Origin of the sequence: Clostridium sp. AF34-13 (genome assembly GCF_003477845.1) — a bacterium.
GTDB classification, from domain to species: domain Bacteria; phylum Bacillota; class Clostridia; order Lachnospirales; family Lachnospiraceae; genus Butyribacter; species Butyribacter intestini.
In genome coordinates this window covers 1-57,671 of sequence record NZ_QUEB01000005.1, presented here as the reverse complement: position 1 = coordinate 57,671, position 57,671 = coordinate 1, and the positions used below count along the sequence as shown (strand labels likewise).

The 57,671-nt window shown below is 36.1% G+C and carries 45 protein-coding genes (1 of these 45 running past the window's edge); 40 read left to right on the top strand and 5 right to left on the bottom strand.

Features of this window, described 5'->3' with window-relative positions; genetic code table 11:
* The 17 genes from DWZ63_RS05650 to DWZ63_RS05570 form a co-directional block, all read left to right on the top strand.
* On the top strand, positions 1-146 hold the 3' end of the coding sequence (locus tag DWZ63_RS05650) for an oleate hydratase (protein ID WP_347474831.1). It extends 1,645 nt beyond the left edge of the window; the window shows 146 of its 1,791 coding nt (coding positions 1,646-1,791); its start codon lies beyond the left edge, outside the window; the stop codon is at positions 144-146.
* A 149-nt stretch (positions 147-295) separates the two neighbouring features.
* Positions 296-637 carry a GxxExxY protein gene (locus DWZ63_RS05645; protein ID WP_118499076.1) on the top strand — a complete coding sequence of 114 codons (342 nt, stop codon included), beginning with the start codon at positions 296-298 and terminating at the stop codon, positions 635-637.
* Positions 638-683: 46 nt separating this feature from the next.
* Positions 684-2,240, top strand: a complete 1,557-nt coding sequence (locus DWZ63_RS05640; protein ID WP_118499074.1) for an alpha-amylase family glycosyl hydrolase — start codon at positions 684-686, stop codon at positions 2,238-2,240.
* Between the two features lie 627 nt (positions 2,241-2,867).
* On the top strand, positions 2,868-4,646 hold the full coding sequence (locus tag DWZ63_RS05635) for a methyl-accepting chemotaxis protein (protein WP_118499072.1): 1,779 nt from the start codon (positions 2,868-2,870) through the stop codon (positions 4,644-4,646).
* Positions 4,647-4,903: 257 nt separating this feature from the next.
* Positions 4,904-6,619 (top strand): ATPase, T2SS/T4P/T4SS family, encoded by a 1,716-nt coding sequence (locus DWZ63_RS05630; RefSeq protein ID WP_055944764.1) that lies wholly within the window; start codon positions 4,904-4,906, stop codon positions 6,617-6,619.
* A 143-nt stretch (positions 6,620-6,762) separates the two neighbouring features.
* Positions 6,763-7,812, top strand: a complete 1,050-nt coding sequence (locus DWZ63_RS05625; protein WP_118499144.1) for a type IV pilus twitching motility protein PilT — start codon at positions 6,763-6,765, stop codon at positions 7,810-7,812.
* A 37-nt stretch (positions 7,813-7,849) separates the two neighbouring features.
* Positions 7,850-9,061, top strand: a complete 1,212-nt coding sequence (locus DWZ63_RS05620) for a type II secretion system F family protein (RefSeq protein WP_118499070.1) — start codon at positions 7,850-7,852, stop codon at positions 9,059-9,061.
* Positions 9,062-9,361: 300 nt separating this feature from the next.
* Positions 9,362-9,862, top strand: a complete 501-nt coding sequence (locus DWZ63_RS05615) for a type II secretion system protein (protein WP_243020493.1) — start codon at positions 9,362-9,364, stop codon at positions 9,860-9,862.
* A 21-nt stretch (positions 9,863-9,883) separates the two neighbouring features.
* Entirely contained in the window at positions 9,884-10,645 is a 762-nt protein-coding gene (locus DWZ63_RS05610) for an A24 family peptidase (RefSeq protein ID WP_055944754.1), read from the top strand.
* Between the two features lie 241 nt (positions 10,646-10,886).
* Entirely contained in the window at positions 10,887-12,554 is a 1,668-nt protein-coding gene (pilM, locus tag DWZ63_RS05605) for a pilus assembly protein PilM (protein ID WP_055944752.1), read from the top strand.
* Between the two features lie 11 nt (positions 12,555-12,565).
* Positions 12,566-13,279, top strand: a complete 714-nt coding sequence (locus DWZ63_RS05600; protein WP_118499068.1) for a hypothetical protein — start codon at positions 12,566-12,568, stop codon at positions 13,277-13,279.
* A 12-nt stretch (positions 13,280-13,291) separates the two neighbouring features.
* The gene (locus DWZ63_RS05595; protein WP_118499066.1) at positions 13,292-14,485 is read left to right on the top strand and encodes a prepilin-type N-terminal cleavage/methylation domain-containing protein; all 1,194 of its coding nucleotides are present in this window, start codon (positions 13,292-13,294) and stop codon (positions 14,483-14,485) included.
* Positions 14,482-16,692, top strand: coding sequence for a hypothetical protein (locus tag DWZ63_RS05590; RefSeq protein WP_118499064.1), 2,211 nt, complete (start codon positions 14,482-14,484; stop codon positions 16,690-16,692). The genes DWZ63_RS05595 and DWZ63_RS05590 overlap by 4 nt, the downstream gene beginning before the upstream one ends.
* Positions 16,693-16,713: 21 nt before the next feature.
* The gene (locus tag DWZ63_RS05585) at positions 16,714-17,220 is read left to right on the top strand and encodes a type II secretion system protein (RefSeq protein ID WP_118499062.1); all 507 of its coding nucleotides are present in this window, start codon (positions 16,714-16,716) and stop codon (positions 17,218-17,220) included.
* Between the two features lie 29 nt (positions 17,221-17,249).
* Complete coding sequence (locus tag DWZ63_RS05580; protein WP_055944738.1) at positions 17,250-17,774, top strand: prepilin-type N-terminal cleavage/methylation domain-containing protein; 525 nt, start codon at positions 17,250-17,252, stop codon at positions 17,772-17,774.
* A gap of 18 nt (positions 17,775-17,792) precedes the next feature.
* Positions 17,793-22,406, top strand: coding sequence for a DUF5057 domain-containing protein (locus tag DWZ63_RS05575; protein WP_118499060.1), 4,614 nt, complete (start codon positions 17,793-17,795; stop codon positions 22,404-22,406).
* A 182-nt stretch (positions 22,407-22,588) separates the two neighbouring features.
* A complete protein-coding gene (locus tag DWZ63_RS05570) occupies positions 22,589-23,113 on the top strand; it encodes a type III toxin-antitoxin system ToxN/AbiQ family toxin (protein WP_082440757.1) in 525 nt (174 codons plus the stop codon).
* Positions 23,114-23,410: 297 nt separating this feature from the next.
* Here DWZ63_RS05570 and DWZ63_RS05565 read toward each other — a convergent pair whose 3' ends face one another.
* Both DWZ63_RS05565 and DWZ63_RS05560 read right to left on the bottom strand, forming a co-directional pair.
* A complete protein-coding gene (locus DWZ63_RS05565) occupies positions 23,411-24,913 on the bottom strand; it encodes a hypothetical protein (protein ID WP_118499058.1) in 1,503 nt (500 codons plus the stop codon).
* Positions 24,906-25,484 carry a sigma-70 family RNA polymerase sigma factor gene (locus DWZ63_RS05560; RefSeq protein WP_243020492.1) on the bottom strand — a complete coding sequence of 193 codons (579 nt, stop codon included), beginning with the start codon at positions 25,482-25,484 and terminating at the stop codon, positions 24,906-24,908. Before DWZ63_RS05560 ends, DWZ63_RS05565 begins: the two co-directional genes overlap by 8 nt.
* Before the next feature lie 907 nt (positions 25,485-26,391).
* Here DWZ63_RS05560 and DWZ63_RS05555 point away from each other — a divergent pair.
* The 12 genes from DWZ63_RS05555 (at position 26,392) to DWZ63_RS05500 (ending at position 37,387) form a co-directional block, all read left to right on the top strand.
* On the top strand, positions 26,392-26,715 hold the full coding sequence (locus DWZ63_RS05555) for a type II toxin-antitoxin system Phd/YefM family antitoxin (RefSeq protein ID WP_055944726.1): 324 nt from the start codon (positions 26,392-26,394) through the stop codon (positions 26,713-26,715).
* A complete protein-coding gene (locus DWZ63_RS05550; protein WP_118499057.1) occupies positions 26,712-27,041 on the top strand; it encodes a type II toxin-antitoxin system RelE/ParE family toxin in 330 nt (109 codons plus the stop codon). The genes DWZ63_RS05555 and DWZ63_RS05550 overlap by 4 nt, the downstream gene beginning before the upstream one ends.
* A gap of 81 nt (positions 27,042-27,122) precedes the next feature.
* Complete coding sequence (locus DWZ63_RS05545; protein ID WP_022014916.1) at positions 27,123-27,857, top strand: peptidylprolyl isomerase; 735 nt, start codon at positions 27,123-27,125, stop codon at positions 27,855-27,857.
* 300 nt (positions 27,858-28,157) lie between these two features.
* Positions 28,158-28,694 carry a sigma-70 family RNA polymerase sigma factor gene (locus tag DWZ63_RS05540; RefSeq protein WP_022014915.1) on the top strand — a complete coding sequence of 179 codons (537 nt, stop codon included), beginning with the start codon at positions 28,158-28,160 and terminating at the stop codon, positions 28,692-28,694.
* A 27-nt stretch (positions 28,695-28,721) separates the two neighbouring features.
* Positions 28,722-29,954, top strand: coding sequence for a hypothetical protein (locus DWZ63_RS05535; RefSeq protein WP_118499055.1), 1,233 nt, complete (start codon positions 28,722-28,724; stop codon positions 29,952-29,954).
* 14 nt (positions 29,955-29,968) lie between these two features.
* Positions 29,969-30,463, top strand: a complete 495-nt coding sequence (locus DWZ63_RS05530) for a DNA-deoxyinosine glycosylase (protein WP_118499053.1) — start codon at positions 29,969-29,971, stop codon at positions 30,461-30,463.
* Positions 30,464-30,657: 194 nt separating this feature from the next.
* A complete protein-coding gene (locus tag DWZ63_RS05525) occupies positions 30,658-32,562 on the top strand; it encodes an oligopeptide transporter, OPT family (RefSeq protein ID WP_118499051.1) in 1,905 nt (634 codons plus the stop codon).
* A gap of 18 nt (positions 32,563-32,580) precedes the next feature.
* Positions 32,581-32,940 carry a PqqD family protein gene (locus tag DWZ63_RS05520; RefSeq protein WP_022014911.1) on the top strand — a complete coding sequence of 120 codons (360 nt, stop codon included), beginning with the start codon at positions 32,581-32,583 and terminating at the stop codon, positions 32,938-32,940.
* 373 nt (positions 32,941-33,313) lie between these two features.
* Positions 33,314-35,020 (top strand): AAA family ATPase, encoded by a 1,707-nt coding sequence (locus tag DWZ63_RS05515; RefSeq protein WP_118499049.1) that lies wholly within the window; start codon positions 33,314-33,316, stop codon positions 35,018-35,020.
* Positions 35,021-35,173: 153 nt separating this feature from the next.
* Complete coding sequence (locus tag DWZ63_RS05510) at positions 35,174-35,635, top strand: S-ribosylhomocysteine lyase (RefSeq protein ID WP_022014910.1); 462 nt, start codon at positions 35,174-35,176, stop codon at positions 35,633-35,635.
* Between the two features lie 25 nt (positions 35,636-35,660).
* A complete protein-coding gene (locus DWZ63_RS05505; protein WP_022014909.1) occupies positions 35,661-36,347 on the top strand; it encodes a 5'-methylthioadenosine/adenosylhomocysteine nucleosidase in 687 nt (228 codons plus the stop codon).
* A gap of 110 nt (positions 36,348-36,457) precedes the next feature.
* Positions 36,458-37,387, top strand: a complete 930-nt coding sequence (locus DWZ63_RS05500; protein ID WP_118499047.1) for a GTP-binding protein — start codon at positions 36,458-36,460, stop codon at positions 37,385-37,387.
* A gap of 73 nt (positions 37,388-37,460) precedes the next feature.
* Here DWZ63_RS05500 and DWZ63_RS05495 read toward each other — a convergent pair whose 3' ends face one another.
* Both DWZ63_RS05495 and epsC read right to left on the bottom strand, forming a co-directional pair.
* Positions 37,461-37,883 (bottom strand): hypothetical protein, encoded by a 423-nt coding sequence (locus tag DWZ63_RS05495; protein WP_118499045.1) that lies wholly within the window; start codon positions 37,881-37,883, stop codon positions 37,461-37,463.
* Positions 37,884-37,920: 37 nt separating this feature from the next.
* Positions 37,921-38,841, bottom strand: coding sequence for a serine O-acetyltransferase EpsC (epsC, locus tag DWZ63_RS05490; protein WP_118499043.1), 921 nt, complete (start codon positions 38,839-38,841; stop codon positions 37,921-37,923).
* A gap of 422 nt (positions 38,842-39,263) precedes the next feature.
* Between epsC and DWZ63_RS05485 the strand changes: the two genes are divergently transcribed.
* The 7 genes from DWZ63_RS05485 to DWZ63_RS05455 all read left to right on the top strand — a co-directional run bounded on the left by DWZ63_RS05485 (position 39,264) and on the right by DWZ63_RS05455 (position 48,866).
* Entirely contained in the window at positions 39,264-40,709 is a 1,446-nt protein-coding gene (locus DWZ63_RS05485) for a citrate/2-methylcitrate synthase (protein ID WP_118499041.1), read from the top strand.
* A 530-nt stretch (positions 40,710-41,239) separates the two neighbouring features.
* Complete coding sequence (locus DWZ63_RS05480) at positions 41,240-41,935, top strand: response regulator transcription factor (RefSeq protein ID WP_022014904.1); 696 nt, start codon at positions 41,240-41,242, stop codon at positions 41,933-41,935.
* Positions 41,925-43,142: a HAMP domain-containing sensor histidine kinase gene (locus tag DWZ63_RS05475; protein WP_022014903.1), complete on the top strand. Its 1,218-nt coding sequence runs from the start codon at positions 41,925-41,927 to the stop codon at positions 43,140-43,142. The genes DWZ63_RS05480 and DWZ63_RS05475 overlap by 11 nt, the downstream gene beginning before the upstream one ends.
* Before the next feature lie 7 nt (positions 43,143-43,149).
* A complete protein-coding gene (locus DWZ63_RS05470) occupies positions 43,150-45,753 on the top strand; it encodes a hypothetical protein (RefSeq protein ID WP_118499039.1) in 2,604 nt (867 codons plus the stop codon).
* Positions 45,754-45,787: 34 nt separating this feature from the next.
* On the top strand, positions 45,788-46,750 hold the full coding sequence (locus DWZ63_RS05465; RefSeq protein ID WP_118499037.1) for an ABC transporter ATP-binding protein: 963 nt from the start codon (positions 45,788-45,790) through the stop codon (positions 46,748-46,750).
* Entirely contained in the window at positions 46,719-47,618 is a 900-nt protein-coding gene (locus tag DWZ63_RS05460) for an ABC transporter permease subunit (RefSeq protein WP_118499035.1), read from the top strand. Before DWZ63_RS05465 ends, DWZ63_RS05460 begins: the two co-directional genes overlap by 32 nt.
* Positions 47,619-47,744: 126 nt before the next feature.
* Positions 47,745-48,866: a histidinol-phosphate transaminase gene (locus tag DWZ63_RS05455; protein ID WP_022014899.1), complete on the top strand. Its 1,122-nt coding sequence runs from the start codon at positions 47,745-47,747 to the stop codon at positions 48,864-48,866.
* A 195-nt stretch (positions 48,867-49,061) separates the two neighbouring features.
* Here DWZ63_RS05455 and proB read toward each other — a convergent pair whose 3' ends face one another.
* The gene (proB, locus tag DWZ63_RS05450) at positions 49,062-49,856 is read right to left on the bottom strand and encodes a glutamate 5-kinase (protein WP_118499033.1); all 795 of its coding nucleotides are present in this window, start codon (positions 49,854-49,856) and stop codon (positions 49,062-49,064) included.
* A 418-nt stretch (positions 49,857-50,274) separates the two neighbouring features.
* Between proB and DWZ63_RS05445 the strand changes: the two genes are divergently transcribed.
* The 4 genes from DWZ63_RS05445 (at position 50,275) to DWZ63_RS05430 (ending at position 57,429) form a co-directional block, all read left to right on the top strand.
* Positions 50,275-53,811, top strand: coding sequence for a DUF5717 family protein (locus DWZ63_RS05445; RefSeq protein ID WP_118499031.1), 3,537 nt, complete (start codon positions 50,275-50,277; stop codon positions 53,809-53,811).
* A gap of 133 nt (positions 53,812-53,944) precedes the next feature.
* Positions 53,945-55,222: a DUF5716 family protein gene (locus DWZ63_RS05440; RefSeq protein WP_118499029.1), complete on the top strand. Its 1,278-nt coding sequence runs from the start codon at positions 53,945-53,947 to the stop codon at positions 55,220-55,222.
* A gap of 14 nt (positions 55,223-55,236) precedes the next feature.
* Positions 55,237-56,088, top strand: coding sequence for a tetratricopeptide repeat protein (locus DWZ63_RS05435; RefSeq protein ID WP_055944678.1), 852 nt, complete (start codon positions 55,237-55,239; stop codon positions 56,086-56,088).
* 75 nt (positions 56,089-56,163) lie between these two features.
* On the top strand, positions 56,164-57,429 hold the full coding sequence (locus DWZ63_RS05430) for a hypothetical protein (RefSeq protein WP_055944676.1): 1,266 nt from the start codon (positions 56,164-56,166) through the stop codon (positions 57,427-57,429).
* The last annotated feature ends 242 nt before the right edge of the window (positions 57,430-57,671 follow it).

Here is a 57,671-nt window from a genome sequence, read left to right as displayed (position 1 = left end):
GACTTATGGATGGAAAGTCACCGCTTGACATGGAACTTCCAAAGCCGTTAAATATGGTGAAAAATGCGGTCTTAAAGAAAATTAAGGGAACAGATATAGAGAAACTTTTAAAAGAGCATGGTGTTTTGAATGAAGGGCAGGCTTGAAATGCTTATTTGAGCGATTAGCAGAGCGTACCACGAATATCCGCTTGACTGTAAGGATTTAGACTTAAAATGAAATAGTGCTCAATGCTATAAAAATAGTCAAAAAGTGTGTAAGTATTATTTAGAGCAGCTTACACACTTTTTCTAAATTGTGTTACAATGAACACATTATTGTTCATCATGTGCAAAAAGATGTATTGATTTATGGTACAATTCTAAATACCAGATGCTATTATATTGAAGCCCGGACAAGAAATAACAGGCGTTCTGACATAATAGCAGATTACAAAGGCAGAAGGTTTATTATTGAGTTAAAAATCTGGCATGGAGATGAATATAACTCACGGGGGAAAAAGCAGTTGTTTGATTATCTTGAGTATTATAAACAGAATAAAGGTTATCTGCTTAGTTTTAATTTTAATAAGAACAAAAAGACCGGGGTAAATGAGTTGGATTATAATGGTAAGAAGATACTTGAAGTAGTGGTATAAAAGAAGTAGAATACAACAAATAGTAAGATAAATCAGGAGGACTAAAATGAATAATACAAACGAACCAAAGTGGCTTGACAACGCAGTTTTTTATGAAATCTATCCGCAGTCATTCAATGACACAAATGCTGACGGTATAGGTGACATAAATGGTATTACGGAGAAACTTGACTACATAAAGGATTTAGGCTGTAATGCCATATGGGTAAATCCATGTTTCAAATCACCTTTTGGTGATGCGGGTTACGATGTTGAGGACTATTATATGGTTGCACCAAGATACGGCACAAATGAGGACCTTGCAAATCTTTTCAAAGAGGCACACAAGAGAGATATGCACATACTCCTTGACCTTGTTCCGGGACATACTTCCGTGCAGCATGAGTGGTTTAAGCAGTCCATGAAAGCTGAAAAGAATGAGTTTACGGACAGATATGTATGGACTGACAGTATTTGGGAAGAACCACAGGGGATGGGCTGCATCAGAGGAATTTCAGACAGAGACGGTTCATGTGCGGTCAACTTTTTCTCACACCAGCCGGCACTTAATTACGGATATTATAAGCCTGAGCGTCCGTGGCAGCAGTCTATGGATGATGAGGGACCAAAAGCCACACTTGAAGCAATGAAAGATGTTATGCGTTTTTGGCTTCAGATGGGAGCAGACGGTTTCAGGGTAGATATGGCAGGCTCACTTGTAAAAAATGATGAGGATGGAAAAGGAACGATAAAACTCTGGCAGAATGTAAGGGAATTTCTTGATAAAGAATTTCCAAATGCAGCTATGGTTTCAGAGTGGGGAGAGCCTGACAAATCACTTCAGGGTGGCTTTCATATGGATTTCCTTCTTCATTTTGGACCGTCACATTACAATGATTTGTTCCGATGTGAAGAACCTTTCTTTTCATCAAGAGGAAAAGGTGATGTATCAGCCTTTGTAGAAAAGTATCTTGAAAATTATGAGAAATCAGAAAAGAAAGGACTTATGTGTATTCCATCAGGAAATCATGATATGGGACGACTTTCACAGGAAGTAAAAGGTGATGAACTTAAAGTTGCATTTGCGTTCCTTTTATCAATGCCTGGAGCACCGTTTATCTATTATGGTGATGAAATCGGAATGAAATATGTAGAAGGACTTACATCAGTAGAGGGCGGATATGGAAGAACAGGTTCAAGAACACCTATGCAGTGGGATGACAGTTTAAATGCAGGTTTCAGTAATGCCAAGAAAGAAATGCTCTATATCGCACAGGACAGTGATGAAAATCGTCCGACAGTTAAGAATCAGGCGGCAGATGAAAATTCACTTTACAATGAAATAAAGAAACTCATAAAAATAAGAAAAGAGCACACGGCACTCTTAAGTAAAGGTGAGATAGAATTCGTAGCAGCAAAAAAAGACACATATCCTCTTGCTTATGTAAGAAGCAGCGAGGGTGAGAAAATTTTAGTTGTCATAAATCCGTCAGCAAAAGAAGTAACATTTGAATTTGATGCAAGACTCGGAGAAACAATCTACAGCTTCGGCGGAAGTGTAGAAAGTGACGGCAAGACTGTAAAGGCATCAGGACAGACAGCAGCGTTTATAAAACTTGACTAAATCAATTTTTACATTTTGAGAAAAGTATTATAAACATCATAAAAAACTCGGACAAAAAACTTACCACATTCAATGTGGAAGTTTATTTGTCCGTTTTTTGTATGTTCATTTATTTACAACAGGTTTTTGTATGCTCAATTTCAGAATTAAACAAATTACTCTGTATAAAAGCAATTACAGTAAAAGTAACAGTTCAGCCTTTCATTTCTTACATTCATAAACCTGCCAGCGAGCTGTCAGTCGCTGCTTTGCAACTTTTGTTTATTTCATTTCAGAAATGAAAGGCTATTCTACCATAAAAAGGTACTTAACAATACAATGAACAAGCTCATTGTATTGCTAATTATCTTTTTATGGCTGAACTGTTACCAGTAAAAATAATTCAAATCATGTTAAAGTTGCATAAAAATTAAAAAAGTTGTATAATTGATATGTTGAAGTTGCACAAAAAATATTGGTGATAATTTGTTTGATTTTCAAAAAAGAAAAAAGGGATTTTAGTGTGAAAAATACATATATGCAGGATTTTATTGTAGAAAAAATGATTTTTCACACACAAGATTTGTGTCTGTGCACACTTGACACAAACTTGATATGCAAAAAATGTGTGCAGAAATGAGGTATAATATGAAAAACATTAAAGTAAAGTTTAAAATGTTATTTATTATGACAGGGGTTCTTGTAATTTTGTTATTTGGGACTATATTTTCAGCCATATGCATGAAAAATCAAAACAACGAATCTATAGTTGAGATAGAGGGCAGTATAAGAAGTTCATATGATGACAGCATCAAATCGGAAGTTACGGCGGCAGTATCTGTCGCGAAACACTATTACGGTCAGTATAAGAGCGGGATTCTTACAGAACAGCTCGCTAAGAAAAATGCTGCTGATGAGATTCGTGATATGAGATACGGTGACAGCGGCTACTTCTGGGTAGACCAGTCTGACGGAACAAATGTAGTTCTTCTTGGAAGTGACACTGAGGGAACAAACCGTATGAATACAAAAGACTCAAATGGATTTACCATGGTTAAACAGATGATAGAGGATTCTGTTAAGAATAACGAGGCATATACCGACTATTATTTCCCTAAGGAGGGAGAGACAGAGCCTTCACCAAAGCGTTCTTATACATATTATTATAAAGAATTTGACTGGGTCATCGGAACAGGAAATTATACGGACGATATAGACAAAACAGTTGCGGTCAGACATGATGAACTGACAAAATATTCAAACAACATGACAAAAATCTATATTGCCGTAAATGGTACGATAGGAATTGTGCTCATTGCAGTTATAATCCTTATAATCGCAAATATAGTTAAGCCGCTTGAAGCTGTTGGCAGAGAGCTGGGTGTACTTGAAAGTGGTGACTTTACAAGCGAAATAGACGATAAGTATTTAAAAAGGAGAGATGACTTTGGTATTCTGGCAAACAGACTTGAGACTATGCGTGCAAATCTTTCAAGTCTGATAGGTGATGTGAAAACAGGTGCAGGTGACATAAAGAATGTAGTAGGTGAGATAACAAATGATATGGGACTGCTTAATTCTGATATAGAGGATGTTTCTGCAACGACAGAGGAAGTTGCGGCATCAATGGAAGAAACAGCAGCTACGACAGAGAGTATAGATTCGATGTCGCATGAGATAGAAGATGCGGCAAAAAATATTGCATTGAGAGCACAGGATGGTGCAAATCATGTTGAACAGATATATAAGAGAGCAAAAGAAGGTAAAGAAAATGTGGCATCTATAAGAGAGAAAGCAAGTCAGACAAAAAAAGCCATGAAGAGTGAACTTGAAAAAGCGATGGAGGAGGCAAAAGTTGTAGACCAGATAAATGTACTCGCCGATTCTATCATGGAAATTACAGAACAGACAAACCTTCTCTCACTTAATGCATCTATTGAAGCAGCAAGAGCGGGTGAGGCAGGAAAAGGTTTTGCTGTTGTTGCAGACGAGATAAGAAAACTTGCTGAACAGTCAAAAGAAAATGTTGAAAATATACAGGGTGTGACGGATGCCGTAAAAAATGCAGTTGAAAATCTTAAGAGTGATGCACAGCAAATGCTTGAATTTGTTGAAACGGATGTTACTGACAGCTATCATAAATTTGATGAGCTTGCTGGATTTTATAATGAAGATGCGACAAGTGTAAACGAACTTGTATCAGATTTTAGTGCTACATCAGAAGAATTGCTGGCATCTATCTCATCAATAATTGATTCGATAAAGGGTATAAGCATTGCCACTGAGGAGAGTGCTAATGGAACGACGAACATAGCAAACAGGACTGTTTCGATTGCAGAAAGGTCTTCAGTTGTCAATGACAACTCAAAGACGGCAGAGGAGAGAGCGAATAAACTCAGTGAGGGAGTTGCTAAGTTCAAAATTTAGATATAGTGTAGATGCAGTTTAGACATAAACAAAACAGTTTATTAAAAATGTGCTAAGATAATATTGAAATTTATAAGGAAAGGTTGTATTCTATAAATCAATATATGATGAAAAAAATTGGTTTAAGGGTGAAAACGGACATTTTTATATAAATATCAGAAAAAATATAATGGTCAAAATACCTTTTGATACCAATATAATAAAATGTCTGTGCCAATATTTTTTAGCATAAATATTATGATGAGGTGAAGTTTGGAGTGAGGTCAGCAGGTTTTAGGAGAAAGAAAAGGCTTGGAGATCTTCTTGTAGAAGTAGGTGTCATTACGGAAGAACAGCTCGGCACTGCACTGGAGATGCAGAAGAATGAGAAAAAAGGTGAAAAGCTCGGAAATGTGCTTATAGAGCTTGGAGTTACTACAGAGCAGCAGATTATGGAGGCATTGCAGCAGCAGCTTGGAATAGAGAGTATAGATCTCTCCAGTATCCGTATTCAGGATGAGATAATCAAGCTTATGGATGAGTCTGTATTGAGAAAATATAGTCTTATCCCGTTTGCTTTTAGCGAAAAAAATCCCAATATATTAAAAGTGGCGATGAGTGATCCGCTTGATATAAGAGCCATGGATGATATTTCCATAATTACAGGTTTTCAGATAGAAAGATGTGTTACGGTTCCAAGTGATATAGCCGCTGCGATAGACAGATACTATGGAAATGCAGAGGTACTTCGTGTGGCAGAGCAGTACACGAGGGAGAGACAGCAGTTAAATTCTGGAAATAACCGGGAAGAAGAAAATGACGAACAGTCTGAGGCACCTATAGTAAAGCTTGTCAGACAGATTATTGAGCAGGCGGTACATAAAAGAGCAAGTGATATACACATTGAGCCTATGGAGAATCAGGTTCGCATACGTTTTCGTGTAGACGGAGTGCTGCATGAGGAGATGAGGCATGATATAGCACTTCATGCAGCGATGATAGCCAGGATAAAGATAGTTAGTGGTCTTGACATTTCCGAAAAGAGAAGACCTCAGGATGGACGGGCAACAGCTATAGTAGATAGACAGGAGTATGACATACGTGTATCGATGCTTCCGACAGTCTATGGTGAAAAAGCAGTTATGAGACTTGCACTAAAGACCGGGCTTACAAGAGACAAGAGAGAACTAGGATTTCCTGATGAAGAACTTGAAAAGTTTAACAGCATACTCAGTCACAACAATGGTCTTATCCTTGTAACAGGACCTACGGGAAGCGGTAAGTCAACAACACTATACACTGCACTAAGTGAATTAAACATAGAGGGTGTCAATATAATCACGGTTGAGGACCCGGTTGAGGCAAATATCAACGGTATAAATCAGGTTCAGGTCAATGAAAAAGCAGGACTCACATTTAGTTCGGTACTCCGCTCGATATTGAGACAGGATCCGGATATCATCATGATAGGAGAGATAAGAGATGCAGAGACGGCAGAGATTGCCGTAAAAGCATCTATCACAGGGCATCTTGTTGTAAGTACATTGCATACGAACAGTGCGGCAAATACTATTACACGACTTGCGGATATGGGTGTTCAGAGTTATATGCTCGGTGATTCAGTTATCGGTGTTATTGCACAGCGACTTGTAAGAAGAGTGTGTCCGGAGTGTTCGGTGCTTGAGGAGGCAGACGAAGATGACCGCAGAGTGCTTAATATAAAGGACGGCAGAAGCGTCATGATAAGAAAAGCAAGGCATTGCGAATGTGTGCGTTGTGGAGGTACAGGTTATTATGGTCGTGTAGGTATTTACGAGATAATGCCTGTCAGTGCCGAAATAAAGCGTGCGATAAACAGGCGTGAAACAGCAGATGTTCTTGAGGATATAGCACTTAAGCAGGGTATGAAAACACTGAGGACGAGTGCGGTAGATTATGTTTTAAAAGGAATTACAACAGTGGAAGAAGTCCGCCGTGTAGCATATGAAGATTAGTGAGGAGCAGTATGGAAGGATTTATGAAGAAAAAGCCTGTTATGGGGGCAATGTCTGATATGGAGATAGGGTCTACTATGGAGACAGCGTCTACTATGGAGACAAAGTCTGATATGGAGACAAAGTCTACTATGGAGACAAATATGTATAACCTTTTGATGGCGGCAAGAGAACTTGGAGCATCAGATTTACATATAACAGTCGGAATTAAACCGAAGTGCAGAATCAGGGGAGCACTCTGTGAGATGTCTGCTTTTGAAAAGATTATGCCAGAAAAGTCAAAAGAACTTGTTGAGTCGATGATGAAAGAGTCTCAAAAAATGGTGATGGAGGAGAGAGGAGAACTTGACTTTGCATATGCGATAAACGAGGTTGGACGATTTCGTGTCAACGCATTTAAGCAGCGTGGTTCATATGCGGCAGTATTAAGACTTATAAACACTACGATTCCAAGTGCCGAGAGTCTTGGAATTCCACATCATGTTGTAGAGCTTACAAAGAAAAAGAGAGGACTTGTGCTTGTGACAGGACCTACCGGAAGCGGTAAATCTACAACACTTGCGTCGCTTATTGATATTATAAACAGCGAAAAGAATGTTCATATAATTACACTTGAGGATCCAATAGAGTATCTTCACAATCATAAAAAGGCAATCGTTAATCAGAGGGAGATAGGAATTGATACGGATTCTTATGGGGCAGCATTGCGTTCAGCACTCCGAGAAGATCCTGATATAATACTTGTCGGTGAGATGCGAGATCTCGACACTATCTCGACCGCTGTGACAGCAGCAGAGACGGGGCATCTCGTATTTTCAACATTGCATACGATAGGTGCGGCACCGACTATAGAAAGAATCATAGATGTATTCCCGCCACACCAGCAGGATCAGATAAGGGTTCAGCTTGCGTCAGTGCTTGAAGCAGTTATATCACAGCAGCTTTTGCCGAGAGCAGATGTAAAAGGCAGAGTGGCGGCGTTTGAGGTCATGTTTGGAACACCGGCGATAAAGAACCTTATAAGAGAAGATAAGACTCATCAGCTTCCGTCGATAATACAGACAAGCAAGAAGAATGGAATGGTGACAATGGATGATTCGTTGTTTGATCTTTATATCAAACATAAAATATCTGCCGACAGTGCAGTGGAGTTTGCACAGGATGATATAAAAATGCGTGGCAAACTGTTTTAATAACATATAGGACAGGCAGTGGAAGGAAAAGTATTGCATGGAAAGTTTTAATTATGAAGTAGTGCTGCCGGATGGCAAGTCAAAGACCGGCACGATAGAGGCTCAAAATCTTGAAGCAGCGAAAGCGAAGCTTTCTTCAAATGGAAACCTCATAGTAAATATCGCACAGGCAAATGCTTTAAACAAAGATCTTGATATACATATAGGAAAAGCCGTAAAGGCTAGGGAACTTGGTGTTTTTTGCCGACAGTTTGAGAGTATATTAAATGCAGGTGTTCCGGTTATCACGGCACTTGATATGTTATCAAACCAGACAGAGAACAAGACATTTAAAAACACGATAAAAAATGTCAGTGGTGAAGTACAGCGAGGTGAGACACTGGCAGATGCCATGTCGCATTATCCAAAGATATTTCCTGAGATTATGATACATATGATTGCGGCAGGTGAGGCGTCAGGTAGTATGGATACTACACTTGACAGGCTTGCGGGTCATTTTGAAAAAGATGCACATTTAAGGGGAATGATTATGAAGTCTATGATATACCCCATAATACTTATACTCGTTATTATAGTTGTAGTCGCTATCATGATGATAAAGATAGTACCTACATTTACATCTTCATTTGATGAACTTGGCGGTGGTGAACTGCCCGGCATTACAAAGTTTGTAATGTCAGTCAGTGATTTCTTTGTGGATTACTGGTATATAATGCTTCTTATAATCGCAGGCATCGCAGTTGCATTTACGGCATTTAAAAAGACAGACACAGGTGCGATGATAGTCGGAAGAATAGCACTTAAGCTGCCGCTTGTCGGAACGCTTTCGGTAAAGACGGCATCAGCGAGACTTGCAAGGACATTAAGCACGCTTATGGCATCGGGAATACAGATGGTGGATGCCGTGGCGATAGTCAGAAAGATTATGACAAACGAAGTTGTGAAAAGAGCTTTAAAAAAAGCCGAGGAAGATGTTACACACGGACTTCCGTTGTCAAAGCCGCTAACAGAAAGCGGAGTATTTCCACCGGTTGTATGCCATATGATAGAGATTGGTGAGCAGACCGGTAACATTGAAGATATGTTAGACAAGATTGCGGATTATTATGATGATGAGGTTGAGATGGCTACAGAGGCACTTATGTCGGCATTAGAGCCTATGATTATCATCATCATGGCAGTAGTCGTTGTGCCTATAATACTTGCGATAATGCTGCCAATCTACAGTATGTATGACAGCATAGGTTAAATAAAAAAATATATATATGAAGTGCTGTCACGACAGCATAGGTTAAATAAAAAAATATATATGAAGTGCTGTCACGACAGCATAGGTTAAATAAATAAAAATATATATGAAGCGCTGTCACGACAGTATAGGTTAATTTTTATTAAAATGGGCAGATTAGAGCCCGGTCTAAATCGTTTATTATGTGTCGCCATGGGACATATGATATAAAAGAGTCTGAGGGGTGTTTAACCACGGGCTCAGGCACCGTACAACAGCGGTATATATTAAAAATCAAATTTTAAAAGGAGATTAAAGGAAATGAATTTTTTACAGACAAAAATCAATGAGATGAAGAAAAGAAAGGAGGAAGGAAACAAGGGATTCTCTCTCGTAGAGCTTATAATCGTTATCGCTATCATGGCTATCCTTGTTGGTATCGTAGGAACACAGGTAATTCCTTATATCAATAAGTCAAAAGAGTCAAAGGACCAGCAGGTAGTAAACAGTTACAGCACAGCAGGTGTTACTGCTTATTCTGAAAATGCAGAAAAAATAACAGCTAATATCACAGTTTTTGTTTACGGCGAAGTTACTGGAACTACAAATGTTGGTGGTGAATCAGATTTTGCAACAGCCGTAAAGAATAAGACATATTCAACAATTGATGAAGCAAAGAAGAAGTTCAAGTCAAACCATGCAAAAGATGTTGCAGATATAAAATTGGAAGTAGATATAACTAATCATAAAATAACTGCAACAGCAGTTAATGCATCTGGAACTAAGGTTACAGGCATTGAACCTGTTGAGGGTGACTTATAATTTCAAAGGAGACAAACCAAAATGCCGGTGCAAATTACAATCTTACTTTACATAATTATATTTTTATACGGTATCGTTATAGGCAGCTTCTTAAATGTCTGTATCTGCCGTATTCCCGAAAAAGAAAGTATTATGCCGCGCTCTCACTGCATGAACTGTGGTGGGACGCTGCACTGGTATGATATGTTTCCGGTGTTTTCCTACATCATTTTAAAGGGCAGATGTCGAAACTGCGGAGCAAAAATATCGAAGCAGTATCCCTTGATTGAGGCACTTAATGGCATACTGTACATTATCGTTTTCATGGCAAATGGTATCAATATAAACAGTGTGCTGTACTGCCTCATGACTTCTGTTCTTATTGTTTTGACAATGATAGATGAGAGAACATTCGAGATTCCATTATGTCTCAATATAGTATTAGCAGTAATCGGTGCAGCTATGTGCATTGCAGATAGACAAAACATTGTGTCACACATTATAGGAGCAGTCTGTGTCAGCCTGTTTTTATTTGTACTCTGGTTTTTATCATCCGGCAGGGCGATAGGCGGAGGTGATGTAAAACTTATGGCATCAGCAGGGCTTATTTTGGGATGGCAGCTTGTAATACTTGCATTTATACTTGCATGTGTACTCGGTTCTGTCATTCATCTTATAAGAATGAAAATAAGTAAAGCTAAGCATATGCTTGCAATGGGACCTTATCTGTCAATAGGTATATTTATTGCGGCACTGTGGGGAAACAAAATGATTGACTGGTATGTAAATATATTATGTCATTAGTAAAAATATAATGTTTTATTTTAAGGAAATAAAATTTTTAGTTTAGTAAAAACTTCGGTTTTTTGATCTTTGAGAATGTCCTTATCGACATTTTCTAAGATCAAAAAATAGGCTATATGTGTATTTAGGCATTTGCGAAACTTTCAGTAAAGTATATTTTTTGTATATAGTGCACAAAAATTCATAGAGTAAACTTAAGTTTTGCAATCACCTATATATGTATTGATAGAAAGGAAAAGAGATGGCTAAGAAGGTAATAAGTATTGAAGCAGGTGTCTGGCTTACAAAGGTAGGACTTGTCGATTATAAAAAAACATCGCCAAAGATTTATAAAGCATTTACATTCAGGACACCTGAGCATGCTGTTGAAGATGGTTACATAAGGGACAAAGAAAGTTTTGCAAACACTCTTATAAACGAACTTGAAAAACATCAAATAAAAGAGAGGACGGCAGTATTTACACTTGTCTCCTCAAAGATAGTCACGAGGGAAATAGAAATTCCGCCTGTAAAGGAAAATAAAGTTGAGTCTATTATAAAACTGCAGATAAACGATTATTTTCCTATGGATGTTTCTGATTATGTTATCAGCCACAGCAAGATGGGTGATATTGAGAAAGACGGCAGAAAACTTACAAAATATATGCTCGTTGCCGTGCCAAATAGTATTCTTAGCAATCATTATTCTTTTTCAGAGTATGCCGGAATCAAAATTGAGACATTTGACTACATAGGAAACGGTGCAGTACAGCTTTTAAAGAGCAGCAGACAGTCAAACTTTATTGCAGTACAGCTTGAAGAACAGTCAACTGTTATCACTATAGTTCAGGATGATAAGATAAAATTCCAGCGAGTAACACCTTACGGTTTTGAAAATACATTATCAAGTCTGCTTGATTATGATATATTTGGTGTAAATGATGAATATGAGGCATATCAGTATCTTATGAAAAATGAGCTGGCATATCGTATGCCGAAGATTGATAATGCAGATGAGGGGCGTGTAGCTGCACTTGAAAGTGCGGTTGAGGATGTAAGAGATTCGATAAGCTATTATCTCAATGTGGTAAATACGGCACTTGACTATTATCAGAATCAGCTTGGTGGCAGGATAAAAGGTGAAGTCTGCCTGATAGGTGACGGATTCAGGCTTGCCGGAATCAAAAAGATGTTTGAAAATGAGATTTCACTTCCTATACATAGTCTTGATTACAGTACATTTGTCGATATAAAAAATAATAAGGCACTGCCTGGAGATGAGCCTGTAAGTACGGTCAGTTTCCTTTCAATAGCAGGTGCTACTATCAATCCAATAGATGTAAAATCAAAGGAAATCGAAGAAGAACGGAGTAGGAGCAAAGGTATGCATACGGCTTATGTAACTTTGGCAGCCTGTGTGTTAATTAGCGTAGTGCTTATACTTTCGTCATCAATAAGACAGTTTTTGGCTGTATCGCATCAGAAAGAACTTGATGAAGAAATTTCAAAAATGTCGTATATAGAAGAAGTTTACAACGAAAACAAGAAAGCAAGAGAGAGCGAACAGAAATATGAGGTGGTTGATGCGTCAACAAGCACAAATAATGAAAAATTTTTACAGCTTTTAGGGGAATGTGAGAGTAGTCTTCCAAAAGGCTCAAAAGTAAGAAGCCTTCAGATACAGGGAGATTCGATAAGTATGAATATAATATCTACAAAGAGGATTCAGGCGGAAAGGCTTTTAATGAATCTCAAGCAGGTAGAACTAATAAAGAATGTTTCTATTCCGGCAGCAGCACAGCCGGAGGAAAAAAAGAAAAAATCATGGGAATATACAGTTATGGCAGAGTATAATTCTGATAGTAAAGACAAGTCGGCAGACGAAAATAAATCACAGAGTACAGATACAAGCAGTACACAGTCAGAATAGGGGGATGAGTTATGAAAAAGAAATTTGAAATGAGTATTTCGGAATCAGACAAAAAGCTTCTTATTATATTTCTGGCGATATGTCTGCTTGCCGCATCGTATTTTTTTGTATTCAGCAAAGGTATGAGCAAGGCTCAGGATATTGAAGATAAAAATACACAAAAAGAACAGAAAGTTATGGAGCTTCAGAGCAAGATAGCAAGAGAAGTGACAATACGAAAAGAGACAGAAGAGCTTAAAGAAAAGGAAGAAGAGTTAAAAGACAAATATCCGAATGATATGACTGAAGAAAAAGCAATGTCAATAATCCGTGATATTGAAAGCAAGATGGATTTTAAGACAACACAGATAGCATTTGTAAAAGGAAATAATGCAGGTCAGAATGCATATGCAGCACAGTCTTCGGAGTCAGGAGATTCAGAAAGTGATACAACATCATCAGGAAATGGAGCAGCATCCGCAGGAACAGCCGGAAGATATATGGAGGTGACTATTGTCTATAAGGCGTCATATAAAGGTCTTAAAAAATTTAATGAATATGTCAATAAATATTCGGACCGTATGACTATTCCTTCGATAAACGCAACACTTGATGATGCAACCGGAAAACTTGCAGGAACAGCTACGGTTGATATGTATTATCTGCCTGTTGACGGTAAGGACTATAAAGCACCGACAGTAAATGGTGTTACGGATGGAACTAAGAATGTATTTGGTTCAAAATAATTGAGGTGATGAATGATGTATAGCATTGCAGATATAAAAAAAATGACGCGGGATACCATAGAGACAGGGAATGAAAAAAACAGAAAAACTGTATATGACAATTCAGATAAAGGCTTTTCGCTTGTCGAAGTGGTTGTTTCGATGGCAATATTAGCTATACTTACATTAATGCTATTGAATTATTTTGGAAGCTCCGTAAGTCATAATGTGCAGATGTCAAAAAATCAGAAAGCAACTTTGTTTGCACAGGAAACGATGGAGGAATTAAAAGCACAGGATATTCTTATTAAAAAGGATGAGAATACAGGCGAGTACACAGTACCATATCTGACGACTAAGAATTTTACCGTTGAAGAGAATACTCTAAATATAGAAGATAGCACGACAGGAAAGGAAAAAGGTGTTGGAAAAGTTAAGCTTATTGGAAAAGCGGATGAAATAGGAAAAAATTATGATGAGGTAGTGACTGTTTCTACTGATAAAAAAGTGCAGGATACATCAAATAAGCAATGTGGTTTTAATAATGCGAACTCAGGATTGTCAATAGATAACGGACAGGACGATGAGGCATTTGCACATTTTAGGATGAAATATATGGCAGAATGTGACAATGCTAATGTTGTTGCATCGCTTAGTGATGAAAATCTGAAAGAACGAATACACAGAGAGATAGTTATAGAGATTGATAACAGTCTGACGGATGCAAATATCATAAGCGTAAAATATAAATATACATATAATGCAAAATCCGGTGATGCTCCCTCATACAGTGTGCCGGATTATGAGGTATATATCATCAAAGAACAGAGAGTTATGAAAAAGGACAGGGATATAGAGATTTATCTGTTGTATCATACCTTTAATGAACATGATACTTTGTCAATCGAAAAGTCCAAATTTACAACACCATTTGATACAAAATATGGATTTCATTTACTGTGTCAAAATAAAAAGGACACGGGAAATACAATTACACTAAAGACACTTGATAAAGATAATACACTTGAAAATACAATATATACAAATCTTGACAGTTCAAATATTAATGGTGTATCAACACAGATTTATAATGAGGATGATAAGTTTGATATTTCTTCGGTAAATATTGCAAATATAAAAATAGAGGTATATGAGAAGGGCAAGGCTAAGGATAGTACAGCAAAACCATACTTAACCATTAATGGAACGAAGGGAGAAATGCCATGATGAAAAAAATACGATTATTTTCAAAGCAGGACAAAGGCTCGGTTCTTATTGCAGTCCTTATCATACTCACATTTGCGAGTGTTATAGCACTTATCGTTACGAAGATAACCATAACTAACATAGAGATGAAAGAAGTGGAGAGCAGTTCAAAAAGAAATTTTTATGGCACTGAGGATGTGCTTAATAAAATAAAAGCCGGCATAAGCAGTGACTCGGCAGAGCATATAAAAAAGCTGTACAGTGATATGCTTGGAAATTATGAAAAATATAAATCATCAGAAGAAAGTCTGTCAAAATGTTTTCAGAATAAATATCTTGATAAGATTGAGGCTGATTATAAAAATGTTGAGATTGCTGGAAAATACGATGTTGACAAGTTAAAGAAATATATAAGTGAGAGTGATACGGCAGAGCAGGATTATCTCATAACAGATGAGAATGCGGCTGATTATATAGTAGATAAAAATGAGGGAACATTTACTTTTAAGAATATAAGTATAAAATGCAAAGATGCAGCAGGATATGAGACTGCTATCAGAACTGACATAACCATCGAAGCACCTCAGATGAAAAATTCTTTTGCTCCGGCAGAGTTTATGAAATATGCACTTATAGCAGATAATGCAGTTACATTTAATGCATCAGGAGAAAAAATTAATGGAAATGTTTATGCCGGAGCAGGCGGAATATTAAGTGAATTAGGCGGAAGTGGAACGGTAAGTGCAGATACGGTCATAACCAGGGGAGACATAGTGGCAAATGCCGGAACATCACTTACGATAGGTGCAAGTGCATCCTCTTCGATATGGGCGGAAAATATAAAGACAACCGGAGATTCAGAAAGCAAAGAAAATGGTGCAAAGGTAAATATTACAGGAAACAGCTATGTGTCTGATGACCTTTCTCTAAATGGAAAAAACAGCACAGTAACTCTTTCTGGAAGATATTACGGATATAATTTTCAGAAAAATTATGATGCAGCTAAGCCGGAAACCTTTGATGCAAAGTACAGCAGTGCCGTTATGATAAATGGTCAGAAAAGCAGACTTGATATGAAAGGACTTACAGATCTTATGATATCAGGAAGAACATTTATATCAAGAGGAACGGATTTATTTGCAGATAAGCAGAATGAAGATATACTCATGGGAGATTCCCTTTCAGTCAGAACAAACCAGCTTGCCTATTATGTATCAAAAAATTATTTAGATGCATCAGCAGAATATTTAAAATTTACTGACAAGGGATTAAAGAGTTACATAAAAGAAAATAATCTGTCAGTATCAGAAGAAAAGCTGAAATCATTGCTTGACAGCACAAATCAGGTGACTCCTTATTATTACATTGATGATATATCAAGTGAGACTATGGCAAATTATTATCTGAATTTTGACGGTACAGATGCAGCAAAGGCTGATAAAGCAAAAGAATTTTTCAAGCTGTATTATAAAGACAACAAAAGCAATGTAAATAAAAAAGCGGAGAGTTACGCAGACAATAATGCCATAATCGTAGATGAGGATTGTATTTTAAGTCTGGGTGGAAATATTTTATATAAAGATGCTGAAAATATTGACGGCAATGAACTTAAGCAGAAAAATATAAATATAGATTTATCAGCGTCAGAATGGAAAAATAACGGTACATTTTTCAATATATCTTCAAAACTTGCAGTGAGATATAAGGCTTTGCAGCTTGGTCTTACAACTACTCATGGCAGTGCGAAAGCTGCCGGTGCAAGACTTGATGATAAGACAAAAAATCCAATGTTTGATTATCTTATAAACCGTGCAGCATTAAAAAAGCTTGTAAATGAAAATACGGCTTCAGGTTCTTATATAGCAAATGAGCAATATATGAACGGAGCTAAAGACAATGTTGTTATACTTGTCGATAACGAAAATAGTAATACACCATATGAACTTAAAAACGAGTACAGGGGTGGTATTGTTATCGCTACAGGAGATGTAAGAGTTGACGGAGGTTTTGACGGAATAATAATATCCGGAGGAACTATATCGTTTGCAGGAGGAGCTGTGGTAAATGCGGACGAGAGCAAAGTTGTGGACCTTATAAAAGAAGATCTTTCAAGAACTGACAAAAAGTTTTCAGGCATAATAAATGATTCGGTTTACATGAACTCAAATGAGATTGGAGCTATTGAAAATAAAGACTATATTTATTATGACAACTGGACAAAGAATTAAAAGAAAGCGAGAGGTGGAAAATTGAAAGAAAAAAATAAAGTTTCAAATAACAATACCGGTTTCACCTTGATAGAGACTATAATAGTTATAGCCATACTCGTGATATTTGCTTCATTTACGGTTTTATATATGGGGCATCTAAAGTCTGTAAATGTCAGACAGGCGGCAAATCAGGTATATACATCACTTGATAAGCTGCAGGTAAAGACGATGAGCAAGACAGATATACCGCATCTTTACATATATAAGACAGATAACGGATGCTATATGAAGATTTTGACAAGTGATATTACGGCATTTGACAGTTCGGTATTTGATGATACAGGGACAAAACTTGGTTCAGCCTCGATTGAGATATTTCAGGAAAAAAATGGTTCAAAAGAGGAGATAAAAGGAGATAAATTCATAAATATCTACTATAACAAATCGGCACAGTTTCAGTCAGATGTGTCGGCGGTGATATTTAAGAGAAACTCAGAATATAAGATAAAACTCGTAAAAGAAACAGGACGGCATATAATGGAATGACATAAAAAGAGAGGAGTGAACGAAAAGATATGGAAAACAGAGGAATAACGCTGGTTGAGTTGATTATTGCCATAGCCATGTCGAGTATAATCATAGGTGCGACCACATTGTTGATAAGAACAGCACAAAAAGATTATCAGTACACTTCTGATACGGCTGACATACAGACAGAGACGCAGGTACTCATGGAACAGGTCGGCAAATGGATAATGGAGGGAAACAGGATTAAGGTTGAGGACGGAGGGAAGAAACTTTCTATCTATAAGATACCACAGGACAAAGCAGTGATAAATACGACAAAAAAGATTATATGGCTCAAATCAGGAAAACTTTATATGGAGTCATTTAATAATGTTGATATAGATAATGATACATTGACATACAGTGCCGCAGATGAAAAAGAGGAAAACTGCATAGGAGAGCATATAGAAGAATTTAAGGCGAATGTTGATGGTGGCACACCGTCGAGTGTTGAACTTACAATGACACTTAAAAGGGGAAGTCAGAAATATAACATTGAAAACACGATAAATGTAAGAAACAGATTGAGATAGAAAAGGGGAGGATTAAATATGTTAAAAAATAAGATTAAATATTTATTATGTGCAGCATTATGTCTTGCTCTTTTTGCAGGAATTTCAATTTATGCAGTTCATATGAAAAATATGAAAGTTAATGCGGATGAAAAGGGAAATGAAGAAGTTGTTTCGCGTGGAGTTATTGACAACTATGCCCAGCTTCCGAAAGAAAAAAGAGATGGAACGACAAAGGCGGAAGTCGGAACGAAGAAGAACCCTTTTTTAATACTAGAGATAGTACCCTGTAATGAATTTGCAGAGATAGGTTATCTTATAAGCGGATGTGAACCGGTAAAAGTTGAAGAGATGTACGGCAGAGGAGATTTAAGGACTGTACAGAGTGCAAGTGGAGCAAAGGTCACGCAGAACATATGCTATTTTTTCCCGGATGAAGAAGAAGGAAATCCGAAAAATTATGATTCGGCTCCCGGAAAATACTGGGCTGATATAACTCTTAAGGGCTATTATGAAAAAGTAGGAGAAAATCAGGGATATTTTAAACAGGACTCAGATGGAGATATCGTAAAAGCAGGAAAAAATCAGGGAGATATAATATGGCATACCGTAAATGATTTTGAAAAAGGTAAATATGAGGGAATAAGTTTTGAAGATGATATTTCTGTTTTAAAAAATAAAGGTGACAGATTATATACAAAGAGAAAGTCAGCTAAGAATGATGCTGACAGAGCTCTTATAACATACGCATATTATAATTTTGAGAACAGTGATTATTTTTTAAAAGACAGCTTAGGTCTTACACAGGAGGAGGCTGACAAGTTTTCAATAGTGATAAAGACTATAACGCCGTCTGAATTAAAGAAAAATTCAGCATGGATTGATTGCTCAAATCTTATTTATGTCAATCCGAAAACTCATTTTGGCAATGACCTGATAAACATATGGAAAAATGATGATTACAGAAGAACTTCTGAAAGACCGACATATACAGGTTCTGATTATGGAAACAAGCAGACTTTTGTAGGAAATGATATATCGTGGGAAAATACAGAAAAAATATATAAGAAAGTTACGGCAGAAACTGATTATGCAGGAATCATAATGGATGTTAAAACCCATGATGGTGCAAACGGAAATAAAAAAGTCAAGGTTCAGGTGTATGATCAAAATCTCCGGAAATTGCAAATAAAAAATAATGGAGAGAAATATAAGACTATAGAGAGTTCTAATGCGAGTGATAATAATGTATATAAGTTGATTTTAATGCTTTACAGTATGGATTCAAAGACTTTTAATAAACTTTATTTTGACAAGGATAATCCTAAGATAAAAACAATAACAAATAAGAAGGGAGAAACAGAGGGAGTAGATACTTTGCAAACAGGTGATGCAGCTAAGTATTGGTGTTCTTATACATTTTTATTGTTTGACACGGAACAGAAGAAATATTGGCAGGGAAATGACTACTATTATAATTGGGATGTGTACAGCTATTGGACAAAAGACGAGGCATGGGAAAAATATAAAACGCATCTTGAATTTAGCCAGTACAGACCGTGGGTAAGGGACCATATATATGTGTATAATTCTGACAGTAGTCTTCCACAGTCATATATGAATCAGGGAAGTGCAACGAATCCTAATAAGAATAAGTTTGATGGATATTATGAAAGTGTAAAGGAGTATCTTGACAGCCGATTCGGAACAGACGAAGAGATTGAAAAAGCATTAAAGAGCAGTGATAAAGAAGTGAGAGAAGCTGCTCAGAAAGCTAAGAATGAAAAAGCTAATTATAAGGAGACTCCGTCAAATGCTGTCCGCTATATACTTGGAATACATAACAATTCTAATAATGATGAGATAAAGTTAGAAAAGGATAGTGTAAAAGTTCTCGATATAGAACCGAGTGTAGGTTTAAAACAGAAAGATTCGGCGACAAATGTAAATCAGGTTGATTCCGACTATAAACTGACGGAGGATGATGTCAGAGGAATACTCACAAATGGTGTATTATCAAGATATGACGGTAAGATTGAGATTACACATATGACAACTGCGGAGTTTATAGGAAGAACTGAGGATTTAAACAGCACTTATGACATGATATATATGGGAATGGATTCCGGTGCTTACAACAAAAATTCAAATGGTATGACTGTATGGAATGATAAATCAATGAATGGAAAAATTTATTTCCATACCGGAGATAAGATAACAAGCAGTGAGCAGAAGATTTCATTGAAAGGAATTAAAGAAGACAGGTCTGTTAAATATTTGTGGTCTGTGATAAAAAAAGCAGCGGTTAATTCGACTGAGTTAAGATATCCGGGCAATGATATAACAGCGATAAAGGAAAAGGAACTCAAAGATTTTGTCAAGTCAGGCAGACCGGTCGTTATGGAGGAAAGCCTTTACAATAATGATACAACTTATGTAGACCAATATTCAAATATAAGTGACTTTATAAAAACTGATTTTGAAGCTGATTCTGCGTATAATGGAAACAGAATTTACAGTGAAAGTGATTCAAACGGAATTGTCAAAGCAATAAATTCCACTAACAGTGTGTCGGTAGAATTTTCAAAAACACCTGGAAAATATAATGGTGATACAGGAACAGGAAATAACAGCAATAAAATAATACATCCAAATTATCTTGAAAAAGATTCAGATGGCAGAGCAATATTGCCGTTTAAGTTCACGGTAACTTATAAAAAAGCACAGAGTGATGACGATAGTGCAAAAAGCGTCAGATATGCTTACAAGGTTTATATTGATAAAAATCAGGACAGTAAATTTACGGAAAGCGAGAGTGTATATTCATCACTGGGAAAAGATGACAGTGAATTTGAAGCTGTCGCATTGAAAAATGGTGAGAGCAGGATATTTTCAAATGAGAACTTTAAGCTTGATAAAGAGTATGTAGGACTTATAAGCTGGAAGATAGTTATTTATGATGTTGACAATTCAAGCGTAAGATTTGTTAAGACCGGCTGTTCGGCAGCAGCGAAGAGTTCTGCTTCAGATAAAAAGAAAGTAAATGTGCTGCAGATTATGCCTGACCCTGAAAAGGCGAAAGCTAATAGAGTGACAGACGGAATGTTAGACTTAAGCACGAGTGCGATATTTAAAAAATATTATCAGAACATTGAGGACTACAAGATAACCGTTGACACTATGACAGTGGAGGAATTTGAACAGATATTTAAGGAATATCATGATAAGAAAGGCAATAATTTTGAGTTTGATAATTCAAAAGAAATTTCGTTTGATGCAGGAAAACAAAATCCGAAAAATTATAATTTAACGGACGAAAATAATGTTATAAGAAATAAGTTAAAAGATTACAATATGCTCATATTTGGATTTGGAGATATGTACTGCCTGGAAGATATTTCAAATGAGCATGGTGCAGTTGATTTTATCAAATATTTTATAGCACAGAAAAAGAGTGTATTGTTTACGCATGATATTACATCTTTAAACGATGTAGGTGAAGGAATATACGGCTATACTGCAAATGCACTGCTGCGTGATGTGATGGGAATGAATCGTTATAAAGCAGTCGGAAATCCTGCTAAAACGGCAATGACGGAGAATGATAAAAATATACTCATAAATTACCAGAAAGAAAGAGCTTATGATACTGTTAAGGATATTGCAGGAAATACTCTTGATGCTCTCCACGGATATACATATGTGGCACTGAGACGATTAGGTTATAATGGTGCATATGATGAAAAAGTACCGTACCGGTATATGATAACCGGAGTAGACGGAAATCATGTATATAAGGATAATAATAACAGTAATTCAAAAAATTGTGGTTTTAGTAATGACAATGATTGTACGACTAAGATAAGCAAGGTAAATGACGGTCAGATAACATCGTATCCATATCATATAGATAAGGACAAATTTAATGTGGCAACAACACACAGCCAGTATTACCAGCTTAATATGGAGGACCCTGAGGTGACGGTATGGTACACATTGGATGATGATGGCAAAAATAATAATCGGGGATATACCACTCAGAGTGCACATGCCTATGGAGTGTCACCTAATGATACAGCAAATAATTATTATATTTACAGTAAGGGAAATGTATTTTATTCAAGCGTAGGACATTCGACGGTGACTAATGATATGGAAGCAAAACTTTTTGTAAATACGATGATAGCTGCCTATAGAGCATCTTATCAGAGCCCGTATGTTGAAGTTCAAAATGCGGAGCAGATAGATGAGAACAGCAGAATATACCAGATAACATCAGAGGAAGAATATGGAAAAAAATCTGATGGAACGATAAGAGTTTACTTCAGACCTACTGATGAAAATCTGACCGGTTCTAAATTTACCTGTTCGATATATTATCCCGCAACTGATGGAACAGAAAGTGGAGATACAGATAGTTATATCACCGGTGATAAGATATACAGAAAAGATACATGTAAGAGTGTAAGCGAAAGTGTATCTAAGTCGTACACATTAAGTCGTGACCATATATACTACTTTGACTATCCGAAGAAGTATCTAAGCAATGCATCCCGTTGTAAGATAATATTTAAACTGATGAGTAAGGAGGTTAAAGAACCTGGTTATACAACACTTAATATGATAAAAAAACAGATGTTTGAGCTTGACTAAAAAGAAATAATGGGTAACTTTTGTCGTAAATTGTATTGACTATTTTTCAGATTTTGGTATTATAATAGTAAAGGTGAGTCCTACCATAAGTGGAGGTTGTAAAAGCGTAAGAATCGTCTTTGGTGATTCTTCATAGTGGCTATGTTTTTTGGCATAGCCACTTTTAATATTTAAGGAGATATATGAAACAGGAAAGACTGAATTTATATCGTATAGATATGAAATATATTAGAAATTTACATAATATTGATGACAGAGTTTCCTCAGTTTCACCACAGATTGGGAAGCAACATCGAATATATGTAGGTACAGTTGTAATATGTAATAAACACAAATATCTTATACCATTATCACATCCGGTAGAAAAGCATAAGAAAATGAGTCCTAAAGCTGATTTTGACAAGATATTTGATAAGAAAGGCAAATTGTTGGGGGTTTTAAATTATAATCTCATGATTCCGGTGGAGGATAAACAGTTAATAAAAATAAATCTTAAAGAGGATAAGAGAGATACGATAGCCCAAAAGCATTATAAACAGTTATGTATTGATGAACTGACATGGTGCAGGAAAAATGCAGAGGTAATTATTAATAAAGCTAATTGTTTATATAAATTATGTGTTAGTGAATCTAATTATAAAGGGAAAAGCAGATGTCTTAATTTTGAGAAACTTGAAAGAGAATGTAATCGTTACAATAACAAATAATAGTCGTGGAGATTGAGGAAAAAATAGTTTAGTGTAAAATATAGCATTAATAAAATTTTTGCAATGTTTATAAAAAAGAAATTATATTGAGAAAATTAAAATTGATTTGAAACGATACTTATAGCAAAATGGCTGTCGTAATAACAAAATATTATATTAAATATAAGTCTTTAGATAGTAAGTGTTTTTATATCCTGTATGAATTTTGATTAATGCGACAGCCAAAAATAATGGTGACTTTGATAAATTGGCTAAATTGTTAAGTAGCACATAGAACAAGCTGTAATACCGAGTTTTTTACGGACACTGCACAAGATAGGCATCCTTTCCGTCGGTTATGAGCATTTTGCTTTTAACGGCGGAGAGGTACATTTCTATATCTGAACGAAGTTCTTTTGGTATCGTAAACTTGATATATTTATGTGTGTCAAGATTGCAAAGACATAATGTGTCAGGTCCTTCGAGGTCACCGAAAAGTACATAGTTTCCATTTGCATCAGCTATAGCTGCATCCTCTGATTTCATGTCAGGAATTGTGAAACTGTTTTTATTTGTTATATTGTAAACTTTCAATGATTTATTTTTTTCATTATATTTATAATTCCATAAGACATTTATCTCTCCATAATCCTTGTAAGTGTGTAGAGTTTTTCCGGTTGTGAGGTCTATAAGGTTTGTGCAAACCTGCTCACTGTATGTCTTTGCATTATTTCCCGTGGAAATTACTAAGAGTGACAGTACATGGTAATCGTCAATAAATTTTATCTGGCTTTCATGATTATATCCGTCTATGCCGGGGATTTTTATCTCTTTGCCTGTCGATGTATCTAAGGCGGTCCAGTATCCCTTAGCACGGTAATTAAATAATATCATTTTTCCGTTAGGAGACATTTTAGTGTTGCATATTTTGTTATCATCCGTAAATTTGTCTATTATTCCTGTTTTAAGGTTCAGCTTTGCGACACTGCTTTTTAGTATAGTATCACCTTTGACTTTTGAGAAATAGGCATAAACGGTATCACCGTCCATGACATAGTCTACACCATCTAAAGTTCCGGTCTGGTTAAATGCAAATATCTCTTTATTTATAACAGAATAATCAAAAGAAAAGCTGCTCCCATAATAAGTACCTGAAAATGTTTTTATCGCAAGTTTTGACAGACCGTTATCCTGAATGGAATATACCTCGTCTACTATCTCGTCATCGCCATTTTTGTGATATTTGTATATGAAACTTTCTTTATCTCCGACAAGGTCGATATTTTTGCCAAGAGACAGATGGTTATTTTTGTCGGCTTTTATGTCTATGTTATTGTCAGGATTTGAAGCCGTACTCTGTCCGTTATCAGAAGAAATTTTGTCGGGTGCAGAAGTGTTAAGCTCGGCTTTTTGTATGTCTTGTTTTGAAAATGCCGTAAAAATCCAGTTGTGAAATTTGCCGGATGTTGCGGCAGCAGCACCAAATCCGACAGCAAGCACGAGTATAAGGATGGCGGCGGCATTTATAAGTGGGAGTCCTGTGAATGGCAGGCATCTTTTTATAAATGACGGTCTGTTGTTTGGTTTATCAGATTTTTCATTTCTGCGGAAACTTTTTTGGGGTGTTATTGCCGAATCATTTATTTCTTTTTGTTTATTATTAAAATTATTGGTCTGTTCATTTGTTGTTTCTTCGGTAAATTTTTCATCATATTTATTTGCCGTTTTTTCAATAAATTTTTTATCACAGTCATTTATCGTTTCTTCAATAAAACTGTCATCGCATTCATTTATCGCATTAAATAAATCTTTATCAGTCATAATAACCCTCCTTTATCAAATGAGATTTAAGTTCGCTGCGTATTCTTGAAAGCCGCATGGAAATTCCTGTTTCAGATATTCCATAATCTTTTGCGAGTTGTTTAACAGACTCCATAAACCAGTATCGTCTTATAAATAAGATGCGTTTTTCTTTTGGCAGCTTTTTCAAAAATACATTTATGGTTTCAATGAGCTGTTTTTGTTCTATCTGTTTTAAAGTATCATTATTTTTGTCCAGACAATCGTTGAGTTCGTCAAGTGACACCTCATATTCGCTTTTTCTCTTGCCTGCCGAATTGTATTCGTAGCGTTTAAGAGAAAGATTTTTGACAATACGGCATATGTAGGCTTTAAGGGGATTTGGTGACTTGGGCGGAATATTGTTCCATAGAGCCAGCCATGTGTCTGAAACACATTCCTCACTGTCCCGTTTGTCGTTTAGTATATTATTTGCAATCTTAAAGCAGAGATTTTTGTATTTATCACTTGTCTTGCTTATTGCCTGTTCGGAACGTTCGTTAAATAATGATATTATTTCCTTATCGGAAATATCATTGTTTTTGTTTTGCATTGTAAACCTCGTTTCTGGGCCGTAATCGGCACATAGTTATTATTGCAGCATAAAATAATGCCATGCTCAAAGGGATTTTGCTTAAAATTGATGCCGCATATCGCTGCATCGTTATCTGATTTTATCCCCTGCATCATCAAATGTGAAAAAACATTCTGTTGTATTATAACGGCAGTATGTTTTTTATAACACAAAAAACACTCCGTGAGAATGCACATTTCGCGGAAAAGAAGTAAATGCTACGCATTCCGCTCAAATGCGAAAGAGTCGCAAGCGACTATTTGTTAGAAAAGACGTCATTTCTTTATGACAGACATTGGATACTTAGAGAAATTCAGGTAAGTATTTTATCTGTCATTTATAATCTACGGTTTTATGGGAAAATCTCACAGGGTAAAGTTGAAAATATCTGTAAAAGTTTGTATAGATAATTGATAAATTGACTGTATGTTGTGTTAGTTGCACAATTTAATCAAGGATTATGATAGTTTTGTAATTATTTGAAAATTTGCATATTAAAATGAGATGTTAAATATATATGAAAATATAATGTAACAGTTCAGCCTCTCATTTATTACATTCGTAAACCTGCCAGCAAGCTGTCAGTCGCTGCTATGCAGCTTGTGTTTACTTCATTTCATAAATGAAAGGCTATTCAGCCCCAAAAAACAAGTCAATAATACATTGAGCAAGCTCATGTATTATTGACTTATCTTTTTTGGGCTGAACTGTTACAATATAATAGAAAATTAAAAGTAATATTTATTGATTTTTGTTACAAATCTGAATATAATATAAGTAAAATAAAGTAACGGATTTGTGTTTTGCACACTTGGCACAAATCTTAAGTGGAAAATATATTATATTTGATACTATGCAAAAAATGTGTGCAGAAATGAGGGTTATTATGGCTATTGCAGCAGATATATTACAAAGTCTTGTTCCTATTTCGCAGTTTAATAAAGGTCAGGCGGCTAAGATATTTGACAGATTACATTCTGAAAATGAATTGATAGTTTTAAAAAATAATCAGCCATCGGCGATTATATTATCACCTGAGGAATATACAAGATTAACTGAAATAGAAGAAGATTATTATCTTTTATTGGAAGCTAACAGGCGTTTGGAGGCTGATGGGAATAATAAAACGGTTTCACTTGATACTGTAATGAATGAGCTTGGGATAAGTGAAGATGAACTTTTGGATGCGGAGGATGTAGATATAGAATGACATGGAATATTGAGTTTTTAGAAGAAGCGGAAAATGATATGAAGAAACTCGACCATTCGGCTCAAATACAAGTATTAAAAGGCATTTCAAAAGTAAGCAAAAATCCATTGCCTGCTGATGAGGGCGGATATGGAAAGCCCTTAGGTAATAAAAGTGGTACAAATCTTACTAATTTAATGAAAATAAAATTTAGAAACTTAGGCATAAGAGTTGTTTATAAGATTGAGCGTGTGGATGGAATAATGAAGATTATTGTAGTTTCGGCAAGAACTGATGAACAGGTTTATAGAGAAGCAGCAAAAAGAAGAAATAAGCATGGTTTATAAAAAAGAGCAAAAACACTTGCAACTTTTGTTGTATTCCCTCATAATAGTGACTATCATTTGTCAAAAAATCGGAGGATAAAGATGTCAGAAACAAATACTAAAATTGGAAATTATACGATAACAGATGTCGATATCGACACATTTATTTCAGGTATGCCGCAGGAACAGCAGATGTATAGAAGTATGCCTGAGTTCCGTAAGCAGTGCGAGGAAAGATTAGAAGAAATCTGCCTTTTTGCAATGTACGGGGAGGAAGAAAAGAAAGACGAGACAGAGATGTTTAAAACATCAATGGTTATGGCAAAGAGAGATATATTAAGCCAGATAGCTATGGCAGACCTTTTAAAAGACATTTCTGTAACAGATGCAGAAGCAAAAGAGTATTTCTTAGGTCACTCAAAAGAATTTGCATCAAAAGCATCTGCAACGGCAAAACATGTACTCGTAGACAATGAGGACAAGGCAAATCAGATAAAAGAAGAAATCGAATCAGGAGCAAAAAGTTTTGAAGATGCGGCAAAAGAGTATTCTACCTGCCCATCAGCACAGAAAGGCGGAAGTCTTGGAACATTTGGCAGAGGCCAGATGGTAAAAGAATTTGAAAATGCCGTATTTGACGGGGAACTAAACAAAGTAATAGGTCCTGTAAAAACACAGTTCGGATACCATCTTATCTGGGTCGATGACAAAAACGAGGGCGAAGTACCTGAGTACGACAGTATAGCAGAGCAGGTAAAAGGTTATCTTGTAAACAAAAAACAGCAGGAAACATACCAGAGTAAACTTAAAGAACTCAGAGAGAAATACTGCAAATAGAAAAAATAAAAAATAATCCTTACAACACACAATAAAATGCAAATTTCATAGGGCTTTAAAGAAAAATTGTCTTTGATAAAGCCATAAAATGAAATTTGCATTTTTTAATGTTACAGTTCAGTTATAAAAAGGTAATTGGCAATATCGAAGTTTATTCATTGTATTGTTAAATCTCTTTTTATGGCAGGAATGTTGCATACAGATATAAATTTTATACTTATTTCTGCATCAAATTTTATATCTGTGCCGTTATAAATATTATAAATAAAAAGTACATAGTACACTGGGGAGGTGAAAAAAATGTCAAACGGCACCAAAGCAAAAAAATGGGAAGAAGAACAGAGACAAAAACTTGAAAAAGTGTATGAGTTATACGGCAGCAGAATGTATTACAGGGCAATGCAGATTTTAAACCAGCGTGAGGATGCTGAGGACGCTGTGCAAAACAGCATAATAGCAATATCAAGACATACAGATTGCATAGACTTTGACGATGAAGCAAAAACAGCAGCTTTTGTATATACGGTCATAAGCCATTGTGCCATTGACATATACAGAAAAAACAAGAGAAGCAGACAGTCGAATATAAATATTGAGGACATAACAGAGCAGGCAGGGAATGTTGACATAGAAAATGAGATACTTGTCTCGATGGAGTTAAAAAGAGTTGTGGAAGAGATAAATAAACTTGACTTTACTTACCGTGAAGTTTTGTCGCTGTTTTATTTAAATGAGATGAGTCCGAGAGAAATTTCGGACTTGCTGGAAATTCCATATAATACGGTGCGGTCAAAGATAAACCGTGGAAGAAAGAAGCTGTTAAAAAGTCTTTGGTAATTGCGAAACTAGTAAGGAGTGAGCTTTATGGTAAGAAGTGGGAATAAAAATGGATTTAAAGGCAGTGATGAGATTATAAGAAAAGCTTTTAAGATTTATAGTGAGAAGGATTTGGAAAATTCCATGAGAGATTTTGATTTTGAATATAATGATGATAAGATTTTTGAAGATAAGATATATTCTGTCATTAGCAGGCTGACGATAAGAAATCCACGCTCAAAGGCACATATTATATGTATTGTGTTCGTATGTTTCATATTGATAGCAGGGCTTGCAATAGGTTATATATATATGGGAAGCCAAAAGCAGACAGGTGAGACAAATGTGCTTGAGAGTGTGTGCAGTACCGCAAGGGAGCGTTATACTCTGCGTCAGGATTATATGATGATGGGCGATGACGATGCAGACCTCGGCATTAATACAAAAGAAGAACAGCAGTGGTATTATTATAATCAGCAGAATACTGCGGTCTGTGTTGATACAAAGAGTTATTCGGAAAATGGTTATCTTTACAGTCTTTATCAACTGAATGAGGATGAAGAAAAAAAGATTACACAAAAGGGAATTGAACTGAAAAAAGCGGATAAGACTAAGAAGCTGACACCGTTTTTGGGAAACGCTCCAAAGGGCAGCAAGTATTCAGTTGGAAGTATATATTTTATAGGTGGGCGTAACAGTCGAAAGTTTATTTTATATAAAGACAGGTCAGATGCGATGTATATCGGAAAATGTGTTGGAATTGAAAGTCTGAAAGAACATAATATAAAAGACAGCAAAAAATCAGATTCAAAGAGTGCGATTTCTCCAGAGGAATATTTTAAGGAGATTATGGATATAAAAGACGGAAGTGCAATTCGTGAGATAATGTTTGAAAGATTTAAGGCAAAATCTAAAGAAAATCCTGATAAGAGACTTGCCGTTTGGATGGATGAAAAATCAGGAAATGAGTTTTATAAACTTCTTACAAAAGGAAATTCTTTTGAACTCAGAGATATGTATAAGCAGAAGTTTGCAATGACTGCAAAAGAAAATCCTGATAAGTGCTATTATCTGGCAGTTGAAAATAATGCGGGTGAGTTTTGCGTATTTGGAATAATACTTGACGAAAATAACATTGATGTTTATATTGAGCCTGAACATAAAGCTGGAGTATATTTGAAACTTTCGGATGAAAATGCGGCGGCACTTAAAAAGATTATAAAAAAGAACGATAATAGTTTCACAACCTGTAATTTTTATGAGAAAATATTTGAAAGATAGGGAGATAATGAAATATGAACAGTGAGTACACACATATAAAACATGAATTTGAGCCGGTTTTTGATGAAAATTCAAAAGTACTGGTTTTGGGGACACTTCCGTCGGTTAAGTCAAGGGAGAACAATTTTTATTACGGACATCCGCAGAACAGGTTTTGGAAACTTATTGCGGCGTTATGTGATGAAGATATTGTCCCACAGACTATTGAGGAGAAAAGAAAGATACTGCTTAAACATCATATAGCCGTGTGGGATGTTATCTCTGAGTGTGATATTATAGGTTCGAGTGACAGTTCGATAAAAAATGTTGTGCCTGCTGACCTGTCGGTTATTTTGGATAATACTGATATTGACAGGATATATGCAAATGGAGGCAAGGCATACGAACTTTATATGAAATACCAGTATGGTAAAATCGGAAGAGAGATAATAAAACTTCCGTCTACAAGTCCGGCAAATGCGGCTTACAGTTTAGAAAGGCTTTTAGAGTGTTGGCAAATGCGGATTTAAATGTATAATTTTTACATAAAAAGATAAAATTACTATTGTAAATAGTTGTGGTCTATAATATAATTATATAATGGCTGTACTTATAATATATTTTGTGTATATGATGCTGGGAGGTCATATATATAATGTGTTATTGTTATAACAGTCATGTAACATTTTTAGTTTTATTATACAAAAGGAAAAGGAGACTTTTTATGAGCAAAGAAAAAAATGACTTTAAGCCGTTTATCCCAGCGGACAAAGTTATGCCAGAATTTACACCGACAGCACTTATTCTTGGTATTATTCTTGCAGTAGTATTTGGAGCTGCAAACGCTTATCTCGGACTTAGAGTAGGTATGACGGTTTCGGCATCTATACCGGCAGCAGTTATTTCAATGGGTGTCATTCGTTTTATTTTAAAGAAAGATTCAATTCTTGAAAATAACATGGTTCAGACTATCGGTTCAGCGGGTGAATCGTTAGCTGCAGGTGCAATTTTTACACTTCCTGCACTTTATATGTGGGCAAAAGAAGATTCATCTATCCAGATGCCTTCGTTCTTCACTATCGCAGCTCTCGCTGTCGCAGGTGGTGTTATTGGAACTTTATTTATGATTCCGCTCCGTACGGCACTTATCGTTGAGGAGCATGGAAACCTTCCATTCCCTGAGGGAACAGCCTGTGCAGAGGTTCTTCTTGCAGGTGAAGAAGGCGGAAGTAAATCAAAACTTGTATTTTCAGGTCTTGGTATCTCCGCACTTTATAAGTTTATAACTGACGGACTTATCCTGTTCCCATCAGAGATAAGCTGGGATATATCAGTTTATAAGGGATCTGCATTCGGACTTGATGTACTGCCAGCTCTCGTCGGTGTAGGTTACATCTGTGGTTCAAGAGTTGCTTCATATATGTTTGGTGGAGCTATTGTAGGATGGTTCGTAATCATGCCTCTTATGCATACTATCGGTGCATTGGGCGGAGACAGTGCTATATTATTCCCTGCTACAAAAGCTATAGCAGATATGGCACCGGCAGAGCTTTGGAGTAATTATGTAAGATACATCGGTGCAGGTGCAGTTGCCTGTGGTGGTATCTTAAGCCTTATCAAGTCATTGCCTCTTATTATCAGAACATTCAAGAAAGCTCTTGGCGGTCTGGGACATAAGGGTGGAGATCTTCGTACAGAAAAAGATCTTTCAATCAAATGGGCAATGGTTGTTGTCGTTTTAGTTGCATTTGCACTTGTATTGATTCCATCAGTACCTATCAGTATTATTGCTGCAATAATCATTATCATTTTTGGTTTCTTCTTCGCAACAGTATCATCAAGAATGGTAGGACTTGTAGGTTCATCTAACAACCCTGTATCAGGAATGGCTATTGCAACACTTCTTATTGCAACAATGATTCTTAAGGCAACAGGAAAAACAGGTATCCAGGGTATGACAATGGCTATCTGTATAGGTACGGTTATCTGTATAATCGCTGCTATGGCAGGTGATACTTCACAGGATCTTAAGACAGGCTATATCGTAGGTGCTACACCTTATCGTCAGCAGATAGGTGAGCTTATCGGTGCTGTATGTGCAGGTCTTGCAATCGCAGGAGTTCTTATGCTTCTCGATTCTGCATGGACATTTGGTACAGACAAGCTTCCGGCTCCTCAGGCAACACTTATGAAGATGGTAACAGAGGGTGTTATGGAGGGAAATCTTCCGTGGAATCTCGTATTTATCGGTGTATTCCTTGCACTCATGGTAGAAGTTATTGGTATTCCGGTACTTCCATTTGCGATTGGTTTATATCTCCCTATTTACCTTTCAACACCTATCATGGTCGGAGGAGTTATCAAACTTATCGTTACAAAGCGTAAGAATAAGACAGAGGAGGAAATAAAGGAGGACGACAGCAAGGGAATCCTTTACTCATCAGGTCTTATTGCCGGTGAGGGTCTTGTAGGTATTATTCTTGCGATACTTAAGGTAATCGGAGTAGCAGACAAGATAAATCTTGGAAATTATGGAATAAGTCTTGGACAGGGCGGAAGCGTAGTATTCTTTATACTTCTTTGTGCATCACTTTTATATGCTGCCACAAAGAAAATGAAGAAGGCTTAGAAAGAAAGGCGGAAGTTAATGCGGAAGCGAAAGCCAAAAGCTAAAGTTGTTTCAGGAAATTATATGGATAAGATACCACATATATCAGAGGGACATGAGTGGAGAGAACTCGATGACGGCAATGTAGAGGTCGATATGCCGCACAAGGGATTTTATGCAAAGATAGCACAGAAATTTTTTCATAAACCGGCGGTCAGTCATATTAAACTTGACGAGTATGGTTCAGTTGTATGGAAAAGCATAGACGGTGAGAGAACCATATATGATATAGTAGGGAAAATGAACGAAGCATTTCCAGAGGAGGAGAATGATATGCTCAAAAGAGTCATAACATTTATCTCAACACTTGAAATGAACAAATTTGTGGTATTAAAATGATGTAGTAGTCGTTTGAAACTTACATCATTATATAAAAAATTGTAGAAAATCGTTTCAAAATCAATGTAAAAATTGCTGACAGCACTGTAAGTGTGAGAAGTAATAAGGTTGTTTTTGGAACGGTTTTTCTTTTATCCACGATACTTTACACGCTGGAATATCAATGTTAGAATGTAATTGATTAAATAAGGGATATGCTTATAAAGACAGACGATTGCGAAATTAATTTTATATTTGTATAATTTAACTATCAGGGAATGCCTTTCTGACAGTGTTATGAGCAAGTAGCGGAGCGGATTGCGAATATCTGCAACAGTTTATGATAGTTTTGCATATGTCTAATATTGTTAAACAGGAGAAAGGGAGTGAGCATATGGCAAGAACAGTAGGAATAGGAACTCAGAGCTTTGAAACAGTGCGTGAAAAAAATACATTTTATGTAGATAAAACATCATTTATAAAGGAGTGGTGGGAAAATCAGGATGATGTAACACTGATAACCCGTCCACGCCGTTTTGGAAAAACATTAAATATGGATATGATAAAATGTTTCTTTTCAAATAAGTATGAGGGCAGGAGAGATTTGTTTGAGGGGCTTGATATATGGGAAGATGAAAAATATCTTGAATTACAGGGAACATATCCTGTGATATTCCTTAGTTTTGCAGGGATAAAGGGGAATACATTTGAAGTAACACAGCAGCAGATTTGTATTAAAATATCAGATATATATGAAGAAAACAGATATTTGCTTGATGGTGATATTCTAAGTGAAAATGAAAAGAAGTTTTACGAGAGTGTGAGCATGGATATGTCTGATGCGGTTTGCAGCATGGCATTAAATAAAATGTGCATTTTTATGCACAAATATTATGGAAAAAAAGTCATTATTCTGCTGGATGAATACGACACCCCTATGCAGGAGGCATATGTAAACGGTTATTGGGAAGAACTTGTGGCATTTACTAGAAGTTTGTTCAACTCGACATTTAAGACAAATCCTTATCTTGAAAGAGCGATAATGACGGGAATAACCCGTGTCTCAAAAGAGAGCATTTTTTCAGACCTTAACAACCTTGTTGTAGTTACATCAACATCAAAACAATATGAGACAGCATTTGGATTTACGGAAGAAGAGGTGTTTAATGCACTAGATGAACAGGGACTTTCAGATAAAAAAGAAGAAGTTAAGATGTGGTATGACGGATTTACTTTTGGAGACAAGAAAGACATTTACAATCCGTGGTCGATAATAAACTTTTTGAAATTTAAGAGTTTGAAAACATACTGGGCAGACTCAAGTTCAAATGGATTGATAAACAACCTTGTGCAAAAGGGAAGTTCATATATAAAAACAATGTTAGAAACACTTATAAGTGGAAAAACGATAAATGTGAGAATAGATGAACAGATAGTATTTTCGGAACTTCAGTATTCAGAAGATGCAGTGTGGAGTCTTATGCTTGCAAGTGGTTATTTAAAAGTCATTTCGTCAGAAGAACTGAACCTTACAAGAGAAAGTGAGAATGAATATGAGCTTGGTTTAACAAATCGAGAAATTTTATTCATGTTTAGAAAAATGATACTCAGATGGTTCAGTCCTGCAAAGATGGAAACAAATGGATTTGTAAGGGCACTTATAGGTGGAGATATAGAAAGCATGAATGAGTACATGAATGATGTTGCATTAAAAACATTTAGTTCATTTGACTCTGGAAAACATATATCAGAAAAAAAAGCACCTGAGCGTTTTTATCACGGCTTTGTGCTCGGACTTATGGTAGACCAGACAGAAAACTATATCATAAACTCAAACCGTGAGAGTGGTTATGGAAGATATGACATAATGCTTGAACCAGTGGATAAAGAAAACATAAAATATCCGGGAATAGTCATAGAGTTTAAGGTGATAAATCCAAGAAAAGAAAACAGCTTAGAGGAAACAGTAGAGGCTGCCTTGCAGCAGATAAAAGAAAAAGATTATGATGCAGAACTCATAAAAAGAGGAGTGGACAAAGAAAATATCCATCATTACGGCTTTGCGTTTAAAGGTAAAGAGGTTCTAATAGATGGGGATTAAGGATGCGAAGCATTGCCAAAATCCACTACAGTTTATGTTTTTTGTAAACTATAATGTTTTGTTAGATGACAGGTAGATAGCCGCTTTTACCTTTATTTTTAAAGCGAAATGTGTATAATATCATATTAGAAATAACAAACGGAGGTATTTATAATGCAGAGAATAAAAAGTTTTCAGATTAACCATAATGTATTAGAGCCGGGATTTTATATCTCAAGGGAGGATGGAGATGTTGTGACATATGATCTCCGTACGAGAAAGCCAAATGCAGGCGATTATATGAGCAATGCCGTTATGCATTCAGTTGAGCATATGTTTGCGACATTTGCACGCAATTCCGAGGTGTCAGACAAGATAGTATATTTTGGACCTATGGGATGCCAGACAGGTTTTTATCTTCTTGTCCGTGATATGGATGCAAAGGATGTCTTTGAACTTACAAAGAAAATTCTTAAACAGACGATAGAGCATGACGGTGATGTATTCGGAAAATCTGCGATTGAGTGCGGACATTATGAAAATCTTGATATAGAGCTTGCAAAGGAAGAGTGCAGGACTTATCTTGAGGTGCTTGAAAACCAGACAAATATGGAGTTTACTTATCCGACAGAGTAAAAATAACAGAGAAAAGAGGGACATTATGATAATCGGTGTTATAGGAGCGATGCAGATTGAGATTGACAATCTGAAAAAGACATTGGAAAATCCGTCGTATGAGTCGATAAGCGGCGTAGAATTTGTAAAAGGAACTATAGGTGGGACGGAAGTGGTTGCCGCTGTCAGCGGAGTAGGAAAGGTATTTGCAGCTATTTGTACGGAGGCTATGATACTTACATACCATGTCGATATGGTTATAAATATCGGTGTTGCCGGAACATTGTGCAAGGAACTTGGGGTTATGGGAATAGCTGTTGCGGATATGGTTGTACAGCACGATATGAACACATCTGCACTCGGTGATCCGATAGGTCTTTTATCTGGAATAAATGAGATTTATCTTCCGTGTGATAAAAAGATGATGGCTACATTAAAAGAGTGTCTTGACGAAAAAGAGAGAAAGTATAGAGTCGGAACTATCGCCACGGGTGATATGTTTATGCACGATAAGCATCAGAAAGACAAACTTCATGAGCGTTTCAATGCGATAGCGGCAGAGATGGAGGGCGGAAGTATCGGTCATGTGTGCTATGTAAATAAAGTTCCGTTTGCAATTCTTCGCACAATTTCAGATGGTGAGGGCGGTGCAATGGATTATGCCACATTTGCTGAAAAAGCAGCCCAGATAGGTATTGAGATAGTTGTTGATTTTATTAAAAAAATCGCATAATTAAAAAGTGAACCGGTTGTGAGTAGTTTATTAATATATCTAAATGATATTAAAAGCAGCTTCATAACCGGTTTAATAAATTTAAGTTGCGGTGTAAAAGGGAGAGCAATATGATTAAGATAGATTTGATTACGGGGTTTCTTGGCTCAGGTAAGACAACTTTTATCAGAAAATATGTGAAATATCTCACGGATAAAGGGTTAAAGATAGGAATTCTTGAAAATGATTACGGTGCTGTCAATGTAGATGCGATGCTTTTGCAGGATATTCTAGGTGAAAGCTGTGACCTTGAGATGGTGGCGGGCGGCTGTGATGCGGACTGCCACAGAAGGCGATTTAAGACTAAACTTATTGCCATGGGGATGCAGGGATTTGACAGGGTTTTGGTCGAGCCGTCAGGTGTGTTTGACATGGACGAATTTTTTGATACTCTGCACGAAGATCCACTGGAAAGATGGTATCAGATAGGAAATGTCATAACGATAGTTGATGCACACCTCGAACTTGACATGTCGGAGCGTTCAAGATATATCCTGGCGTCAGAGGCGGCTAATGCGGGAAAGATACTTTTTAGCAAGACAGACGGTGTAGATGGTGGACAGATACAGGAGGTCACTGCATATATAAATAAAAGTCTTGAGGAATTTCACTGTACCAGAAAGATTGACCGTGTAGTCATGGCAAAGTCGTGGGATGAGTTTAATGAAGATGATTATAAAAAGATTGAAAATTGTGAGTATGTCGGTGCGGGCATAGAAAAAAGATATAATGCAGACGATGTGGAATTTTCATCACTTTACTATATGAATAAACATATGACTGTTAATCAGCTTAAAGATTGTGTAAATAAAACTTTTTCTGACGAAAAATGTGGAAATGTATTCAGAATTAAAGGTTTTATGTCTGATGAAGACGGCTGGATAGAACTTAATGCCACTAAAAAAGAAACGGTTATAAAGCCGATAAAAGAAGGACAGGAAATATTTATCGTAATCGGTGAAGATTTAGTACAGGATGAAATTGATAAGTATTGGAAGTAGTTTTGCTAACATTTAAAAAGATGAGAGTTCGTAGTGAAAACTCTCATCTTTTTAGATTAGTGTTATTCTATCTTTAGTCCTGATACAACTGCTGGATTTTTGTGATTTTATTTCCGGTTAGCGTTACTTTTGCAGCCATGCCCCAGTAATATTTTATTTTGTGATCTTTTGCAAGTTCAGGTTCTGCACTTTTTATTGCTTTTACAAAGCGTTTTTTATTGACTTTGTAATTTTTCATCTTGTCAGCATTTAAAAGAGAGTATGAAACTTTTGATGCAAGTTTCATAGTATGCTTTTTGGGTCTGCCTACAATGTTTTCATCTTCAATTCCAAGTTCATATGTCCAGACGGCATCTGCATATGTAAGCGTATTGCCTTTTAGAGAAAGACATATGATTTTTTTGGTTTTGGCTTTTGCCTGTGAAGTGTTTGCAATGGGATTGAGTGTTGAAATCAAAATTGCCACAATTATTAGTTTCGTTAAATTTTTTTTCATATAAAACCTCATTTTTCTATTGTTTTTTATATTAGCTTTATCGTGGAAGTTCACTATCCGTGTGATGACCTCTTGTTGAAAAACTTAATTCGGGATTTTTTACACTTACTCTTGTGCCGGCAGGTACTGATTCTGTTATGAAAGCGTTACCGCCAATTACAGAGCCTTTTCCGATAACAGTCTCACCGCCGAGTATAGATGCACTTGAATAGATTGTAACATCATCCTCGATGGTAGGATGTCTTTTGACATTTCTAAGTAACTGACCGCTTCTGGTTGAGAGTGCACCAAGAGTAACACCCTGATAAATTTTTACATTATTTCCAATCTCCGTTGTCTCGCCGATAACAACACCTGTACCGTGGTCTATAAAGAAATATTCACCGATAGTTGCACCTGGATTTATGTCAATACCCGTGTGGTCGTGGGCATATTCTGACATTATTCGTGGGATAAAAGGAACTTTCATATTATAAAGTTCATGAGCAAATCTGTAAACAAATATTGCAAAAAGTCCCGGATAGCAAAATATTATTTCTTCTTTTGTCTTTGCGGCAGGGTCGCCGTCAAAAGCTGCATTTACATCTTTTAACAAAAGATTTTGTATGTGGCTGAAGGATGAAAAAAACTTTGCACATATATCTGTTGTTCGTTCCTCGATCTCGTTTTCATTGGCATTATCTTTTGCCTGCTGCATAAAAGCAGCTTTTATCTGGCAGTGAAGATTGTTGTATATTTTTGTAATATTGTGACCGACAAAAAACTCCGGCACGGTTTTATTTAGATTTTCATCATCGAAATATCCGGGAAACATAATCTGTCTGAGTCCCATGATGATATGTTTTATAGTATCACGGTTTGGCATACAATGTCCTGATTTTAAATAAAACAATTCTTCGTTGTTATAATTATCAGTAATTTCATTTACGATACTTTCAAGCGTCTTTTTTTCTAACATAATACACAGCCTTTCTTTAAATCAGTTAGATTTTTATTTTTTAATTTAAATATTTATATTCATAATAAAACAATAAATGTATCCATAATATAATAAATGTATTTAAGAAAATTTTCAAGTGTGCCTTTCATTTCTGAAATGAAATAAACAAAAGCTGCAAAGCAACGACTGACAGCTCGCTGGCAGGTTTATGAATGTAAGAAATGAAAGGCTGAACTGTTACTTTTTCCATGACAGTTTTGGTACTGTCATTCATTGTGTAGCACCTTTTATTTTTATTTTAAATATGTGTTGCGGTAGAATTTTTATTTAATAAATATGAAAAGTTTATTAAAAGATGTCAGACAAATTTGACAGTTATTACTAAATTGAGTTATAATTTAAAAATAACGACAAAATAAAGAGGAAAGGATGAGTGATATATGCAGGATGGAATACTTCAGGGAAGTCACGAACAGATGATGGAAGAATATGCAAAGCGTTATAAGAAAATATGTATTGAAAATAACTCCATTGATGGAAAACTTTTCGATGAATTTGGCGTAAAGAGGGGACTCAGGGATAAAAACGGAAAGGGAGTATTGTCCGGTATTACAAATATATCCCTTATTAAGGCTACCGATATGGACGGTGACAGGGTCATTCCGTGTGAAGGTCAGCTTTTTTACAGAGGATACAATATTTATGACCTGACAAAAGGTTTCAGACAGGATAATAGATTTGGTTTTGAGGAGACTGCTTATCTGCTGCTGTTTGGAGAACTTCCGGCAGCAAGCCAGCTTAAAGAATTTCAGGATGTACTTGCAAAGAACAGGCGTCTTCCTACGAACTTTGTAAGAGATGTAATCATGAAAGCACCGTCAAAGGATATTATGAACTCACTCACAAAGAGTGTGCTTACACTTGCTTCTTATGATGATAAGGTTACGGACAATTCGCTTGAAAATGTGCTCAGTCAGAGTATTATGCTGATAAGTGTATTTCCAATGCTTGCCGTATATGGCTATCACGCATACAACCATTATGAGTGTGATGAAAGTTTTTATATTCATAGACCATCGGATGAACTTTCCGCAGCAGAAAATATTCTTCGTATGCTCAGACCAAACAAGGAATATACTGATGTTGAAGCAAAGGTTCTTGACCTTGCACTTGTACTTCACATGGAGCATGGTGGTGGAAATAACTCAACATTTACAACCAGGGTAGTAACATCTGCCGGTTCAGATACATATTCCGTTATTGCGGCAGCACTTTCATCGCTCAAAGGTCCTAAGCATGGTGGTGCCAACATCAAGGTTGTTGAGATGATGCAGGATCTTAAGGCAAATGTAAAAGATACGACTGACGAGGATGAGGTAAGAGCGTATCTTAAAAAACTTGTCCGCAAAGAAGCATTTGACAAGAGAGGACTTATTTACGGTATGGGTCATGCGGTATATTCAATATCAGATCCTAGAGCTGTAGCATTTAAGCAGTTCGTTGAGATGCTCGCAAATGAAAAGCATCAGAAAAAAGAATTTGAGCTTTATTCAATGATAGAGAGGATGGCACCTGAGGTCATAGGTGAGGAATGTGCCATCTACAAGGGAGTAAGTGCCAATGTCGATTTCTACAGTGGATTTGTTTATACAATGCTTGGAATACCACAGGAATTGTTCACTCCTATATTTGCCATGGCGCGTATCGTCGGCTGGAGTGCACACCGTATGGAAGAACTTATAAATGTCGATAAGATAATAAGACCGGCATATAAGAGTATTATGGTGCCAAAGGTGTATGAGTCATTAAAAGAGCGTTCAACACCAAAGATTGACACCAAGGCAATGAAAGAATTACAGCTCACAATGAAAGATGAGAGCTGCTAAAAAAGTAACAAATGCTTGCAATGCAGTTATGTGATATAAAAAGAAAAATATATCAGATTGCGAAAGTGATTTTACAAATATAATCTGATACAGAAACAAAAGGGGCTGTCGCAGTAAAAATTTTATGCAGATATTATAGAAGCAATTCTATATCGTGTATGAAGTTTCGATATTGTGGCAGTCCCTTAAAAATTTAGTGCTTTATGTTTTTCGGGGATTTACCTGTTACAATATACATAAATATTAAGAAAAAAGTAAAGATTTGTGGACAGTCAATATGTTATTATTGTAACAGTTCAGTCATAAAAAGGTAATTGGCAATACAATGAGCTTGTTCATTGTATTGTTAAGTAACGTTTTATGGTAGAATAGCCTTTCATTTCTGAAATGAAATAAGCAGATGCTGCAAAGCAGCGACTGACAGCTTGCTGGCAGGTTTATGAATGTAAGAAATGCAAGGCTGGACTGTTACATATAGAAGGATAGAAAGATAAAATATGCATTTTGTACTGTCTGGAGAGGAGGCTGATATGGCAGAGGGAAAGATTTTAATGGTCGATGATGACAAGGAAATAGCGGATCTGGTAGAAATACATTTAAAGGGTGAGGGCTATCAGGTTTATAAAGCGTATAATGGGAAAGAAGCTTTGGAAATATTTGACGCAGAAGAGATTGATCTTGCTATTCTTGACATAATGATGCCCGGAATGGATGGAAATGAGGTTTGTGCAAAGATAAGACAGACAAGTACGATTCCAATAATTATGTTGAGTGCAAAAGACAGTGAGAGTGATAAAGTATCGGGACTTGTAAATGGTGCTGATGATTATGTCACTAAACCGTTTAATACGAGTGAACTTATAGCAAGGGTCAATTCGCAGCTTAGAAGATACCACAGCTTCGGAGGAGTAGAATCTAAAACATCAGATGTTGTGAATATAGAAAATTTATGGATGGACAAGAGTCTGCATGAGGTTAAAGCATATGGAAATCCGGTCAAACTTACACCGATTGAGTTTGATATACTTTTTCTTATGGCTTCACATCCAAACAAAGTTTTTTCTACAGATGAGATTTTTGAGCGTGTCTGGAAAGAAAAAAGTTTTGAAATGAGCAACACGGTGATGGTTCACATTAGGAGACTCAGAGAAAAGATAGAGTCGGGTTCGGATAAAAGTAAGATAATAAAAACAGTTTGGGGAGTTGGATATAAAATTGAAGCATAGTTTATTCAAAAGCCTTAGGGCTGAGTTGATATTTTATGTAGCAGTAAGTATGTTTTTGTCCGTTATTACTGAATTTGCGTGTGGTGTGGGACTTTACATACTGAGTACGGCACTTGGTATTTCATACAGAGGTTATGGCAGGAGTGATATGAACATTGTCGGAAGAAAGGCTGGGGAACATATTCCTAAGACAAACTTTTTCACTTATCAGGCTATAAGAAGATGGGATAAAACCACACTTATATTTGTAATGTTTGTTATATTGTTTTTCCTATTCTTGTTTTTTGTAATGTATTTTATGCTCATAACAAAAAATCTAACGGCTGATATAGGGTATATATCGGGAAGTATAGCCCATATGGCATTTTCGGAGGGAGCAGAAAAAATAGAGGTGAGGAGACAGGACGAGATAGGAGAGATTGCTATTCAGGTAAACAGGATGTCTGAAAAAATAGATACTCTTATGAGGTCAGAGAGAGATGTACTTCAGGCAAACAAAGATATGATAACTTGTGTTGCACATGATCTGCGTACCCCTCTTACATCTGTTATAGGTTATCTTCAGTTAGCGGCAGACATGGAAAAGTTCAGTGAACAGGAAAGACATAAATATGCCGAGATAGCTATGCGCAAGGCTAACAGGCTTCAGGGACTTATAGAGGAACTGTTCAGCTACACTAAACTTATGAGTGGAGAGATAACACTTCATAAAAGTGAGATTGACATAGTCAAGCTTGTAGAACAGATGGTTGAGGAATTTTATCCTCAGTTTTGTGAAAATAATCTGGAGTATGAGCTTTCACAGAATGTTTCAAGCTGCATTATCAATGCCGACGGAGAACTTATGGCAAGAGCCGTGCAAAATCTTATAAGCAATGCAATAAAGTATGGTAAGGATGGGAAAAGAGTATTCGTCGAAGTTGAAAAGTTTGAAAAAGAAATTCAGGTACGAGTGACCAATTTTGGACTTATCATACCAAAAGAAAGTCTTGAACGCATATTTGAAAGATTTTACAGGGTGGAGGATTCGCGTTCAATGCAGACCGGAGGTACGGGACTTGGTCTAAATATTGCAAGACAGATAGTAGTATTACATGGTGGGATGATTAAGGTTGAAAGTGATATTGATGGAACTATTTTTACAATAGCACTTCCCTTGGAAAAAGCAGAAAAAGATAAAGAGAGATTAGTGAATATTACAGAGTAGGTAAAAAATGAAATCAAAATATAAATTATCGGGATTAGGGATAATTATCATTATAATAATGCTGATATTTTTAAATCCTTGCATATACAGAGCAAAGGCAGCAGACACGGTCAGATTAAAAAACGGAGCTATGGAAATCAGTTCTAAGCGGCTTTCTGCACAGATTTCTTTTGGATATAAAGGCAATACAAAATATGGAAAGCGCATGAAAGTATGTGCTGTTATAAATAATAAAAGAATATTTTTTTCAGGCAAATTCAGAATAACATATAAGACAGGAAAAAACGGTGGTCTTAAGATGATTCAGAAGTCATTCAGCGTTGAAGGAGGGGAGAGCAGGAAAGTTCAGTTTGCTATTCCGTTACTTTCAGAAAGTCAGGAATATATAGTTTCGGTGTGTGATAGTTCAGGTAAGATTTGTCTGAAAGCTAATACCGTCGTTAATGCCGATACGGACACCACGGGAATTTATGTCGGGGTGTTGTCTGATACACCGGCAAAACTCGGTTATATGGCTGATTGTCTGGGAAGTTCAGAAAAATATGGAATGTCAGACAATGGAGTTACTGGAAAAGTATTTGAGATGAATGCGAGTGATTTTGAGCAGGAAGACATTCTTGATACAGTTGATATAGTCGTTATAGATAATTATAATACAGGCAAATTCAGTAATGCTAATATAAAAGTATTAAAACGCTGGGTTGATAAAGGTGGAACGCTTGTTGTTGGAACAGGCAGCAATTATCAGAAAGAGTTTGAAAAACTTCACAGTACACTGCTTAGGGGATATATAGGCAGGACAAAACGCATAGTTACTGATTTTGGATGGAATGAAGATAACAATTCGGCGATGAAATTTAGTTTTGAAAGTTCGGTGCCCTCTCAGATAGAAATGGATATTGTGGAACTTAATCTAAAGGAGGATGATGTTCTGATTAAAGACAACGATAACAAACTTATGGTGTCCAAGAAATACGGTGAAGGAAGTATAATCGTAGCTGAATTTTCATTTAATCTGAAAAAAAGTCTTTGGAATAGTTATGGTAAGGCTGTTATGACCACAATAGAGGAAAATCTAAGTGAAGGAACAAAGAAAAAGATGCTTCTTCAAAATGAAATTGTTTCACCGGAAGAAGCAGGTTATTCATTTCTTGATGAAGCATTAAAAATAAATGAAAATGATGTTCTGCCAAATATGGTTTTATATGGGTGTATTCTTGGTGTATATATTACTATCGCGGGACCTGGGCTTTATCTGATATTTAAGAGAAAAAAAAGAAGAAGCCGTCTGTGGATTGCCGTGCCGGTTCTGGCAATTGCATTTTCAGCTATTATTTATATAGTAGGAACGAGTACGAGAATACAAAGACCGTACATAAATTATCTGTCGCAGATAGTCTTAAGTGACGGACAGATTTCAAAAACAAAGGATATGACTACCTTGTTTAGTGTGACCGGAGTTTCAAATGATTCATTCAGTGCGGATATTGCCGGAAAATGTAATGTTATACCTAAAGAAAGCGATGAATATACGGGAAAAGAAGAAATTGGAAATATAGATATAAATGACTATGATTATGGTGTTGATTATGGACAGAATAAAACAAAACTGATAATGAACAAAATGTCCTCATTTCAGAGTGCCAATTTTGTTATGAAACAGAAAGTTAAAAATTCCGGAAATATTACCATAAAAGTATCAGAGGAGGATATGCAGCTTGTCGGAAAAATGACAAATACGCTGGGATATGACTTAAACAACTGTATGATCTACTATCAGGGAAATCTTCTATATATAGGTGATATAAAAAAGGATGAAACTATAGATGTAGAAAAAATTGCAAGGTCATCAACATACAATAAGTCTGAATATGGTGACTCAGATGAAGCCATGATAGAAAGTGTCATGGGAGGAACAATGTATTCAAGCGGCGTAGCAGCAAGTCTTAAGAGAAAAATTGGTGTTGTTGAGGAATATCTTGAAGATAATTCCAATGCACAGGCATGGTTTTATGGATTTGTTCAGGAGGGACATGAAGAGACTTTTACTGATAAATTTGATTATGACAAGTATGGTGTGACAGGTGTTTGTAAAAATTTCAGCATGACCGAAAAGATTGATGGTTATGATGTTATAGATAACCTTGAAACATATGCATCTGAATATAACAGTGAATACACTAACGGTTATGATGTGTATCAGGGTGCTCCGGAACGATTTGCGGTTACATACAGATTTCCTAAAAATTTCATGCTGAAGGAGTTAGTATATTCAAAGCAGACAAGTTCAGGTGCAGAGTTCTCAACTAAAAAATTAAAGTATGCTGACTATGGATTTTATGGTGTTGTCAGCATCAAAAATAAAGAAACAAATAAATATGAAAAGCTTTTTAGCTCAGGAAAAGAAACAAAGATAATTAACATGAGTGATTATCTTGATGCAGACGGTTCGCTCACTCTTTATTATTCGGTCGAGTATATAAGTTCAAAAGAACTTGGAAATCTCTGTCTTCCGGAAGTTAAACTTGCAGGAAACTATGAAAAAGAAACAAGTGAGATTTATTTTACAAGCGGAAACGGATTGACATCAGTGATATTGAATGGTAAGTAATGAAATGAGCAAAAAATGAAACGAGGAATGTTTTATGGTAGAGGTAGAAGACTTATATAAAAAATACGGTGAGTTTACGGCAGTTGACCATCTGAATCTTACGGTTGCAGATGGGGAGGTGTTAGGCTTTGTAGGACCAAACGGTGCAGGAAAAACTACTACTATGAAAATTATGGCAGGACTTGTTCAGGCGGATGGTGGCAGTGTAAAAATATCAGGTATTGATGCATTAAAGGAAAGCCGGATGATAAAAAGAATTATAGGATATATGCCTGATTTTTTTGGAGTCTATGATAATCTTAAAGTTATGGAATATATGGAATTTTACGCTTCAATTTATGGTATAACAGGAAGTAAAGCTGAAAAACTATGTAGAAAGCTTATGGAGCTGGTAGACCTTACAGACAAATCGGAGTTTCTTGTGGATGAGCTATCGCGTGGTATGAAACAGAGACTTTGTCTTGCCAGATGTCTTGTACATGATCCGAAACTTCTAATACTTGACGAACCCGCTTCCGGACTTGACCCGCGTGCCAGACACGGGATACAGGAGATTATAAAAAGATTGAAGGAAGAAAAAAAGACAATAATAATAAGCTCGCACATATTACAGGAACTTTCAGAACTGTGTACATCTGTTGGAGTGATAGACCACGGGAAAATGGTGGTGCGAGGTACGGTTGATGAGATAATGCTTCATTTAAATGCATCAAATCCCATACAGATTCACATAAATGATGGAGTACAAAAGGCGATAAATGTATTAAAGAATGAAAGTAAGGTAAAAAATATATCAATATCTGATAAGGATATATCTATTGGATTTTTAGGTTCAGAAGATGATGAAGCGGAACTCTTAAAAAAACTGATATCAAATGATATAAAGTTATCTTCGTTTGCAAGACAATCGGGAAACATTGAGGAGATATTTATGAAAGCGACGGAAAAAAGGGAGGTGCTAGGTGATGAGGATAAGGATAAATCCGGTATATGGTAAAGAACTGAAAATGAAGGTGCGTTCAGTAAAGTTTGCACTTACCATATTTCTTTTTAATCTGATGCTTGGGATAGTTGCAATTACAGGATTTGAAGTAATGTTTAATATGCATCTTAATCCATATGTCGATTACTCAGGGGCAGCTAAAGTATTTTATATACTGGTAAGCATGGAAATTCTCACTGTTATGTTTCTTATTCCGTCATTTACAGCCGGAAGCATAGCCGGAGAGCGTGAAAAACAGACACTTGATATTTTACTTACGACAACACTTACTCCGGGTGAGATTATTATGGGAAAGCTTATGTCATCAATAAGTATGGTTTTTCTGCTTGTGGTATCAAGTCTTCCAATCATATCAATAGTTTTTACCATAGGTGGTATAGGGATGGAAGATATGCTTATGTTTATGTTAGAGATATTGATAATATCATTTTTTATCGGAAGTATGGGGATGCTCGCATCCACCGTGCTGAAAAAAACGGTTCAGGCTACAGTGTGTTCATTTGCACAGATAGTGCTTGTCTGTGGTGGAACTGTAGTTGTAGTCATAGTCGCATACATAGCAGCAAAATTGTATTATTATAATTGTATGGGTGCTGTCGGAAGTATGCCTGATGTGAGTTCGGTTTTGTTTATACTTTTGATTAACCCGGCATTTACAATTGTTCAGATGACAGCAAGGCATTGTGAGTCAGTATCTGTCATTTCAAAAGCAGCTGGTATGCTCAATGGCTCGATGCCTTCAACAATCGTTGACAATTGGTTTAAGTTAAGTATGATATCGCAGATGATAGTAACTGTTATATTGCTGAGAATGTCTGCAATTTTTTTAAAACCTGCAAGAAAAAAGAAAACATTATCTTAACATACAATAGCTAAGGTGCTATACTTAGTTAGACAACGGAGGAACAAAAATGTGATTATCGTTATTGTATAAAAGTTAATTATTGCATTAAAATGAGTGCAATGGCAGAAAAGCAGGAGGGTTAAAATGAGTGCAGAGACAGATAGTAATAAGATAGAGCATAAAGAACATTTTCACGGAAGTGACCTTGAAAAAATAGAAAAGATATATGGCATAAAAAAAGAGGATATAACAAGTTTCTCAGCAAATGTAAATCCGCTGGGGATTTCATATAAATTAAAAAAAGAACTTGCATCTCATATAGATGCCATCACATCATATCCTGACAGAGAGTACACATCTCTTAGAAAGTGTATAGCAAAGTACGCCGGGACAGACTACACAAGCGTACTTGTGGGAAATGGTTCTACGGAACTTATCTCGCTTGTTATTCAGATAAAGAAGCCGTCAAAGGCACTTATTGTAGGACCGACATATTCAGAGTATGAACATGAGGTTGCACTTGGCGGAGGCCGTTCACATTATTTCAGACTGAGGGAAAAAGATGATTTTAAATTGGATATAGAGGGACTTGAAAATGCACTTACAAGTGATATAGACCTGCTTGTGATATGCAATCCAAATAACCCTACATCTTCTCAGATAGACAGAAGTTCAATGCGGCGAATACTTGATGCCTGTAAAGAAAAAGGTATATTTGTTATGGTGGATGAAACATATGTTGAGTTTTCAGAGGATACATCAAAGATAACATCTATACCACTTACGGAATATTACAATAATATCATTATCCTGCGTGGAATATCAAAGTTCTTTGCAGCACCGGGATTAAGGCTTGGATATGCGGTATGTGGAAATCATGAACTCCTAAAGGAAATTGACAGCAGAAAAAATCCATGGACTATAAATTCACTTGCAGCAATAGCCGGAGAGATAATGTTTAAAGATACTGATTATATAAATGAGACATGGAATCTTATATCATCGGAGAGAAAAAGAATATGCGGCATACTTGAAAAATGTCACGGCTTAAAGTTTTACAAGCCGCACGCAAACTTTATCCTTATAAAAATATTGAAAGATGGTATTACATCAGAGGAATTGTTTGACACGGCGATAAGACAGGGACTTATGATAAGGGATTGCTCGACTTTTCCTTTCCTTGACAACAAATATATAAGATTTTGTTTTATGAATCCTGAAGATAATGATAAACTTGTAAAGATACTTCTTGATAAACTTTCATAAAATATTTTCTGATAAAAAATTGCCGTAATAATCAATTATCATAATAATGAAAACTCCATCGCCATATATAAATGTGATGGAGTTTTTGTCTGCAGGTATTTATGTTTTGTAAATACATTTAATAAAATAATTTTATGTGAGCAGATTGCAAATATCCCTGACTTAAATATTTTTATGCCAGAACTATAACTATTTTCAATCTTCATTTTTGCTGAATATGGTACCGACAGACTTGCCGTCAAATAGGTCATACAAAGTCTTAGGGTGCTGACCGTTCATAAGGACAACATCAATATCTGACTTATAAGCAATTTCAACGGCATTTAATTTTGTTATCATACCGCCCGTGCCAAGCTTTGTGCCGGCACCTCCGGCAAGAGCCTTTATTTCATCGGTTATCTCGTGAACAACAGGGATAAGTTTTGCGTCTTCATATGTATGGGGATCTTTATCGTAAAGACCGTCAATATCTGACATGATTATAAGAAGATCTGCTTTTGCAATATCAGCAACAATGGCGGCGAGAGAATCATTTTCGCCCACCTCAAGCTCCAGCTCGTCGATGGCAACTGTATCATTTTCGTTTATAACAGGAATGACACGGTGGCTTATAAGGCGTTCCATAGCATTTTCTACATTTTTTCTTCTATCCTCAAGCAGGACATATTTCGTAAGAAGCATCTGTGCGACTGAAATACTGTATTCGGCAAAAAGATTATCATAGAGATACATAAGTTCGCACTGACCGACGGCGGCACAAGCCTGTTTGCCGGGGGTATCCTTAGGTCGTTCTCTTAGTCCGAGTTTACCCATGCCAAGTCCGATGGCTCCGCTCGAAACAAGAATAACCTCGTGCCCTGAATTTTGAATGTCGGCAAGAGTTTTCACAAGCTGTTCAACTCTCCTTATATTTAACATACCGGTGCGGTGGGTAAGCGTAGAAGTACCCACTTTTATAACAATACGTTTTCTGTCAGATATTTTTTTCATCATAATCCTCATTTCTGTTCGCATTTATTTATATCAGTAACTCCATTATTATATCCACTTTACATCAATTATTCAAGAAGCAAGGCTGAACTGTTACAGTAAAAATAACAGTTCAGCCTTTCATTTCTTACATTCATAAACCTGCCAGCAAGCTGTCAGTCGCTGCAATGCAGCTTATGTTTATTTCATTTCAGAAATGAAAGGCTATTCTACCATAAAAAGATAATTAACAATACAATGAACAAGTTCATTGTATTGCCACTTATCTTTTTATGGCTGAACTGTTACCGGCAAAAATAATTCCGTCTTGTTAAATGTTTACATATAGAGTTGATAAGTGATATAATATAAACATTAGTGCCTGGCGTTCCAAAATGTACGGGTGACGGTAACGGGTTGAGACAGCATGGAGGTTAAAATGAACAAAAAGATAAATCAATATGCAAAAGGAAAATTTGAATATACTCAGTCAAAGATTCAGTGTGACAGGCAGATGCTACAGCTTGAAACGCAGGCAGGTGAGAATATCAGTGGAAGTTTTAAAATTTGGGTCGAAGATGCAAAAGAAGTCAGAGGCATGGTTGTTACGGATTGTCATTACATGACTTTGGAAGAAGATGTTTTTCAGGGAAAAGAGGAAGAGATAAAATATACTTTCACAGGTGAGAAATGTGTTCCGGGAGAAGTTATAAAAGGTGATTTTTACATTATATCAGATCATGGATGTATAAGGATTCCATTTAATGTATTGATTGGTGTTCCGGCGTGCAATGCATCTATAGGAAAGATAAAGGATATGTTTCATTTTGCAAATCTTGCAAGAGAAGATGAGTCAGAGGCAGCAGCTCTGTTTAAAAATAAAAACTTTGAGCAGATATTTTTATATAAAGACCCTGATAATATTGCATTATACAGAGGACTGCTTGCAGGAACAGGCAAGGGTGTGGCATTAGAAGAATTTCTTATTGCGGTTCGCAAAAAACTGCCTATCAGGTTTTCGATAGATAAATCAAATTTTATTTATGATGACTGTATAGAGTCATTTGTTGAGGAAGTAACGCTCACAAAGGACAACTGGGGTTTTTGCGAGATACATATAGAGTCAGATGCAAAATTTTTGCAGCCTGAACATAAAATAATATGGACAGATAAATTTTTCGGAGATTCTTACAAACTTAAATTTCTCGTGGATATTGATAAGATGACTGCCGGCATTAATTATGGACGAATCAGGATATGCACCGTAAGACAGACCCTTACAATAGAGGTTATGGCTCAGAAGCACGGGACAGACCATGAGATAGTGGTAAAAAGTCTTGCAAGACAGAGGGCATATTATTCTCTTGTAAAATTATATCTCGATTTTTCTATGTCAAAGATAGATAAAAAAGAGTATATATCGCAGGTACAAAAAGAAATCATACATCTGCATGGCAATGAAAAAAAACTTTATGACATACATCTTGGCATCCTTGCCGGAGACAATGGAGTTGTAAAAGGCGGTCTTGCTTATTTTAATGAGATTGAAAATAAAATATATGAAAATGATAAGATTGTTTATTGTGCATATCAGTATCTCAAGGCACTGTGGGCAGAGGAAAATGAAATAAAGGATGAATGTATCAAAAATGTAAGGGAATGTTATGAGATAGAAGATAACAGTTGGCAGGTGTTATGGTTTTTACTTTATCTTGACCCTGTATATGAATCAGACAGAAGAAAACTTGAAGATGTACTTATTTGTGTAGAGGGAGGATGCAGCAGTCCTGTTATCTATTTTGAGATGTGCAGTGCACTCAATTCTTCTGCCGGAACATTAAGGGAGCTAACACCTGGTATCATAAGATGTCTTCACTGGGGATGCGAAAATAAATTTTTATCAAAAGAACTGGCACTCAGATATATTTATCTTGCAAGCCGTTCAAAAGAATTTAACAAAGTCGTATTGCGTGACATGATAAAAACATACGAGAACTTTAGTGAGGATGAGGTACTCGCAGCAATATGCCGTATGTTAATGAGAGGACAGCTCATAAATGAAGAAGCAAATAAATGGTATGCTCTGGCAATAGAACACAACTTAAAGATTACAGAACTTTTTGAATATTATATGGATTCGATTAATGTTGAGGAGGGCATTAAGCTTACGAAACAGGTATTGTTATACTTTATGTATGATAATCATTTATCAGTTTCCAAAAAAGCACTTCTTTACTCATATATAATAAAAAATCGTGAGAACGATCCGGGGACATATGAATCATATCAGGAGATTATTGAAAATTTTGCTTTTAAGCAGATAGAGGCAGGCAGGATAAGTGAAAATCTTGCAATTTGCTATGAGCAGTTTTTAAATGAAGAAAATATTACCGATGAGATAGCGGATAAACTTCCCAATATAATGTTTGCCCATGAAGTAAGATGTGCAAACCCTGATATAGCCGGAGTGTATGTGCGTCACAGAGAATTAAAAACCGAGCAGTTCGTACCTCTTGTAAATGGCAGAGCGGTAGTGCAGATATTTACGGAAAATGCACGCATTTTTTTGGCAGATGCACTTGACAACAGATATGCCATGTCGATAGATTACACTCTAAATAAACTGCTTCATCTTGACCATATAGCAGAAAAATGTTATGAAAAAAATAAGACGAATGTACTTTTGTTACTTTATATGTATGACAAGATTGAACATTTCAGACAGGTGAACGCTGATACAGTAGATGTATTAAAGAGAGTTTATGAACTTGATATAGTAAGTGAATTTCAGAAAAGAAAAATATTTTCAGCATTGCTCAGATATTATTTTGATAATTTTGAGGGAGACCTTCTCGATGAAGCACTTGAAAGTATTGACTGGGAGGATGTAAATCCGGGAGACAGACAGCAGTATATAGAATATTGTGCGGTAAGGCATTGTTACAAAAAGGCAATGGACGGTATAATGAGTTTCGGATACGAAGACATAGACGCAAAACGCCTTTTACAAATATCATCAGATTTCTTTGCACAGCAGAAAAATGAAGATTCATTCATGATAAAGCTCGCATGGCATATATTTAAGTCTGGCAAATTTGATGAGAATGTACTTCGGTATATATGTATGTTCTACAATGGAAGTCTTGCGGGTATGGTGGGGATATGGAAAGCTGCCGTAGGGTTTAATATCGATGCAAAAAATCTTGAAGAAAGAATAATCGCACAGATGGTGTTTACTGAGGAGATAATCCCGGAAAGTTACAGCGTATTTTACAGCTTTTATGAGCATGACTCCAATAGAAAACTCACATCGGCATTTATGAAAATGCTTGCTTACAGATACCTTGTTAAAAACTTTGAACTGCCTGAAAAGCTTTTTGATTGTTTCTATCAGGAAGTGAGAAAACATGAAAATCTGCCATGTCTGATAGCTGTTTTAAAATATTTCAGCGAATGTAAAGAGCTTACAACGGACAAGATAAATTTTGCCGATTACAATTTAAACAAATTATATTCGCAGGGAAAAATTTTTCCGTTTTTTAAAGATTACTATGGAAAGTTTCCGTTACCGATACATATTCTTGATGAACATTATGTAGAATACATAGCAGATCCTAAGTACGAAGTAAAGATACATTATCTTATCACATCGGTAAAACAGGATGAGGGTGAGTATATAACGGAAGAGATGCCTGATATATTTGAGGGTATAAGGGTAAAAGATTTTGTAATGTTTCAGGATGAGATACTTAAATATTATATAACTGAAATGCGTCCTGAAGGAGAAGTTGAAACCTTAAGAAGTAGTGTTCACTTTGATGAGACAATGGACAATGAGAGAGCGGGCAGCAGATTTCACAATATAAATATGATGCTTATCGCAAAAGAGATGAATGATGATGAGACTCTTATCGAGATGATGACAGATTATGCGGCAGAGAGAGAAAATGTCAAAAAAATGTTTAAGCTGTTATAAGTTTATATGTGGACTCATGGTCTGATAAAAACATATGAAATTTATGTGTTGCACAGATTTTATGTTAGCAAGCATCGAAGCAAATTGCGAATATCCGATTTGTTTCGTATGGCGACGAAAGGGGAAAGTTTAGATGGAAGCAGGAAGAAGTCTTTTAGTGGGTATTGATTTATGTGACGATATGGCACAGATTTCATATTACGACAAAAAAATATATGAGCCTGTTCCGGTGGGCATACCTGTTGGTGATAAATATATATATGAAATTCCTTCGGCACTTCTTGTAAATCCAAATACAAATGAGTGGCTGTGGAAAACAAAAGAAAATATGCAATTAGGCGGATACACGCTTATATCCAACCTGTTAAGCAAGATAAAGAAAAGTGAAAAGTTCCAGGAGGGAAGTTACATTTTTAAGACGAAAGATGTTGTCAAAAAATTCATGGTGAAACTTTTAAGTCTGTTAAATGAACATTTTCCGAATGAAACAATATTAAAACTTGTCATTACTATTCCGGAGAGAGAAAATGTTATCGTAGATTTATTGAAAAACATTCTTGCGGAACTGGGAATAAGAAATGACAGACTTGTTATTCTGGGACATAAGCAGAGCTATATGTATTATGCAGTCAGTCAGCCAAAGGAACTTTGGGCGAATAGTGTAGGATTGTTTGAATTTGATGAGATGGGATTAAGATACACAAATCTTACTGTAGATAAGAGAACAATACCATATATTGTCGGTGCAGATGTGCATGACCTGTCAGACATTATGCCATATTCAGTGTTGCAGGAAAAAGGCGATGTTAAATATATGTTTTTGAATACGGCAAATACAATGCTGCATAAAAAAATGGTTACAACGATTTATGTGACAGGAAAAGGGTTTGATCAGAGGTGGGCAACTGATGCTTTAAAAGAACTGTGCAATGGCAGGAGAGTGTTTAGAGGACAGAATCTTTTTAATAAAGGAGCAGCGTATGCGGCAAGGATGCTCACTGACAGGGAAAAAACAAAAGAATTTATTTTTCTCGATGACGATATGCTCACAAGTGATATATCTATCCGGACATATCACAATGCAAAGATGCACGATGTTGTGCTTGCAAAGGCTGGAACATTGTGGAGCGATATAGATGAATCTATAGATATAATACCTGATAATGAAGATGAAATTCAGATTACCGACAAAAATGTACTGACAAGAGAAACGAGAGCTCATATACTTTCACTCAGCGGTTTTGCTGTCAGGGATAATAAGACGACCAGATTTACTGTAAGAATCAGATTTGCCGACCAATATACCTGTATTGTCACATTAAAGGACAACGGATTTGGAGAATTTTATCCTTCGACAAACAGGATATGGGAGCGTTACATTAAAATAAATGGAGCAGATTCAAAGAATTAGGCTGGAGGAAAATGATGGGAAAATTAATAGAATGTTGCGGAAAAATAGCAGATAAACCATATCATTTCAGGCTCACTGATACAAATGTATATTCGATAGAGGAAGTCTGCTACTATATTTACAACAATATATATATAATACGCGAGCAGATATTTGACAAAGATTTTTCAATGTGGCTTAGAAATGAACTTGGAATGACAGTAGTTGCCGACAAGATAGACAGCATGAGATTTGACAAGAGAAAATTAAAAGACATTGTTGTGACGATTTGCTGTAGTTGTGATTACTATGATGAGGAGCAGATAAATGAACTTATCGGTGTGATGGATTCTATAGAAAATCTTTCAGAATGGCAGAAATCAAAGATAAAAGCAGATAATTATTCAAGATTTGGTCTTTATGAAAAGGCTGTTGAGGAGTATGCGGCAATCTTGGAAAAAGATGATATGCTCGGTGCCAATGATGAGGATTATGGAAAAATATATCACAATATGGGAACTGCTTTTTGCGGACTAGGTGCATTTATAAAAGCATCTGATAGTTTTGAACACGCATATGAAAAAAATAAGAGTACAGAGTCTTTATATTCTTACTTTTATACGCTTAAACTTACCGGAGACAAAAAGCTGTTTGATAAGGCGGTAAAAAAACTGGATGTGGAAGTTTCGGTTTTAAATAAAATAATGGAACAATTTGCAGAAATAAATGATGAGACGAGAAATTCAAAGAATGTCCGTCGTATCATGAAATTAAAAGAAACAATGAAAGCGGGATACCTTGAAGAATATTATCATAAGGTAGATGGCTATATAAAACAGTGGAAAGAAGAATATAGAAATGAGATAGGTGCGGACGGCAGCAGATAGCAGCTGCTATAACTATCGTATGTTAATGACCGGATAGTAATATTCGGAGTTAGTTAGAAAGGGCAAAAGATATATATGTTTTTTTTTAGCAGGAGAAAAAAGAAAAAAGACCATGATAATATAGAAGATGTAGTGGAAAAAGGGACAGATGAAGAAAATTTAAAAGGCGAAATATCCGGAAATAGTGAAAAAGATGAAACTTATGAAAAAAAAGATGACGGTATCAGAAAACAGATGGAACAGGAAATGCTCACGCAGGATAAGCCTGTAACAACCGGAAAAACAGATGCAATAAGGTTTGTGCGAAATAACTGTGAAGCCATAGCCGAAAATGAAAGACAGATAGCTGAAGCAAAAAAAGAATATGAAAAAGTAACATCATATCTGACGGATATTCAGCGTATCGACATGGCAAGGGAAGATGAGTATCGTGAAATAAAAGATATATGTAAAAGTATTCTCACACTTACGCAGGAGAGAAGTAAATACAAAAACAGAAATCTTACGATAAGCGATGCACAGATGCGTAAATTTGAGCCGTTTGAAGATGAGCTTGTCGATGAGATAAAGAAAATGTATAATGCACAGGCATATCAGGATGCGATAGAGGGAGATATTAAAAATCTGAAAAAAGAAAAAGACTCGCTTTATTCGCAGAGAAAGGAAATCATAGCAAAGCAAAATGCACTTAAAGGTATGACAAAGGTACTTGCGGTACTTATAATCTCACTTATAGTTCTTCTTATAGTGATATATTATGCCACAAAAACTGATATGACACTGCCTTATCTTGGTGTTGTTGCACTTGCCGGAGTTTCAGCGGCGATGCTCGTATTTGAGTCATCAAAAAACAGGCGTGACATAATACTTGTTGAAAGAAAGATAAACAAGGCTATAACGCTTTTAAACAAGGTGAAAATAAAATATATCAATAACATCAATGTGCTCGACTACAATTGCAATAAGTTCGGTGTGAAAAATGCAAAGGATTTCGAGGAAAAGTGGAATGAATATTGCAAAATGCGTGAGTATGAGAAAAAATTCCGTGAAAATACGGAAATGCTCAATGCAAACAATGAAAATCTCGTTATCATGTTAAAAGAACTTGGGGTTAAAGATGCTGATATATGGATAAGCAGATGTGAGGCGATAGTCGACAGCAGGGAAATGGTAGAGATACGCCATGAACTTAATCAAAGGAGACAGATGCTCAGGGAACGCATAGAAAATAATGAGAAACTCAAAGAGGGAATAATAAGCCAGCTTGATGAAATGATAAATGCACATCCGGAGATAAAGGGAGAGCTGCTCGGAATAATAAAAGAGTACAGTAATGTGTAACTGCTGTAACAGTTCAGGCATAAAAAGGTAATTGGCAATACAATGAGCTTGTTCATTGTATTGTTAAGTACCTTTTTATGGTAGAATAGCCTTTCATTTCGGAAATGAAATAAACATAAGCTGCAAAGCAGCGACTGGCAGGTTTATGAATGTAGAATGTAAGAAATGCAAGGCTGAACTGTTAAAAAAAAGTAAAAAGGTCAATTGTAAAAGTTAATTCCGCTTTGTAAGACTTACTTCCA

Bases quoted from the DNA above. Each gene is read 5' to 3' on its own strand.
- DWZ63_RS05640 (WP_118499074.1), top strand. From the start codon at position 684: ATGAATAATACAAACGAACCAAAGTGGCTTGACAACGCAGTTTTTTAT.
- DWZ63_RS05635 (WP_118499072.1), top strand. From the start codon at position 2,868: ATGAAAAACATTAAAGTAAAGTTTAAAATGTTATTTATTATGACAGGG.
- DWZ63_RS05625 (WP_118499144.1), top strand. From the start codon at position 6,763: ATGTATAACCTTTTGATGGCGGCAAGAGAACTTGGAGCATCAGATTTA.
- DWZ63_RS05620 (WP_118499070.1), top strand. From the start codon at position 7,850: ATGGAAAGTTTTAATTATGAAGTAGTGCTGCCGGATGGCAAGTCAAAG.
- DWZ63_RS05615 (WP_243020493.1), top strand. From the start codon at position 9,362: ATGAATTTTTTACAGACAAAAATCAATGAGATGAAGAAAAGAAAGGAG.
- DWZ63_RS05610 (WP_055944754.1), top strand. From the start codon at position 9,884: ATGCCGGTGCAAATTACAATCTTACTTTACATAATTATATTTTTATAC.
- pilM (WP_055944752.1), top strand. From the start codon at position 10,887: ATGGCTAAGAAGGTAATAAGTATTGAAGCAGGTGTCTGGCTTACAAAG.
- DWZ63_RS05600 (WP_118499068.1), top strand. From the start codon at position 12,566: ATGAAAAAGAAATTTGAAATGAGTATTTCGGAATCAGACAAAAAGCTT.
- DWZ63_RS05595 (WP_118499066.1), top strand. From the start codon at position 13,292: ATGATGTATAGCATTGCAGATATAAAAAAAATGACGCGGGATACCATA.
- DWZ63_RS05590 (WP_118499064.1), top strand. From the start codon at position 14,482: ATGATGAAAAAAATACGATTATTTTCAAAGCAGGACAAAGGCTCGGTT.
- DWZ63_RS05580 (WP_055944738.1), top strand. From the start codon at position 17,250: ATGGAAAACAGAGGAATAACGCTGGTTGAGTTGATTATTGCCATAGCC.
- DWZ63_RS05575 (WP_118499060.1), top strand. From the start codon at position 17,793: ATGTTAAAAAATAAGATTAAATATTTATTATGTGCAGCATTATGTCTT.
- DWZ63_RS05570 (WP_082440757.1), top strand. From the start codon at position 22,589: ATGAAACAGGAAAGACTGAATTTATATCGTATAGATATGAAATATATT.
- DWZ63_RS05565 (WP_118499058.1), bottom strand. From the start codon at position 24,913: ATGACTGATAAAGATTTATTTAATGCGATAAATGAATGCGATGACAGT.
- DWZ63_RS05560 (WP_243020492.1), bottom strand. From the start codon at position 25,484: ATGCAAAACAAAAACAATGATATTTCCGATAAGGAAATAATATCATTA.
- DWZ63_RS05555 (WP_055944726.1), top strand. From the start codon at position 26,392: ATGGCTATTGCAGCAGATATATTACAAAGTCTTGTTCCTATTTCGCAG.
- DWZ63_RS05550 (WP_118499057.1), top strand. From the start codon at position 26,712: ATGACATGGAATATTGAGTTTTTAGAAGAAGCGGAAAATGATATGAAG.
- DWZ63_RS05545 (WP_022014916.1), top strand. From the start codon at position 27,123: ATGTCAGAAACAAATACTAAAATTGGAAATTATACGATAACAGATGTC.
- DWZ63_RS05540 (WP_022014915.1), top strand. From the start codon at position 28,158: ATGTCAAACGGCACCAAAGCAAAAAAATGGGAAGAAGAACAGAGACAA.
- DWZ63_RS05535 (WP_118499055.1), top strand. From the start codon at position 28,722: ATGGTAAGAAGTGGGAATAAAAATGGATTTAAAGGCAGTGATGAGATT.
- DWZ63_RS05530 (WP_118499053.1), top strand. From the start codon at position 29,969: ATGAACAGTGAGTACACACATATAAAACATGAATTTGAGCCGGTTTTT.
- DWZ63_RS05525 (WP_118499051.1), top strand. From the start codon at position 30,658: ATGAGCAAAGAAAAAAATGACTTTAAGCCGTTTATCCCAGCGGACAAA.
- DWZ63_RS05520 (WP_022014911.1), top strand. From the start codon at position 32,581: ATGCGGAAGCGAAAGCCAAAAGCTAAAGTTGTTTCAGGAAATTATATG.
- DWZ63_RS05515 (WP_118499049.1), top strand. From the start codon at position 33,314: ATGGCAAGAACAGTAGGAATAGGAACTCAGAGCTTTGAAACAGTGCGT.
- DWZ63_RS05510 (WP_022014910.1), top strand. From the start codon at position 35,174: ATGCAGAGAATAAAAAGTTTTCAGATTAACCATAATGTATTAGAGCCG.
- DWZ63_RS05505 (WP_022014909.1), top strand. From the start codon at position 35,661: ATGATAATCGGTGTTATAGGAGCGATGCAGATTGAGATTGACAATCTG.
- DWZ63_RS05500 (WP_118499047.1), top strand. From the start codon at position 36,458: ATGATTAAGATAGATTTGATTACGGGGTTTCTTGGCTCAGGTAAGACA.
- DWZ63_RS05495 (WP_118499045.1), bottom strand. From the start codon at position 37,883: ATGAAAAAAAATTTAACGAAACTAATAATTGTGGCAATTTTGATTTCA.
- epsC (WP_118499043.1), bottom strand. From the start codon at position 38,841: ATGTTAGAAAAAAAGACGCTTGAAAGTATCGTAAATGAAATTACTGAT.
- DWZ63_RS05485 (WP_118499041.1), top strand. From the start codon at position 39,264: ATGCAGGATGGAATACTTCAGGGAAGTCACGAACAGATGATGGAAGAA.
- DWZ63_RS05480 (WP_022014904.1), top strand. From the start codon at position 41,240: ATGGCAGAGGGAAAGATTTTAATGGTCGATGATGACAAGGAAATAGCG.
- DWZ63_RS05470 (WP_118499039.1), top strand. From the start codon at position 43,150: ATGAAATCAAAATATAAATTATCGGGATTAGGGATAATTATCATTATA.
- DWZ63_RS05465 (WP_118499037.1), top strand. From the start codon at position 45,788: ATGGTAGAGGTAGAAGACTTATATAAAAAATACGGTGAGTTTACGGCA.
- DWZ63_RS05460 (WP_118499035.1), top strand. From the start codon at position 46,719: ATGAGGATAAGGATAAATCCGGTATATGGTAAAGAACTGAAAATGAAG.
- DWZ63_RS05455 (WP_022014899.1), top strand. From the start codon at position 47,745: ATGAGTGCAGAGACAGATAGTAATAAGATAGAGCATAAAGAACATTTT.
- proB (WP_118499033.1), bottom strand. From the start codon at position 49,856: ATGAAAAAAATATCTGACAGAAAACGTATTGTTATAAAAGTGGGTACT.
- DWZ63_RS05445 (WP_118499031.1), top strand. From the start codon at position 50,275: ATGAACAAAAAGATAAATCAATATGCAAAAGGAAAATTTGAATATACT.
- DWZ63_RS05440 (WP_118499029.1), top strand. From the start codon at position 53,945: ATGGAAGCAGGAAGAAGTCTTTTAGTGGGTATTGATTTATGTGACGAT.
- DWZ63_RS05435 (WP_055944678.1), top strand. From the start codon at position 55,237: ATGGGAAAATTAATAGAATGTTGCGGAAAAATAGCAGATAAACCATAT.
- DWZ63_RS05430 (WP_055944676.1), top strand. From the start codon at position 56,164: ATGTTTTTTTTTAGCAGGAGAAAAAAGAAAAAAGACCATGATAATATA.